We start from the raw sequence: 57,671 nt of genomic DNA, 5'->3' as shown, positions 1-57,671 counted from the left end.
TGAGCGATACGGAGAGCTGGCTGCCGCTGGGTTAGATTGCCGTCGTGAAAATCTCTATACCGTAGATGGAAGGCGAGTTTTCCTGGTAATCGCTACCCCTGCCGAGGAAGAAGTGCAAATTTCTCCAAGTGCCCGTGATAAGCCCACTGCTCCCCGCCTACGAGCGGGACGTCCTGTCCGTCGTATCCAAGGGTACGAGACACGGTAAGACAGCCATCCCTTGTTCTAAAAAATGAGAGCCTTAATTCTTACCGACGCAAAGCGGCAGTAAAATTAGGGCTCTCATTTTTTAGGATGCATCACTATACTCCTAACGAAAATGACTACAGCTATAACCAAACTTGGAGTTGTTATGAGAGAGGCGCTAAGCGCCCCTCTCATAACAACCAACCACACGTTTAGAACAGCACCTACTCAACAGATTGGATCATGAGACTGATCAATCGGTTGAGATCTAACAAAAATGCCGTTTGGGTGCCCTCCTCGGTCTCAGCGATCGCAACCTGATTTGCAACACCCAGGTAATCCAAATGGCGATAGGAGGTCGGAAGCTCTCGTATGTTTTTGGGAGGCACCTCAACCAGAACTGGAGATTCGTAGAGGGGAATACCCAGGAGGTCAACGTCGGGCGATCGCAACGCGATTAAATAGTTGACCTCTGCCACCGACTGGTTGGAGAGGTAACGGCAGAGATCCAATATGGTAATCTCGTGGTCGTCAATATGAGCAATCCCTGCTAACGTCTTACCGCTACTGTAGATGGTCGTTTTTCCATAAATGTGTTGAATGGAATGGATATGGACTCCAAAGTAAATAGGTAAGTTGCCACTTAACACCTGTTGCCCAAAGTTGAAGAGAATGAGCTTCCGGTTGGGTTGCTGCCGTTCTGAGGAAGGCGTAACTGCACTGGATGGCGAGACAAGGGTTGATGTGGATTGAGGGGGGATCATGGGTGGAGTGATGAATTAGCTGCTGGAGTTAGCTTGAAGAAGTGTGCTGATTTGTGAGAGAAACTGCTGTTCGATATAAGGCTTTGTGAAGTAGTTTGTAGCGCCAAGATGCAGCGCAAGTTTACGGTGTTTTTCACCGGAACGTGACGTCAGCATGATCACTGGAATATTCAGCAGGTCAGGAGCTTGACGGCGATGAGTCAGAAATTCAAAGCCATTCATGGTTGGCATTTCAATATCACAAATAACCAGCCGAATTTGAGGATGTTGATGGAGCTGCTCTAACGCTTCCCGGCCGTCTCGGGCTTGCATGACTTGATAACCAGCTTTCTTTAAGGTAAGCGTGAGCATTTGCCGCATAGTGGCGGCGTCATCCACAATCAGGATAGTGGACGTTGTTTGAACGGGTTGAGCCGAGACTTTGGTAGGGGGGGCGATCGCCGTCAACCGATTACTCTGACGGTGGAGCAGTAGGGTCACCGCATCAACCACAGGAACCACAGAACCATCTCCCAGAATCGTACAACCATACAGATAGGTAGGGGCGGCGAGAGTATCGCTAAAGGGTTTGATAATCAGTTCTTGTTCTGTAATCAGGCGCTCCACCTGTAGGGCAAAGGGTTGATTACCTTGGCGAAGAATGAGCAAGGGGGCTGCCCATTCTTCGGGAGTCGGGACGGAGTTAAAGGACAGATTGGCTTCAACGGTTGGGAGAACGCAGTTAAACGGGAGCAAATCTTGCAAGGAATGGATAGGAATCACTTGGCGTCGCCAATAGAGGAAAGGTTGTGCGCCGGAGGTTTTAATATCACTAGGGTTAGGGTTGACGATTTCCTCAATACTGTCCGAAGGAATGGCAGCCAGGCTCGCCCCCGACCAGGTTAAGAGCAATTTGGAAATACTCAGGGTAAGAGGGATACGGAGGGTAAAAAGGGTTCCCTTTCCCGGTTTGCTGTTGACAGAAATGCTGCCCTTGAGCGATTGAATTTGCGCCCGCACAATATCCAACCCCACACCCCGCCCGGATAGCTCACTGACCTGCGATGCGGTGGAGAAACCGGGTTCAAAAATTAAATTCAATAGACGTTCATTGGAAACCGTTTTGGCTACTTCTGTCGTGAGCAAGCCATTGTCTATCGCTTTTGCCCGAATACGTTCAAAATTAATACCCCGTCCATCATCTTCTATTTCAATAACGGTACGGCTACCTCGATGATAAACCCGAATGTGAATACTTCCCTGCTCAGGTTTACCCTGCTGTTTTCGATCATCACTGGGTTCTATTCCATGGTCAAAGGCATTACGTAACAAATGCAACAGAGGATCGTAGAGCTTTTCCAAAACAACTTTATCAACCAATACTTCAGTTCCTGTCAGTTTAAGGGCAACAGGCTTTTTGTATTGGTAAGATAGCTCTTTAATTTGACGTGGAAAGCGGTTGAGAATGTTACCCAGAGGCAACATTCTGGCCCACATCAGTTCATCCCGCAACACGGTCAAAATTTGCCGCTGTTGCTCTAAACCGCGATCGCTCTGCTCAGCAAACAGGGTCACATCCTCGACAGCTTCATCCAATTGCTGGATAGATTCTGTTGCCTCCTGTAGCAAGTTGTAGACTTCGTTATAGCGATCGAGTTCCAGGGTATCAAACGCAGCCCGGTAGGATAGGTCGGTGCCTTTTTCCAGAATGATCGTGGGTACCGGCGATCGCTCCTGGGTTGCTGCCGAATAATTTTTCTGATAGCGTTCTGGGCTAACAAGCAACTTATTTAGATGTACCTGTAATTGGGTACCAATCGTTAAAAACTTGCCAAAGCGTCGCCGCAGTTCCTGCAAGGTTTCCTGAAGTTGTTCATTCTGCAACGATAAGCTGTTGCGGTTAATGGATAACTCCCCAAGCTGGTTGCTGATCCGTTCCAATTGATCCAGGTTTAGTCGTACAGAAATTTGGTTATTATTCGCCGTGTTTTGTGAGGGTTGGGCGCTATTCGTTTTGGCCGTCGTATTTGTAGCTTTAGTGGGATGAAGTTCAACCGGTGCTGGCTCTGACACAATGGGTAATTGGTCAAAGCTTTGCTGAATAGCAGCGATAGCCGACCCAACTAAATTTGTATGGCCTGTACCTGTTGATCCAACATTGCCCTGTTCATTGCTGGGCTGCTCTTCTGCACGAAGTGACTCTGTAGGAGGTGCCTCTACAAACAGAGCTTCTGGAGAGGATTCGGCTGCCGAGGTAAGTCCTTCCTCTAAAAAAGGCGGAGTGTTGTCAGGAATGAAGCCGCTCTCCAAATCCGTTACAGAGGTGGATAGAACATCGCTCTCGACAGCCTGGAGATCTTCCGCTGCAAAAACACTCTCCAATTCCGTCAACAAATCAGGCTCATCCGAACCAAAGGATGAGGTGTCCTGTAGACTGAAAACGCTTTCTAGATCCACCTCGCTCGCATCAAAGACTGAGGTATCTTGCAAATTGAAAACACTCTCCAAACCCGCATCATTTGGATTAGTAGTTGGAAGACCCTGGATGCTGAAAACGCTTTCCAGATCGACATCACCTGAATTCAAAACTGAGGTTTCCTGAGGGCTGAAAGCGCTATCCACATCCGCATCATCTGCAAAAGTTGGGGCATCTTCTACACCAAAAACACTCTCTAAATCTGTATCATCCGCAAAAGTTGAGGCATCTTCTACACCAAAAACGCTTTCCAGATTTGCATCACCCGAATCAAAGATTGAGGTATCCTCTATACTGAAAACGCTTTCCAGATTTGCATTACCTGAATCAAAAACTGAGGTGTCTTCTATACTAAAAACGCTCTCCAGATTTGCATCATCTGAATCAAAGACTGAGACATCCTGAGTGCTAAAAATGCTCTCCAAACCCGTATCATTTGGATCAAAGGTTGGCATATCCTCCGGATCGAAAACGCTCTCTAGATCCGTATAGGAGCGATCGCCACCTTCATTGGATAGAAAGCTTTCCGTACTGCTGAAGCAAGAATCATCGGGCACCGCATCCCTCAGAGCAGGCATTTCAAACCAGGATGGACCTTCATTAAAAAAGCCCGATGAGCCGAGCCACAGCTCATCGGACGGGATATCGTCAGGCGAGATGGGGTCTTCCTCCCCCTTGCTCTGAACAAAGCTTTGTAGAGCAGGGGAGGGGGTACCTCCTTGGGAGCGATCGCCCCCCAGAACCGCATGGTGTGCCGCCTTAAAGTTTTCCATTGCAATGGGAAACAACTCACTGGCACGATTGGGCTCCGCTTCCAGGGCAGCCAAAATGAGATGGGCAATCTGAGTCAGTCCGGGTAAATTAAAGAGTTCCGCAATTCCCTCAAACACCTCCGCCTGGGCACGCAGTTCACCTCCAATGAGTTGCTCATCCCCTTCGATTGATTCCAACCGCTCCAAAGCCTGGGCAACATCCGTTTCAAAGATGTTTTTGACGATATCAATTCCCATTTCAGCCACACTGGGCAGATGGTCTTCGCCAGTAATAAAGTCGGCCAGTCGCTCCTGGAGTTCGGCAAAAATGGGCTCAGCAGCCGTGAGGGCTGACTCCCCCTCCTCCCAGCGATCGCCTAACTGAATAGCTTCTAGCAGGGGATTACGAAGGCAATCATACGCTTGTAGGAAGAGCCGTTCTAAAGCTTCATCGACTTGCAAATCAGAGTTATAGAGACAACGAAAGTAATCTTCTAGCCGATGAGCGATGGTCTTAATCGCCTCTAAACCGACGTTGGCCGAACCCCCTTTAATGGTGTGGGCAGCTCGCATCAAGGCATGAACCCGTTCAACTGTACACTCCTGACGAATCTCCAGCAGTTCGGCTTCAATAATTTGCAACAGCTCAGGCGCTTCCTGCACAAAGAAAAGAAATGCTTCATCGCGGATGTCGGGATGGATTGCCATAGAGTCGCTCTGGTTCAGCTTTACTTGAAGCGGCCTTTCAAAAGTTTTGTGTCAGGTCTTCAATTTCACAAAAACTCTTAAATTTAGTTTTTGTGACCTTTTCAGAGTTTTTGTGGAAGCGAAAATCCCACAAAAACCCTGAAATTTAATTTTTAGTGTCCGATAGTCAACCCCTAAAAATTGACGTGGCACTAAGACGTGTTTGAGAACTGGCTGAAAAGCTCATTTTTGTGACACAAAGTGCACAAAAAAGTGACCTTTCAAGCAGATCCTAGTTCAACTTAAATTGTGAAACCGTAGTCTGGAGGTCTTGAGCCACACTTAACAAATCCTGGAAGGTTTCCAGTAGTGTGCTAGCCCGAACCGATGTATTGTTTGCTAGCCCTGCCACACTTGTAATGGTTTCAGATACCAGCGCTGAGTTTTCAGACTGGGCGATCGCCGCTTCTGTAATCGTCTGTACCAGCTGGCTAATCTGTTCACTCGCTTTCGCAATCTGATTCAAGCTCTGGCGAGTTTCTTCAACGAGTTGCGTCCCCGTAACAACCTGCTGTGTCCCTTCTTCCATTGCGGAGACCACTTCGTTGGTTTCCGTCTGAATGCTAGCCACCAACTGTTCAATTTCTGCGGTTGCTTTCGCGGATTGACGAGCCAGAGAGCGCACTTCGTCAGCAACCACTGCAAAGCCTCGGCCTTCTTCCCCAGCACGGGCGGCCTCAATGGATGCGTTCAACGCCAGCAAGTTGGTTTGTGCAGCAAAGGTGCCAATCAGGTTCACCACCTTGGAAATCTTTTGAGACGATTCCCCTAACTGTTTCACCTTCTTCGCCGTTTCTGCCACCGTCTCTCGAATTGCCATAATTCCTTCAACAGTACGGTTCATAGCAGCATCGCCCTGGATTACTGTTTCATTAGCAATACGTACCGCCTGTTGTGCTTCTTGAGCTCCCTGGGCCACCATCTGAATGGAACGGCTCATTTCTTCAATTCGATTGAGAGCTTGTTGTACTGAGTTTGCTTGTTGTTGTGCATCCCCTGTTAATTCGGTTAGGGAATCCTGGTTCTCCTCAGCAGCATGGGCTACCCGTACAGCTACCGATTGCACTTGAGCCACAATCCGTTTCAAACTGCTGATCGTTGCGTTGTAGGAGTCAGCGATCGTACCAATTTCATCTTCAGTCACGTTTGCTCGAATGGTCAGATCCCCTTCTCGAAGAGGGCTTACTTCCATCAGCAATTCCAAAGCTCGGTTTTGTAGAAATTCTTTAGCCTCCTGCTGTTGTCTTGCATATTCCGTTTGTTGTCGAGCCGCTTCCATTTGAGCGTTTAATTGTTCTCTAGCGGCTTCTTCCTGGCTCCTGAGCAGCTCTTTAACCCGTACGACCAGATTGTTGAAGGTTTGTGCCAGGGTTTGGCTTTCAATCGTTCCTTGTACCTGAGCTTGAATGTCAAGATCGCCCTCTGCTACCTGGCTTGCAGTATACGCCAGCTCACCCAGCGGTTGTGACAAACGACGTGCTAACACAATCACAGCGGCAACTGCAATGGCCGCCAAAATAGGAACCAAACTAATAAAAATCAGAGACAGTTGCCGCGCAGCGGTGGATAGCGCCTCTTCATCTACCGAGAGAACCATAATCCAATCGGTGCCAGGAATACTGGATAACTGCACCTCTCGTCCATCCGTTACAAAGGGTTCAGATAGAATAATTTCGGAGGACTTGGCTGAATTGGCTAAGGTTTGGCGGAAAGCATTGACCTTGCCCAAAACAGTATTGCCACCAATAATGCCTGTCTGTGTAATCACCCCAGTTTTGTCAATGGTTCTAAAAACTTCGTTTTTATCACTGAGAAACTGCAAGATGGGATCGCCCTTCTGACCCAGCGTTTCATGGAGCTGTTGGTTTCGAGCGGTCAAACTCTGATCAAAAACATCCGCTTCAACAATTCCACTTAAAACACCGACAAATCCATTTGTGCTGGGATCTGTCAGTATCATGCTGATCTCCATCCCTTCGGTTACCAGAGCCGTTCCATCTGTGACTGGACTGGTAATGTAAACACCTTTTTGTTTAGTTTGTTGCCACCACCCCTGGTCTGCATTGTAGAAGGCTTTAGGTAGACGGCTGGCTGCAACACTCATACCTTGACGGTTGGTAAAGAAGACTTTAGACAAACTGTCTTGTCTTTCCAAAACTTGTAAATACTGACTTAGAGCTGTACCTGATTGTAGGGTTCTCGTAGCTCTAAAACGGTATTCAAGCTGTGAAGCAGGAACTCGTGTGAGTCTTTGCGCGTCAACCTGTGTAGACGCTACACGTGCTGTTCCGTATATGAGCGGATTAACCGCGATGGATGACATCAATTCCAATTTGCGATTAATCTCTTTTGCAACAAGATCGGAGTTGTTGCTTGCCCTTGCTCTTAGTTCCTGGAGACTTCGATTAAAGGTATTTTGATAGGCAAAAACACTAGCAGCAATACCGCTAATAGCCAGGGGAATCAACGCCACTGGCAATACCGTGAGGAGCAACTGCCGCCGGAGGGTTAATCCCTTGAGTTGGGAAGCCTCCTCAATCGGGCCATCTGGTGGATCGTTCAAATTGTGATCCAAGAGATCATCCTCTGGCTCTTGCAGATGCTTAGAACGAGGGGGGGGAGGGGGGGGGACAGGCCGTAGTGGTGCGGGGGATGATTTTCCGTTGGGAGCCTTTGCAACGGATGCATTAATATTTTGAGTCATAGGTAAATCGGGGAGATGAGGAACAGTACCGGCACGGGCGCTGACTTTTGATGCGCTATGTGCATGGAAGACAAACTATAGGGAGGCAAGCCCCGATGAAACAGCAGAACCGAACGGCTGCCCCTCAAACAGGGGAGTTATGTCCAGGGCTAAAAGCATTTCACCATCGGTGCCGAGGGTGTAGCCTCTTAGAAAGGGAACCAGATGAGGTGTAATAACCGCAGGTGGAGGTGAGGCAATATCGGATGGATCACACCAGTGCAAATCATCCACCGTGCGCACAGCCAACCCCAAGCGTGCTGATGAACCCGATCGTTGAGGTTGTGCCACCAGAACCATGTAGGATGACAGCACCGTTGAGTGTTGATGGAGCGATCGCACCCCCAATAATTGCCCCATGTCGACAATCCAGAGAATCTCACCACGCCAGTTGTAAACCCCCAACACCCAGGCAGGCATATCGGGAATCGGGACAACTTGAGCAGACGCCAGGGTTAACACCTCCGTCAGTTGTTCGACGGGTAGCATGGCGTGGGTGCGATCGTCGACGGGGAAGCGAAGAAACTGTAAGGTTCCCCGCTGTGATTGATCAACCTGCGTTAAATATTCCAGCTGATTAAGCATCAACGGAATAACAAACTGTTCTGACATCTGGCCCCCAGGTGGGAATAGATAAGCCCATATGGTAGAAAAGCACCCTGGGGAAAGGATTTGAAAAGTTGATTGACTACATACCTTGTGCAGGAGCAATCATTCTGGCACTTTTCAAACATCTCCAATAAGTGGCCATTGCTAGAGGTTGGGTTAAGAGACAGCGAAACCCAACTAGAACGCACTACTGTCGGGTTTCACGGTCTCTTAACCCAACCTACCCAGATAGCCAAAATGTACAAGCAGGATAGGCATTGCCCAGCATCTACTACACGATCTACTAATATTTCAACCTACAGAAGTTAGGTGGGCAATGCCCACCTAACTCAAAATTCGACTAAATTAGTTTTTGAACGCTTCTGATCAGTTCATCAGTGTCAATGGGTTTGGCAAGATAAACATCGGCTCCCTGCTGCATACCCCAATATTTATCCATCTTGCCCCCTTTTGTGGAGCACATAATGATAGGAATTTTCTGAGTGGCATCTTCCTCTTTCAAATCACGGCAAAGTTCAAAACCACTGCGATCGGGCAACACCACATCTAATACAATGAGATCTGGTTTTTGCGCGGCAATACGCGCCTTTGCCTCTTCTTCACTACCAGCTGTAACCACTGAAAATCCAGCCTGCTGAAGTGAACTCTTAGCTACTTGTAGATCAGTCATAGAATCATCAATGACAAGAATCGTACCCATATTATCCCTCCCAAGATAGACGATTAGGTGATTTCCAGTAATTACAAAAACTCGATAATAGAATACCCAAAGAAGCGGCAAAAACTACAATAGCTTTTGCACAGTTTTGAGTAATTCTTCTGTTTGAATTGGCTTTGCAATATATGCATCAGCACCCTGCTGCAAGCCCCAATACCTATCCATCTTAGTACTTTTGCTTGAACACATTACAACAGGAATTTTCTTGGTTTTTTCTTCACCTTTTAGGGCACGGCATAGCTCGAAACCACTACGATCAGGTAATACAACATCAAGGACAATCAAATCGGGTTTTTGATTAGCAATTTGTGCTTTTGCCTCCTGTTCACTACGAGCTGTCACGACTAAAAAACCTGCCTGCTGCAAAGAAATTTGAGTGATATGAAGGTCAGTCATAGAATCATCAACAATTAGAATTGTGTTCATCATAGGTCTCTGTTCACAGCTGACTTCTTTAATAACAAGGGTTGTGCATCTTCCTCAAGAAGGTATTTATTAAGAGCTGCCATTAACTGGGTATAGTTAACACTTTTACTTAAAAAGTCAGTTGCTCCCACTAACTTCGCACGCACACGATCGACGATGCCATCATTACCTGTGAGGATAACAATCGGCGTTTCACGAAAAGCAGATATACGACGAAGCTGACTGCAAATCTCATAGCCATTTGTGTTGGGCATCAGGAGATCGAGCAAAATCAGTTGTGGTTTCTGAGTTAATAGGGTTGGAATAGCCCGTAGTGGATCTTGAATGGCAAGAAACCGATAACCTGCTCGTGTCACTACTTTTTCAAGGGTATTGCAAACCCAGGCACTGTCATCAACACAGACAACTAGCGCTTGCTTTGGCTTCGGAACCTGAGCAGGTTCGGGTTGGCTAGCTCGTGGGGGGATGACAGGAGGCAAGGATTTTGGAATAGTAGGAGGCAGGAAGTCAGGCAGATCCACTAGCTCAATGATGCCTGTTTGTATGTAAGGAAGGAGCGATCGCATTACATCAATGGGCGATCGGTTTGTCATCGTAACGGCATCCCAGAGGGTACGTTGCCCATTAAAGAGCTCAATCAACGTTTTATAAACTTTGGACGAGGTATCCTGCTTCAATCTTTCGCTATCCCGAATCACGGGTGCAAGATTCATTGAGTAGATCTCAAGATGGGCCTCCTGCCATCGCTTCCAGAGAGGACGTTGGTGTTCTAATAATTGGGCTGGATCGATGAGCCCTAATTGCTTCTGAATGAGCAGATCTGTTTGCATCCTATGTTTGATCGGTTCATGATGAGCAACATCAAAGAAGATTTCACTCAAGATCCCATGAATAACTTTGGAGACCTGGGCCGGAGTCAAATAGGACCTTCTGACTAGATACAGAAGAAACTCATACTCCCAGCAAGATACAGAATCATGGTCAATTTCTCCCTGCAACTTCCTTACAGCATCCGAAGTCAGTTCATCTGATGCTTTGAAGAGGTGGCGGTAAAGCCTCCTGACGGAATGCTGCCCCCCGGTACCGTAGAGCAAACGCCCTAAAAATATGTAGAACGTCCACTGCTCATCGCCGTCACTAGAAAGCAACAGCTGACCTGTGAATTGCTTCTTTTTTAGCGTAACGAGCGACTCAAAAGTGTAAGACATTACCGCCAACTGCTTGCTAAGGGATACACAACGTTTCACGAAGATGCAGGAATCACTGACGTCACTTTGCCATGGAAACAGAAAGAAACAGAGGTTGTGAAAAATTCCCAAACGGAAGAAATATGTTGAGAAAACATTGGCAAAGTACTTAGTGTTATAAGGGGGTGATGTTTACAGATAGGCTAATTACCTGGGGATACGGGATACAGGTCTAAGTTCGGTGTTATGGAAAACCAATTTGTACGAACAAGCGAAAGCGCAGGGTTAAGCCAATTCACTGAGATGCTTTTAGCCTGCTTTCTCATAGCTTTTATAAACTTTTGGAACGCATGTAGAAGTAAGCCACTACTTGAGTGCAAGCTCACGTCTCTTTAACGTAAACGTTGATATAACATCAAAAAAGAGGGTTTAGTACTGCCGTGCAGGCCGTGGCATGATGCAAAAGGGCATAGCCCTTGACCCTTAACTGAGAAGTAGGAAGGGGAATTTTTACTGGAACTTTAGATGGAATAGGTTGAACACCTCTTCCGTAGAAGAATGAGTTCAATCTGGTTGCCAAACTAACAGTTGCTTAACTCTTAGGAACCTCCCACAATAGCTAGAGATTTCTAAGGTTTTCAACTCCAGGTCACAAAAGCCTGTCGATCGATTATTCCAGGCTCTATAAACAGCATATTACCGCTATCCGGTGAGTGAATACCCATTCGAATAAATAATGGGTTTACGCGCAATTCCCCAGATTCCTTAAAAGCTTCAGGTAGATTCCCTACAGATGATAGGTCAAGTAGAAACACAAAGGTAGATAGACCGATTCAGCATTCCTGCAGGAACTAATAGATATGATAGAACATTCTCCGGAAGGAGCATCTCCGTGGAATTCCTTAATCAACAATAGAATTACCTAGAATAAGCATAGAGTATTCCACGTATTACAACATCCAAGCATTGAAAAATGCCCAGATAATCTTGAAAAAACTGTTTTCCGCCAAAAAATATGCACAAAAATTAATAATTCAATTATTTACCGGCGAACAATCCGGCTGTTCCGATGGTATGTGGGTCAGAGTAGAGTAGTGAGCGTTAGAGCATTAGAAAAACACAGATTAACCACGAAAAATAAGCTTCTCAAATACCTCCGACTCGAATTAGTTATAGCTTTGTTCATGTGTGTCATTAGCTCGGACAGTTTTTCTGAAACTCCTGATTTTGCCTATGTTTCGCGTACGCAAAATCAGGAGTTTCAGAAAAACTGTCTAGAGTATGGGTTAATTTTCTGTACTTTGAGAACAAAAAGCACTCTTCTGGATTATGTTCTTCTCTCATATCTCACCGGCTTGGAAAATGCTGTGAATCGTGTCTGAGAAATATTAGCCGTTCTGCCCAAGCACGGATTTGAGTCGACCTGTGCTCAAACATAAGCTCAGATACGCTTCATACCAGTGTTCAAGATCTCGGTTCTTGGGACAACCATTCCGTAGCCAAATATAATAGGCGGCTTCACGAACCAGGGCTTCGTCTGGTGCGTTTGAGTAAAACCATTCACACATACCTGTTCTCGCATCATAGGGCAAGGCTGCAAATGCATCTCGTCCTGGTGAAGGTTGTGTGTGACGGTAGCATTCGGTACACAATGGGCACCCATGTCCAGGGCAGTACAACAGCATCGTGAGATCTCTAGTTAAAATTTTGGGTCTACTCTCATCTTGCCCCTTTCAGGACACGCATCCTGCTCGTCACCTTACACCATGTTAGGCAGTGCCGAACGTTGTATCTATGGGTTGAGCAGATGCACAAAAGATATATTTCCTTACGGATATAGAAGCAGCAGAAGGAGGGAGCGATATAGGTGTAACTTTTGCATTCACGTGCTTCTGAAAGAGAACTGTCCTCTTCTTTCTCGGAAAAATTGTAGTACGTTCTTGACTTTTGTAGTATACTTGTAGCATGACATGAGATACAAAGGACTTAATCCATGAATCTCACCCAATTCACAGAAAAGGTTAAGCCTCGAAGTTTTCAGAGGCCTATGGCGTTGCTGCTTCTAATATCTGCCGGCAATAGCAACCTGAATCCTAAAAACTGAACCACTATCTTGGAGTAATTTTTACCCTAGGGCTTAGTTATTGCAGCGTAACCCAATGGCTAAGGCACTCGGCTCATAACCGAAGATATGTGGGTTCAAATCCCACCGCTGCGACCTATGCACAGATGGTGTAACGGTAGCACCAGGGTCTTCAAAACCTTTTGTCCGGGTTCAAATCCTGGTCTGTGTGTTGTCGTGCCCTGACCGAAGAAGCTTACATACCTGCCCAATGGACAAGGCAACTGTTTCCCAAACAGTTCATTGCAGGTTCGAATCCTGCGTATGAAACAACAGCTTCTTCAACTTGCACGGCATTTCTCATGAACTGGAGAACTGTGATTAATTACATTTCTTCAGTGATATCTAATATTCGCAGGAAAAGAGCGATCGCTACACGGGCGACTCTTTCTTCCATTGTTTTGCTAATGAGAGGTGATAGAAATGGTTCACATTCGATTTGAGGGGCGATCGCTCGATCTATCGGAAACCCAACTGGGGATCACGACAGGCATGCATGATACAGCTGTGAAAGAGCGTATCTCGAGACATCTGGATGTTAATGTTAATCGGCTTTCTATCTATGTGATCGATCGCCGCCCCAGTGGTGATCTGATCGTCCGGCCTGAGGCTGTATACGGCTGATCAATCTTTTGTAAGTTGATTCATTCTCATTAGTTCGGACAGTTTTTCTGAAACCCTTGATTTTGCGTGCGCTTCGCGCACGCAAAATCAAGGGTTTCAGAAAAACTGTCCAGAGTATTGATTGATTCTGAATCAACTTACAAAAGAGAAGGTTTAATGTCTCACGGTGTTTCCGATATGGAAAACTATCACTTAGGTGTAAACCTTCTATGGGCAGGAATATGGTTAAAGTCGCAACAATCAACATTCTATTCGACTTGACAGAATGGATACAACGACGGGAAGCATTGGCCGACGGGCTTGCAGCGGAAAAGGCTGATGTGATTGCTTTGCAGGAAGTCAAATTACCAGAAAACACAGGAGCCTGGCTGGCAGAAAAACTAGATATGCCCTACATGTACCTCACTCCTAAAAGCAGCCCTGAAGGACATCCTGTTAAGGAGGGAATTGCAATCCTTAGTCGCTATCCGTTTGTACAGCAGGACATGATCGCTTTGCAGAGCCAGAACCGAGTCTCTCAATATGTTCAGATTACTGTGAATGAGCAACCGTTGGTCTTCTGCAATGGCCATTATTACTGGTACCCTGGCCCTCATCCAGACCGTGACTTGCAAGTGCAGCAGGTTTTGGATTGGCTAGGACAACTTCCCTCAGAACTTCCTGTTATTGCCGTGGGAGACTTTAACGGAACACCTGATACGTCAGCGATCGCCCTCATGCGGCAGCATTTTACCTCTGCCTATGCTGCATATCACGGCCAGGAACCAGAATATACCTGCCCAACGCCTTTAGTGCGCCGGAACTGGGAAAAAGTACTCTGGCACGCCTGGCGCAATTTGCGGTTCAATCACACCCTCCGTCCCTGGCGAGGCACATTAGACTACATCTTCATTAATCAACACTTGCGGGTCAAGGATTGCCAATTGATTCTGAATCAACCCGCCCCAAACAGCCGTACTCTTTATCCTTCTGACCATTTCGGCATCGTGGCTGACTTAGAAATTTTACGTTAGAGCACAAAAGCGGATGGTGAGTGGGTTAAACGTACCAAAACTCTTTACTCATTCACCCATCCAATGATCAAGATCCACACCTTTTGCTAATTCTGAAGTACAGTTGCGATCGCTCCAATCTCTAGCCACATTGATTGGGCCATGGCTGATGGCTCTCATTACACCAGTGCGATCGCCAGAGATAACCGTACCGTAGTTAACCTCAGTTTGGGTTAAGGACTTTTTCGAGGGGCGCGCAAGGCGCGCCCCTCAAAAAAGCCCATTTAGTCGTGCGCATAGCACACGACTAAATGGGCTCTTGGGCTTATCCCAAATTGAGGTTAGTTAGTTCTGATATCTGCTTACAACGCTTTTCAAGCGCTAAAGTCTGGTTGTTTTTGTGAGAACCGCGCTCCGCCTGACTCTCACAAAAACAACCGTGGCCATTCAAGCGCAAAACGCTGTAAGTGGGCACGATCGCGACTTCAAGCTGCAATCGTTAATCGGTATGGTACCCAAATTTTAGGCCAGAAGAATTGGGCCCGTTGGCTGGATACCAGCGGCTTTGATCGCGGTTAGAGCGGCCTCCGCGAGATGGCGATGGGCAGCAGTCGTAGGATGAATACTATCCCAAAATAGAAATTGCTCGGGGTTTCCAGCAGGGCGAGTACCCGCTAAGCAAGCTTGAGTGACCTGAGCAAAACCAAACGCTGCGGGTTGGGCGATCGCCTCCTCATACAGCTTATAAGCATCCATGGCTGCAATTTGCAGATGGGAGTGTTGTTGTTGCAACTGTTTGAGTGCACGTCGCAACGCCACATTATGGGCCTCAGACAAGCGGCTCAGTAAGCTAGAGTTACCGCTGAATCGGGTAGCCGGTAAATGACCTAAATCGGGTAGGTTTGCTACTAAAATCCTTTGGGCACCCAGGCTAGACAGGGTAGCGATCGCCTCTACGATATTCGCAACCGGACGCGTTGTATCGTTGACACCCTGGAGATAGTCATTTGCTCCAGCCCATAAGATGTAAAGAGCCTCGTTATCAGCCTGACGCTGCTTTTGCTTAAAGGCTTGCACCTGAGCCAGAAGGCCAGGCACCATGCTGCCATCATTAGCTGTTGTCGCCCCGCCACAGGCTGCATTATTGACGTGCTCAATGGAAAGGCGATTGGCCAGGTATTCAACCCAGACCAGACCATTAGAATAACGCCCTTGAAAATAGGGTGGATCAGACGGATACATCCCTCCTGTCGCTCGGAACACAGTTCCGGTATCAGAAAGACTGTCTCCAAAAACGTAGAGTTGCTTCATGACTTTGGGGAGGCTAATGATAAACGGGCTCTGATAAACAATAGCGGCTGACATTTACAGTATTTTAGGAATGTAGCGGCTATTTTATTTCTACAAAGTGACGGATCAAATTATTTTTGCTACTAAACGCGATCGCTCTGCACTGCTCTAGTAAATGATTTCAGTACAATCTAAGGCCATCTCATCTAAGGTAGCAAACCTATCGATGCAACTAGTTTCGGTTCCCTATGATGTTGGAGTGTGGATTGCCCTACGTTGAATGGGACTAAAACTGTGGACAAGAATACTCACACACCATCATGTTGTAAAAGTGAATATGAGCCCTTAGCTGGGACAAAACCTCTATTCTGTTGCGATGGCTAAGCCACCGCAACAGAATAGAGGTTTTAGAGGTAGTTTATTTTTCATCCTGTCTTGAGATATGAGCCATGCTTTAAGTGCGTAATTTTTGGTGATGGAAAGGGCTTTTGTATTCCTTTCAGAAGCACAAACCGCATGTCTAGGGAATGCTTTAAAGCTTGTCAGAAAAACTATTTTTTGTACGCTTTGTACACGGAAAAATAATTCTTACAACAGTTCCCAAGGAATTGGATGTGTCTGGTATTTATCGGCTTCTTATCCTTCAAAAGAACAATGCCAACAGTCTTTGAATGCTCTAACGTGTGCATAGGTTTGACGGCTAAAATGCATCCTTTGTTAAAGCGATTTCATCACTGATATAAGTGCTCAAGTCGCTTAATTTACAGTTTGAGGTACTTTTATGGCACTCGAAGAACAAATGGACCATGAAGCGGCACAACAGAGCGAACAGTGATTCAAGCTCTGGGCAACTTAACCACGGCTTCTTTTCAAACTGGACACGCCGAGGTTTTCTGCGCTTTGGAGTGTACTTTGCCCTACCGATCGCTATCTCTACCCCTATCCATTGTGTAGAACAAACTCAATCTGTTATGAAAACATTAAAGCGAGCAAGTTCAGGGGCAGTAGGGCGGTTGCAGACACGCCCTGCACAGCCTACCGAAGCCGGAGCAACAGGGCTTCATCCCCTCCAACTAGATGGCCAGCGGGATGGTTGGATTTATGTACCTCCTACCTATCAAAACAATCAACCGGCCCCTCTAGTGCTCATGCTGCATGGTGCTGGTGGTGATGCCGAGGGTGGACTCAGGATTATTCGGCCCCTTGCAGATAACTTAACGGCGATTGTGTTGGCTGTAGATTCACGGCGACAAACCTGGGATGTAATTATCAACCAATATGGGCCAGACATCGCATTTATTGACCAGGCTTTAGCGCAAACATTTAGCCGTTACGCTATCGACCCGAGCCGGATAGCGATCGCTGGCTTCTCGGATGGGGCGTCCTATGCCCTTTCTGTGGGCATCACCAATGGTGATCTCTTCACACACATTCTCGCCTTTTCACCGGGTTTCATGGCTCCTGCGGCCCAGGTAGGGGAACCTCGTGTGTTTATTTCCCACGGCCAACATGATACGGTGCTGCCCATTGATCGATGCAGCCGCCGCATTGTTCCACAGTTACAACAGAGTGGCTACGACGTGCGGTACCAGGAATTCGATGGGCCTCATACGGTTCCGACAGCCATTGCCCAGGAAAGTATGACATGGTTTATGGCTTAGAAATGCTATTGCATAAACCCCAGAATTTTATGTAGGACGTGCAGTAAATCGCATCTTTTACACAAGACTCTGGGATTTATGGTGTGCGAAATTGGTTCGAGGAGTCACAATTCGATGATGGGCGATCGCTTAACGAAGAAGCAACTAGATTTACCAAGCTATCGAACACTTTATTTAGAAGGGGGCGATGCATCTGGCTCAGCTCCTATTTTGTTTTTACACGGTTGGGGCATGACCACAGCCCCCTACCGTAGAAGCCTAAATTTACTATGCCAGCACTACCGAGTCATTGCACCTGATCTGCCGGGCTTTGGAAAAGCTAAGTATCCTCAATATCTGACCCATCATCTTAGTTATGTTGAACCGCTTATTTCCCTTCTAGATGCCCTGAGTCTTTCCAAAGTCCACCTGGTGGGGCACTCTGGAGGGGGGGCTGTGGCGATCGCTCTGGCAGCTACTCATCCGTCACGGGTAAGCAGTCTCGTCCTGACTGACAGCACAGGTATTCCGCTAGGTTCTTTCCCTAAAGTTCTTTTGCTACGAGTTCGCGAACTCCTCCTAGAAATTCCTAAAATCAAACCCATCCCATTGCTGAAATTTGTATATGCTTTGCTTTACAACGGCGTCTTTAACACCGGCAATGTTTTGAAAGCAGCGCAATTAGCCCTACAGCGAGATCTACGACCACTTTTACCCCAAGTTCAAGCACCAACTTTAGTGTTATGGGGAGGGGGCGATCGCTTTATCCCATTGCAAATGGCCTACGAGTTTGCAGAACACATTCCCCATGCTAAATCAATCATCGTTGAGGGCGAGTATCATGAATGGGCTATGCTTCGCCCTGAAAAGTTTGTGCCGTTGGTTCTTAGCTTTTTAGATGAGGTAGAAGGAATTAAGGACAGCTCAAGCGATCGCGGTGCTTCATTAATCTAGCTTCACGCCATAAGAGACTTGATGCATCCACCAAACCGATTGGGTATGAACATGGGCGAATCCAGAAGACTGTAACCAGGCCGTCATGTCTCCATCCGCATACTCAGCAGCGTAGGGCTCCTCAAAAATTGGGTTCACCCAGTTCACTCGACGTAGAAAAAGTTGGTTGCCATCCATGATGGCAATCTTGCCACCTGGCTTTAATAGACGGTAGCTCTCTTGCAAAATAGTTCTTGCAGTCGTGCTGGGTGTTTCATGAAAAAGCAAAGAAGCAGTAATTAGATCAAAGGAACAATCGGGGAATTGGGTCTTTTCCGCATTGCCTTGTAGAAATTGAATGTCGGCTCCTTCCTGTTGGGCTTTAGTGGCTGCCATAACTAGCATATAAGGTGACAAATCTAAGCCAATCACTTTAGCAGACGGAAACGCTTGTTTAAGCAACAATGTCATGGAGCCTGTGCCACAGCCCAAATCTAAAATATGCTGAGGTTTTTCACGAATTTTATTGATTAAGGTACGACGAACCAACTGTTCGTTAGGAAGCAATAAACAAGGGCTAACTAGATCATAAGAAACAGCGGCTTCAACACTTAGATAACCGTTTTTAATACTATGGAAATTTTGATCCTTGTAGTAGGTCGGATAACTTATACCTGGGTGACGGAAGCGATCGCTCTCCTTTTGCCAATCACGGCTTTTATACCATTGAAGCGGATCCTGTTCAATCAACGATTGCAGCAGATTAGAGGAGAAGAGACCTTGCAGCATAATGCAGTCTTAAGAGAACTTAATAATAGCGTTCAATATTAATGCTGACGGTTCTCATTGCCTGTTTTATCTCTCGAAAGTAAAGGCTGTTTATATTCCTATCTAATGAAAGAGAAAGAGTGTTGTCATTTTTTTATTGCTGGTTAAAAGTTAATTTTTTCGTACGTTTTGCACAGGAAAATAATCTTTGAAGTAGGCTCTAGCATAAGCCTCGTAACGTACACCACCCGAAGAATCAAATCGCTCATTAGATAGAGAAAAATTTAGCGATCGCTAGCTTTGCGCCAGAGGACAAATAGGGCTGAACTACTTAAACTGGCCACAGAACCACTATGAGGAAATAATTATGCCCACTGAAAAAGATGATGAATCCCTTGGTCTAGAGCAGCTTCCTCAGACCGAATTGGACTCTGTACCCGGTGCGGGTGAACAGCCAGATCCTGATACGGATAAGATGTTTCGGAACAATTCCGCTAATGCAGAGGCCGAGAAGCCGGGCAGTGTAAAACCTTCAACAGATGATGCTCAAGCGGAATGAGTGTTGTCCCGGCCTTATACGTTTTACGCTACTAAGGAGATTTCGAGAAACAATATCCCCATTATTTGGAAAAAAGGCGCGGCTAAGCCGCGCCTTTTTTCCAAATAATGGGGAAGTTCTTACCTGGAAATCTCCTAAGGGCCTATTAAACATAAAGCTGTGCCACCCACTGAGTGGGCGGCACAGCTTTATGTTTAATACGGAAGCACCCATCTTTATATATGCTCGGCAGACAAAAATAGGCATCCAGCTTATCTTGAACGGCTTGATTCAACGCCTACTCAGCAGATCCTTAGAATCGATTGCGAGCGCGACCACCGACCAGTTCTCGCTCATGTTCACGAAGTTCTCGGTTCGTAGGTGTTTTGAATCCGAAATAGGCTGCAATTAACGCAGTTAACGCATGGAGCCAAACATCATTACCAAAGATGGGAATCAGGCCAAACGTTGTATTAAGGACAGGTAGCAATCCCATGATGGCAAGCACACCATAAAAGATAGCTAAACCCCGACTGTAATTTCGGGATTGAACATAGCTACGAAATACAGAAACTCCCCAAATTCCTACAGCTAAATGCACCAAGTTGTGCAGAATATTGACAGGGAACGTTGACAGTAGGTAACCATAACCAGCACCAACAGCAACATCAGGCCCCCCTGGCCCAGGAGTTGCAACCATACCCGGAATAAATCCGGAAAGGCCAACGATGATATAGAGAATACCGCTGATTAGGGCAAAATTGCGCGCGCCCATAATACTGAATGCTCCTTATGAAAAGGGATTAGAAATGAAAAGACAGTTTATATAAGGTTTACTAACTAGTAACAAAATCTCAATGCATTTAACTACCCATCAAAGGATTGGGCTAGCCGACATTCAACGCTGATTCTAAATAGCTGGCAGCTTTCGATATTGCAGCTTATAGTTTCTAACTCGGCTTGAGTTCGTTGAATTTCCTGGTCTAGATGTTGCAAAGCATTTTTAACCACCTTAGGGAAGGGCAGTTTTAACGAGAAGAATCGTATTCTTTTCTGCTCGACTTGGATTCTCAGCCTGTTCTTATAATTCAATAGTAATTCTTGCTCCTGTAAAGTCTCGCTGAATAAGTAATTCAGCTCAAGGATGGCGCGATCGCATTCCAGCAGTTGGGCCTGTAAGGTCTCAATATCCATCGTCTGGCTGTTCTGTTGAAATAGTAATACTCATGTTGTATGAACTTTTTGATAGTTGAGCAGGAACCATTCGGAGGATATAGAGGAAGTAGTAGGGTAGAAAGCTTACAGAATGGCATAAGCCTCAAGTTATACCACCCGCTCAAATGCCCCAGAAACCGCTTTGGAAGTTTTTTTCCGTTCGCTTTGTGAAAAAAATCTTCCAGTCATCTTTAAAACACGTTCTGCTATGAACTGTCACTTTCCACAGTTATTCAACCGCTTGGCAAGGGGCAGGATGGAAACTGATCCACTGTTCTGCCCACTGAAATGAAACTTTAGCGCGGCGAGCAGCCGCTTCATCTTCGGGGCGATCGCCCACATACCAGGTGCCGGCGGGAGTATGTTTGTGCCGTACCATAGCTAGATTTAGCATTCCTGCACCGGGTTTACGATACTGCCCTGACCAGTGCGTTTTACTGTGATTGTAGAAGTTATGACGAGTTACACGAAAGCACTTTCTACCTTCAAAATCAGGACAGAAATACACTTCTCTCAACTGTGGTAATAACTCCAAAATGTATTGTTGTTCTTCAATACAACTTTGTATGGATTTATGCCCTGCTGCAACACCACCCTGATTGGTAATGCCGATCATAATCCATTGATCTGAATAGGCCTGTAGGGCTATATCAACCCCGGCAATTATTTGCTGATCCCGAGGATGCTGGAAGTAGCGTTGTCCGCTGAGAGGTTCTCGAAGGGTACCATCAAGGTCTAGCAGTAATAGAGGCATACTCATTTCTCCCAATTATTTTGTGTGCACTTCACGCAAACAAAATAAATTCCCCAGGCACAATTCATTTTTTCCAATTATTTCATGTGCGTTTTGCGCACATGAAATAAACAATCTTCTCAAGATAGTTCATCTCTCAATTTATTTCGTGTGCGCAAAGCGCACACGAAATAAAGAGTCTTTTCTCTATCTTTCTACAAAGGCTTTATGGGTATTTATCATGCACTGACACGCTCATTCAAATAACGACCGATCGCGCCATCCAATGACGGTAAAAGTACACCTCGTTCACTGCTCAAAACACTATAAACGGGACGAGGTGCAACCCAGTTCAGGTCCTTAACTGAGCGAGCTTGAACCCGATTACTATCCAGTCCGGCCAAAGTCGCCACCTCCCGCGCTAAATCAGCCCAGGTAATCGCCCCAGTGTTCGCCAAATGCCACAGCCCTGATTCACCGTCAATCAACAAGTCTAAAGTTGTGTTGACAAGATCAGGAACATAGGTGGGGGAAACAACTGCATCAGATGCCGCAACAAAAGGCTGTCCGGCAGCTAACGCGCGAAGGGCGATCGTCAAGAAGTTGTAAGCATCCCAGGGGCTAAAGAAGGCACTGGTACGAATGACCAGAGAATCAGGATGGGCAGCGAGTACTTTTTGTTCGGCGATCACCTTACTCCGCCCATATACATTCAATGGCGCAACCTCATGGCTCTCCATATAGGGGGCAGCTTGGCTACCGTCAAATACCAGATCTGAGGAGAATTTCACCATTGGAATGCCCCGTTCCGCACAGGCTACTGCCAGAATGGCTGCGCCTTCAGCGTTGATGCGGTGGCACAGGTCGGGCTCTCGCTCAGCATCATCTACCCTGACATATCCCGAAGCATTAATAATGGCCCAGGGTTTGAATTCCCGTAGAGCCTCCTCGACAGAAGCAGAATTCGTGATGTCCATCTCCTGACGGGATAGCAGATGGTAGGGAATGCCCCGAATTTCACAAAGGCGAGCGAAGGCCTGCCCCAGCGTACCCGTCGCCCCAGTAATAAGCAGCGGTGGCGTGGAAGCCGCCGCCGAAGCTTTTGAAATCCGACGCATCTCAACCGATTGGCAAACTGTGCCAGGGGCAGAATCAACCCACGCGCCAGCATCATTTGAATAGTTCACCGGGGGGTAGAGAAGCCGCTGCGATCGCTGCCACCAACCCGGTAAATCCAATACGGGATGGGTATACTCCCATCCTTCGGCCATAGATTGCACCATGCTGGCGATCGCTGTTGGTCGTGGCTGAGTAGACCGAACATCAAAGACCCCTGGTTCGTAAAAGCCATCTGCACGAGTTACCAGGCTATTCCAGTCGTAAGTACCAAGCAGTGACCAGACCGTGACCGCCCGCATATCAACGCCATCCTCCCGTAAGGATTGGGCAACCTGCCAGATTTCCTTCAGCCAGCGCAACTGCTCTTCTCGGGTACACCCCAAATGAGCCTCGGTAATGGCAATAGGCTGCTGGTAGCGTTCCCAAACTTCCTTCAACAACGCAGCATGATCATAAATACCATCGGCACACACCCAAACCGCTTCTACGTCAGCATAGGCATGTTTGCCGTTGCCCCCCCGGGTGTGGGGAGGGTAGCGATCAACGCGTTCATCGATGAAGCGATCGCCACATACATAACGGTTGATGCCAATAATATCGGGTGGGCAGGGGTTATCCTCAAACCATCGTAATTCAGCTTCCTCAACCCCAATCTTCTGCAAGTAGTCCCAGAGGGGGTGAGAAGGATTGACGCGACCGTAGAGCAAATCGAGGGATAGCCAGCGGCGATCGTTCTCCAATTGCGCCTGATACGTCAGCAAAGGTGTGCTGAAGGTTTTACCTAAATCTTCTGTTTGAACCAGTTGGGCATTGGGATTAATCTGTCGGATAGCTTGCATCGCCAGCACAGTAGCACGGCACTCGTGGATAAGCGCCTTAGCGAATATCAAGTCATCCCGTTCGTGAGGATACCAGTGCCCATACAAGCCACTAAATCGCGCCGTCGTCAGCGGTTCATTGACCGGGGTGTAATGGCTCAACCAGGGATACCGTTGGGCGACGGCATAGGCAAATTTTGCTAGCTTTTCCGGGAAGGCTGGATCAACCAGACTGGTATCGCGAGGGCCGCTGCCATGGTGGACTAAGCCAGCGATCGGACAAATTCCCAAATCGTCCAATAAAGCTAAGCGCTCATCTGTCCATGACCAGTCTGCTTGCTCCAGCCCGTTGGGTGCAATCCGTTCCCACAGGACAGGATAGCGGATTGCTTCCACTCCAAGGGACGCGAACTGCTTCAGGTCCTCAATGCGGGTTGCGTGGCCATTCCACTCCAGTTGATCAAAGTATTGATCACCAATGCGATTGACCGTACACTCCACTCCGGCCCACACCGCTAAGGGTGGCATCACCCGTTCTGATGTCATTGAATGCCTCACTATGTCCACTATTATTGTTAAACGTTGTCACACCACAGTCCGCCGATCGCCTTCCCATCACTCAGGTTTTAGCAGAGTGATAGGAAGGCAACACGTTAACGCTTCAGCGATTGATTAGCACGGTCAACCGCAGCAGCCCGGGTAGATCGCGGCATCTTGATTTTTCGGCTTGCCCGAACTGCATTGGCAGCCCGAACGGAGTTTTGTGCAGCGCTGCGCTTGGCAATCGCTGCTTCAACTTGTTGGATCATGTTTTCCCAGGTTTGATCCCAGGAGTTCTGCGCCAAAAATTGATCGACTTGGGTTAACCAATCTGTTTCCTGTTGACTCTGTTGCATCGCTTGTTCGGCTGCTGCAACGAAGTCTTCTACCGTATCTGCAATTTGTACAAATCCTTGTTGCCCATAAGGACGGACAACATCACGAATAGAAGTAGACACAACCGGTTTCCCAGCTGCCAGATACTCCGGAGTTTTGGTAGGGCTAATGAAACGAGTTGATTCATTTAAGGCAAAAGGCAGCATAGCGACATCCCACCCTGCCAAATAGTGGGGCAGTTCTTTATAGGATTTGCCGCCTAAGTAATGGATGTTTGGATGTTGAGGCAGGTGTTCAGGATCAATCTTCATGACAGGCCCAATAATAACCAAATGCCAATCAGGTCTTGCCTGGGCAATACCATCTAGCAATTCCAAATCCATCCGTTCATCAGTAACGCCGTAAAAGCCAAGGCGTGGGTGCGGAATGTCTCGCTGGTCAGTAGGATCTTCTACCAGAGTGCGCGCCTGACCAAAGTGCGCCGCATCAATGCTGCTGGGGAAAGCATGGATGTTGGGATGCAAATGTTGTTTGGCTTCGTACAAACTTTGCCCACCTGTAAAGACTACGTCAGCTCGCTGAAATAGTTCTTGCTCTAGATGCCGCAAGGTTGGGGATGCTCCCTTAAATGCAGAGAGCTCATCCATGCAGTCATACACAACAGCCGAGGATGATAAGTGATGGGTAAAGGGCAGCGCTGATGGAGTGTAGTACCAGAGAATGGGGTTGGCGATCGCAAACTGCTCAAACAGCTCATTCATCAAACTCTGGTGCATGGCTGTACGCAATTCATCCGTCACCCAATCCAGCAGGTGGGGCACAACAACCCAGACTCCTGGCTCGCGCTCATTCACTTCAATCCACCAGGAATCGGTGAATTCAACAACGGGTTCTTCAACAAAAAAGACCCGTCGTTTCTGAGCGCAACGGCTTAGCAGATGCTGAGGACGTTGATACACAAAATCCCATCGCAAGTGAGACAAGCAGACTAAATCAGAATTGCCATATAGAACATCTTCAGTCTTTAGGAAAGACGGATGACTAAGCATGGATGGACTGAATTGACTCACGATGCCCTTCTTCTATTTTTTATAGGTGATAGATCCAAAATAAAGCTAAAGATGCCTTGAAAGGAACTACTTGAAGAGGTAAACAATGTCTCTACTAATGGAAGGAGAAGTGTTAAGCCACGCATCTTTTCTGTTAGTTTGGCGACAGATCAACTCTTCAGTTATGTGAAATAGGTTGTATTTTTTTCAACCTCAAATTAAATCTTGACGAGTAAAGAAATATACTGAAGAGTATGGCAAAAATGAGATCAAGAACACCTGAAACCAAATAGAGGGGATGCAAGTTTCCTAATAGCGTATGGTAGGCCAGTATAAGAAAGACGCTGGATTGGATTAAGATCCCTAATCTAACAATGCCATGGTTTTGCTGAATATCATTACTAACCCACCAATAACCAATTCCAATAATGAAGACCAGCCCATAAAAAAGCTGTGAGTATTCAGAATTGACTAGAGGTTCCGTTTGTAACCAAGTTCGTATCCAGCGATCGCCTAACAAAAATACAACTGCTTCGAACCAATTAATCACAGCCTTTGACTGGAATACTAATTTCCATGGAGCAGTTTGATTCAAGAAGATGAATCCAGTTTTCATTCTTTCTTGTCCACTACTCTGATTCGGCTGAGTCTGAGACGAAACAGGTCTTTTTTCTGATGGCTGGGCTTGTTGTTTTTGAAGTTTGCTTTTTGCAGCTTTAAACTCAGTTGCTAATTGCTTTTGTTGCTCGTGGTCAAAGTTATCTTTGAGCTTCGGAAATACATCGCTTTCTTCCTGGTCGATATGGCCTCGAACCGCCAGGCGAAGCTGTTCAACCTGAGCCTTGAAGTCAGGAGCAGCAGGATCAAGCGGCTTCATCGCATCGAGCATTTCAATGACATGATCTGTCTGATCAACAATCTCCTGCATCTGATCGTAATAGGGCTGAACAGCCGGATATAGCACTTGTTCTTCAGCTAAACCATGGACTTTAACATCCTGATAAAGCTGTCCAAAATACTCCTGAATCTTCTGTGGATTGTCACTCCCCAGGATTTCTGCAAAGAGAACATCGGTCTTACTATGATCCATCAGGAGCAGATCACGGATGCTCATTTCATCATCCGTTCGGGTAACGACACTACCCACAACACCTGTGAGAGCGGCGATCGCATCCCCACTTCTGCCCCAGAACCCCTGATCTGGGCTCTGCCCGGTTAACTCTTGTACACCTAGAATTTCCAAAATTCCTTTGAGTTGTTCCTGATGAGCACGATTCTCAAAGTTAATGGTGTGGAGGGGAGCGATCGCCATTGCAACGTCAGCCCCAATGATTTGTGCGGCTTTATGAATGACTTCTCCAGCCATGGTTTGCTGGTGCTTCAGCAATTCATGGCGAAATACCTTCTCCGCAAGGGGAAAGTCAGAATTTTCCATGTAGCCTTGAATGGTATTCAGGTTTTCCTCAACACCTGTGCTGAGTTTGCCCTGAATACCATACTGCGTGATCGTCGAGTCTAGAACGCCCAGGTTTTTCTGGTCTTGCTCCAGCATTGCTTGTAGTTGCTGGCGAATGGTGCCATCCTCAACAGCATCCATCAAAACTCGCTCATTAGAAATAAGCAGATTTTGGAATGCTTTCATTTCTGCCAATTGAACAGCGATCGCAATCCGCTTTGTATCGTCAATGGTGCCGAACATAATCCTCCTTAACCATCTGATACATTACCATTTGGCAAAATTGTTCTCCCAAGCCGGGCGCAGCTTAAGCCAACTGCTAATCGGCATAGCTCAGGTTAACTCTCTTTAAAGTGGCACGACTTAAATTGGTTCGAAATAGACTCGCCCCGGCTCAATTAGCATAAGTTAGCCCTACACTCGTCAAATCAAAACCACTCAGGAATAGAAACTTCCATGCAGCGCCTGAAGATGGAAACACCTGCATACGTCTTCACGAGCGGCCAGAGCAACTTCTACTCCCTGTCGAGCAGCCATACAGGCAGTAACTAAACCCATTACATTAGAAGCACCTGTAATGACAATCACCTGCTCGTGAAGGGGTTTGAGTGCAATACCCATACTGATTTCCTCCAACGAATGAAGAATTTGCAGTCCTCCCTGAGGCAGAAAAATGTGGCCTCTATGGGCTGATAAAAGTATCTCTGTAAGACTCAGTCTAAATAGAAGCATCTAAACCTGGAGAAATATCGTTGTGCTTGTATTCAATGAGCAAACTTTACAGCATTCTCTTTAAATTCTCTTTTGTTTCTGACTATTTATTAGTTGACTAAGTTTCGTGATATCAAACCACAGACTCAAGAATGAGACCCCTACGGCCGTTAGGCATATCAGGCTTAAACCTTCTAAAATCAATCCTTTTATCACCTCTAATTCATTCATTCGATAGAGGCTAAAGCAATAGTATACACAGCGTGAATAAATGACTCACTGAACTCACTGCATTTACTACAGTATTTTCTAATCTAGTGCCTAATTTAGAAGTTATTTTTTCGTACGCTTTGTACACGAAAAAATAACTTCTAAATTAGGCACTAGTGGAAAGAGGCTATGAAGTAGGACCCCGCTTGCATCTTCTATCCCTCGTTCAAGGATTGTTTGGAAGGTTAAGATAGCTATGTCACCTCACTTCAAAAACATTTCATGGCTTACGTAGAAGTGCTATAAAGAGCATTGCAGATACCCAGTATTATGGCTTTTAACTTATCAGGAATAACAGCATTTTTAATAGGGCGCTTGGAACCATGTTTTCTGATTTTCTACCATCTTCGGTTGCGGATATTAGAGATGCGGAGGCGATCGCCCTCCTCCAGCAGATGAAACGTCAAATGCTTCCAGTCTTCTTCGTTTCTGGAAAAACTGCGGTGACTACAGCTTATGTTCATTACCATCCTCAGGCACCTTCTGTACCCAGCACAAGCCCCATTCTGCTGCTACATGGATTTGATAGTTCCCTGTTGGAATTTCGACGATTGCTTCCTTTGCTAGGCAGTCGCTCTGAGGTGTGGGCAGTTGATCTGTTTGGTTCTGGCTTTACCGAATACATTTCTACGACTTCAGTCAACCCTCAGACAATTCGCCAGCATCTCCTCGGTGTTCTAGAAACCTGGATTAAAGAACCAATTGTTTTAGTCGGTGCTTCGTTGGGCGGAGCCGTAGCGATTGACTTTACATTGCATCATCCTAACTGGGTGCGATCGCTGGCTTTGATAGATAGCGTTGGTTTCTCTGGAAGTTTTCCAGCCGGGAAATTCCTACCCGACCCACTGATTGAGTTAGGGGCAGATTGGCTCTACTTCCGCAAACGTGCAGCCCTCACTGCTGCTTCAGCCTTGCCGTTAGTCGATACAGCTCTAGTGGATGCACTACGTTGCTCTTTGGTTCATCAAGAGATGCCAGGATGGAAGGACGCGATCGCCTCCTTCACACGAAGTGGAGGTTACGCAGATTTGAGCGATCGTATTACTGAAATTCAGCACCCTACGCTAATTCTCTGGGGAGCGCAGGATGATGTTTTAGGTACAGCAGATGCCAATCGATTTAAACAAGTCATTTCAGGTAGCCAACTAATCTGGATTCAACAAGCAGGGCATGTCCCCCACTACGACCAGCCCAAGACCGTTGCGAATCATTTGCTAGCATTCGCTCAAGAGCCCATCAAAAATCCAGATACAGAGCAGAGGTTCTAAATTCAGATTCGTTGTGATAACGAAGCCATCACAACGAATCTGGATTTAGAACCTCAGTGCTACTGGGCTAGTACTTCACCAGCAGAATTTTGACAGATGGTGAATTAGGGTGTGCTTTGAAAGTAGCTAAAAGAGGCATTTTTTGTGCATGAAGTGCACAAAAAAGTGGCTTCTAAAACAGACCCTGGCTAATAGTCAGGGTCACGCCAGATATATCAGTATCCATCTTCTCAAAAGACCTTCTGAATGAATCGATTTCTGAGAGCGTAAATCGTTGCGCGGCTGCACCGCGCAACGATTCACGCAGGAGGTCTAAAGAATACCTCGCCAACAAAAAGTGCTCCCTTACCAGGGAGCACTAATTTAAGCACTCATTACATGACAACTACAACTTCTAAAAAACAATTAACTCAGCAGATGAGGGGCCTTCAATGCCACTGGAACTGCTTCACCCGATGCCAGATCCAGGGGAAAGTTATGCGCATTGCGCTCGTGCATAACTTCCATGCCCAAGTTGGCGCGGTTTAACACATCAGCCCAGGTATTAATGACTCGCCCCTGGGAATCGAGCACAGATTGGTTGAAGTTAAAACCATTCAAGTTAAACGCCATAGTGCTAATACCCAGAGCCGTAAACCAGATGCCGACAACAGGCCAAGCAGCAAGGAAAAAGTGTAAGGTGCGACTGTTGGCGTTCACGCCCAAAATAATTTCGTTTGTGCGTCCTACTAAACGGCCAAAGTACCCATGAGCAGCCACGATGTTATAAGTTTCCTCCTCCTGACCGAATCTGTAGCCATTGTTTTGTGACTCAATCTCGGTCGTCTCACGCACAAGGGACGAGGTTACTAGAGAACCGTGCATTGCACTGAATAATGCGCCTCCAAATACGCCTGCAACACCAAGCATGTGGAAAGGGTGCATCAGAATGTTGTGCTCTGCCTGGAACACGAACATAAAGTTGAACGTGCCGGAAATACCCAGTGGCATTCCATCCGAGAAGGAGCCTTGCCCAATGGGGTAGATCAGGAATACAGCCGTTGCAGCCGCCACAGGAGCCGAGTAAGCAACACAGATCCAGGGGCGCATACCCAGGCGGTAGCTAAGTTCCCATTCGCGCCCCATATAGGCAAACACGCCAATGAGGAAGTGGAATACAACCAGTTGATAGGGGCCACCGTTGTACAGCCACTCATCCAGGGAAGCGGCTTCCCAGATGGGGTAGAAGTGGAGCCCAATGGCATTGGAGGACGGCACAACAGCACCTGTAATGATGTTGTTGCCATAGAGCAAAGAGCCAGCTACGGGCTCACGTATGCCGTCAATATCTACAGGGGGAGCCGCAACGAAAGCAATGATGTAGCAGACGGTTGCAGTGAGCAGGGTTGGGATCATCAAAACACCGAACCAGCCAATATAAAGACGGTTATTGGTGCTGGTCACCCAGTTGCAAAACTGCTCCCACACACTGACGCCCTCGCGTCTTTGGAGAGTTGTTGTCATAGATGTTGGATAATTCCTGAGTATTGAACTCGCTGTCTCAGCAGCGTTGATTGCATCGTAGGCAAAATAGATGGCGATCGCAGTTAGTAAAAGTTAGTCAAAAGTTATGAATTAGGGTTAGGAGTTCAATTCAGTTAAACAAGAGACTCAAAAGGCTATACCGCCCGCAACACAGTCTTTTGAATCTCTTGTTTAGAAGTAACCATCTATTTAGAACGTTTAGAGGTTGTTCTCCGAGCGCCATGTGCCCAACAAGCAACCTTCAAAACAGAACCAGTTCTTGGGGGAACAATATTAAGTAAAGTTAAGCGATCGCCCCCAAGTTCCCTCAGGTTCTAAGGGTTGGTATAGGATTTAGTTTAAGAAAACGATACGGATTGTTACATTTGCCCGAGTGATTGGCTGTGATGTCTCTGTGGCTGTTTATACAGACACAGAAGTTACTGCCTGTTTTTGTTTGGCGTTGCAACTTCCTCCGTCTATAGTTATGACCATTGATGACGCCTTAGCGACCGTCGAAGCACTCCTTGGTAGAGGCATTGGCAGTGATTTGCAGGAGATGATTCTGCGGCAATCTTGGGAGCGAAAAACGTATCCTGAAATTGCGGAACTGGTTGGCTATGATGCGGAGTATGTAAAGCTTGTCGGCTTTCAACTATGGAAAACTCTCTCCGAAGCGTTAGGAACAAAAGTAACTAAAAATAACTTTCGCTCCACTCTGGAACGGCGAATCCGGTTAGAGATCCAAAAGGCCGTTCTACAGCAAAACGACTCATCGTTAGCGCCTCAACCTGCTCCCCCCTATCAGGATTGGGGAGACGCCATCGACGTTTCTGTTTTCTACGGGCGCACTCAGGAGTTAGCCACCTTGAGCCGGTGGATTATCAGTGATACTTGTCGCCTGGTTGCCATTCTTGGGATTGGCGGAACTGGAAAAACCGCCCTGTCAACGAAACTGGCAGAACAACTGGTTGAGTTTGGGAAGAATGCTTCTACGTCCTTTACTCATGTAATTTGGCGATCGCTTCACAATGCTCCATCCTTAAGTGTGTTACTGAATGGCCTGCTACCCGGACAGCCAGAGCTATTACCTGATTTACACCAGCAAATTGGCAGTTTATTAGACTTCTTCAAACATCATCGTTGTTTGTTGATACTTGATAACGTTGAGACGATTCTGGCAAATCCCAGTGAGTCAGGAAAGGGGCGTGTCGGTCATTATCGGCCTGGATTTGAGTCCTATGGTGAGCTCTTCAGAAAGGTGGGTGAACTCAAACACCAGAGTTGTTTGGTACTGACCAGTCGGGAAAAGCCCAAGGAAGTTGCTGCGCTTGAAGGAGAATTTTTGCCGGTGCGATCGCTCCAGCTCAAGGGCGTGACTCCGGGTGATGGGCGCACCATCGTGCAAGCAAAAGGAAGCTTTTGTGGATCAGATCAGGATTGGCAAACATTGGTCAATACCTATGCGGGAAATCCACTAGCCCTGAAGATTGTTTCAACCACAATCCATGATTTATTCGCTGGAGATATTGCCCGTTTTTTGGCCCAGGGAGCCGTTATTTTTGGGGATATTCAAGACCTGTTGGATCAGCAATTTAACCGCTTGTCTGGATTAGAACAACAGGTGATGGTGTGGCTGGCAATTAACCGGGAGCCCGTAGCGATCACAGAACTCCAATCCGACCTACTGAATCCCTGGATGCCTTCAGAGTTATTGGATGCGCTGGATGCTTTACAACGGCGATCGCTGATTGAGCGCAGCACAAATTTATTTACACTACAACCTGTGCTGATGGAGTATGTGATCGATCGGCTACTTAATCAGATTCATTTAGAGATAAACCAGGTTAGAGAAGATCTATCAGCGATAACTTCTGCGTTCTATTTCAAACACTATGCTTTAATCAAGGCTCAATCAAAAGATTACATAAGAGAAACACAAATTAATCTTATTCTTAATTCATTTGTAAAACAACTTACACGTCTGTTTGGAGATAAGAAGGCTTTAGGAAATATTCTACTCTATATGTTGGATTGGCTCCGTGACCACCCAACGATCGAGACAGGATATGTTGCTGGAAATATCCTAAACATTTTACTTCAGCTCAAGTTAGAACTGAGCGGTTATGATCTCTCGCGCTTAAAACTTTGGCAGGTCGATTTTAGAAATACTTATCTGCGCCAAACAAATTTATCCGGTGCTGACCTATCTCGAACGACGTTTACAGAAAGTTTTAACCATATTTATGCGATGACAGTAAGCTGCGATGGCCAATGGCTAGCCACTGCAGATACGCAGGGTGAAATTTGTCTACGACAACTCAGCACAGGCGAATTGATACGACGCTGGGAAGCTCATGCTGGGACGGTGCGATCGCTCACCTTTATGCCGGATAGCGAAGCGATCGCCAGTGGCGGCGATGACCAACTGTTGAAACTTTGGGATATTCACACGGGGCAATGCCTCCGCCAGTTGTATAACCCGGATGGAACCGTATGGGCTGTATCCGCCAGTCCAGATGGACAATGGTTAGCTTTTACAGATGGCACGATTAAAGTATGGAAGCTCAATGCTGACGCAGCAATTCCTCTTAACTATCAAATTGATTGGACAACTAACATTCGATTCAGCCCTGATAGTCAAACCCTGGCCGCTGCCTGTAATAACGGCACGATTAAGCTGTGGAACCTCGAAACAGGGAACTACTGGATTACCTTACCCGGCCATCAACAGATGCCGCTAGTATTCATAGCTTTCAGCCCAGACGGGCAGGTTCTGATCAGTGCCGGTTTGGATAATCAAGTGCACTGGTGGGACGTGCAAACCGGGCAATGCGTCCATACTCAATCTCATAATGGATGGGTTTGGTGGGTGGATTGTAGTGCGGATGGCCAGATGGTAGTCAGTTGCAGTGCGGACCAGACCATTAAGCTGTGGAATCTTCACACCGGAGAACTCGTCAAAACCTTGTATGGACATGAGTATGGTGTACGGGTTGCACTGTTTACACGAGATAGCCGCTACCTGATTAGTAGTGATGAGGGGCAAACCATGAAGCTGTGGGATTTGCAACATGGGCAATGCCTGAAAACCTGGCGAGGCTATAGCGACAGCATTTGGGCGATCGCCTTTAGCTCGGATGGCCGAACTCTTGTGAGCAGCGGTGAAGAACAAACTGCAAAGCTCTGGGATGTGCAAACCGGACAATGCAAAAAGCTACTCAAAGGGCATTGGGTTTGGGTGCGATCGGTTGCTTTTAGCCCCCATGATCAGACAGTTGCAACGGCTGGTGTCGATGGGTTAGTTCGGCTCTGGGAGGTGGCTACCGGGAGCTGCTTACGCATCATGCAGGGGCACACAGGCTTTGTCTGGTCGGTCATGTATCACCCGAATGGTCATACCCTGGCAACTTGCAGTGTAGACTATTCAATTCGCCTGTGGGATGTCGCGACCGGTCAATGTCTCAAGACATTGAATCATGCCAGCCCAGTAGTTGCAGTAATTTATAGCCCAGATGGGCAACAGCTAGCAAGCTACGGTGTTGATCAGACCATTCGCCTCTGGGACGCGGCGACGGGTGAATGTGTTCAGGTCTTACAGCATCGGGTCGAATGGCATTTTTCTGCCACGTTTGATTGGGGTGGAGCGATCGCCTTCAGCCCGGATGGTAGGACCCTGGCCAGCAATTGCGAAACCGGTCATATTCAACTTTGGGATGTAAAAACAGGGGCAGCGCTACGGCTCATAGAAGCGCATTCCAGTCCTATTGTGGCGATCGCCTACCATCCCGACGGCCAACGCCTGGTTAGCGCCAGTATGGATTCCAGTATTAAAGTGTGGAATGTTCAAACGGGTGAATGTCTCAGAGTTTTGGCAGGACATAGCAAGTGGATTTTTACCCTCACATTTACGATTCTTCCGGATGAGAATTCATTATTAATGCCTGTTTTGGCAAGTAGTAGTGGCGATCGCACGATTCGTTTTTGGGATATCGAAACTGGAGCATGCATCAAGATAATCAGGAGTGATCTTCCTTATGAAGGAATGAACATTAGCGGCGCAACCGGTTTATCTTCTATGCAAGAATCAACGCTCCGAGCACTGGGTGCATCAGGCGTGGAGATTTAGCCTAAGTAGGTGGTTAACCTCAGTTCGGGTTAAGGGCTTTTTCGAGTGCCGCGCTTCGCGCGGCACTCGAAAAAGCCCATTATTGCGTGCGCGTTGCGCACGCAATAATGGGCGGTTCGGTTTATCCCGAGCTGACGTTGGTTACGATTAAGCAAATTGAAGATAAACAGGCGATCGCCTACAACCCAGAATGAGGTGTTGTGTTTGCCTGTGATGATCGGTACAAGCTGAAGAATTGCCGGATCAATTTCTAGACGGGTCGCAGCTAGCCCAACTCATTCCTCTACATTGAGTGGTTCAGCCATAAATCCATCTTCTGACCCATATCATCCCTTATTTCCTAATGTTAGGGTCTGTTTTGAAGGTTGATTTTCCGTGCCTGAAGTGCGCGAAAAATCAACCTTTAAGCGTCAGGCTGAAGGAGAAGGGAATGGTTACGTTGCGGACGACGCGACGACGATTTATGCAAGCTGCGGGAGGAGCGGGACTCCTGACAATCTTAGGCTGTAGTCCGCAGGAGCAAACCATGGTAACACTCTATACATTTGGCGATTCAATTTTAGATTGTGGGCATTACAACCAGTTTGGTGTGCATCCGGGACAGTTGCTGGTGCAAAATGACGATCGCCTGTTCCCCGAGTTTAAGGGGCAAGACCTGACTTCTCGTCGCTCAGCTCGTCTTGAACACCGAGCTCAAGATGGCGCAACGGTCGAGAATTTACCCTCTCAAATAAAGGGCTTGCAGGTTGAGGAACCGGCGATCGCTATCATTACCGTTGGGGGAAATGACCTGCTGCGTGGTCTCATTCGAGATACAGGCCCAGGCATTACAGCCTTTGCCAGTGCCCTCGATGCCTTTGTGCAGCAGTTGCCCATCCGACCTATTTTCCTGGGCAGCGTCTATGACCCGACATTGGGGGACGACAGCCGTAACTTTTCGGGAGTTGATCCGGCGATCGCCCGTCAAAATCTTCAACGTATGAATACCTCAATTCAAGAGATTGCCAACCGCTACGGGCAATTTGTTGATTTGCATGCCCACTTTTTGAAGGGCGATCCGTCCTGGTTCACTGCCACTATTGAGCCCAGCCTGCAAGGTGCTTCAGAGGTTCGGCGTGCGTTTCTTCCCTATGTGATGCATAACATCGATAACAGTAGTCATCCTGGTTAAGAAGGTGATGAGTTGAGCCTAAACACAGCCTGGACAAGTCACTAGACGTAAAATTTGAGGAGTTTTATGGCGATCGCCCCCTATCAGCTCGGTTTCTCGGCTGCTCATCAAGAAGGTGAGTTCAATGCCCTGCCTATTCAGGGAACTATCCCCTCATGGTTAAGAGGAAGCCTGATTCGGACAGGGCCGGGGACGCTGGAAGTGGGTCAGCAATCCTACCATCATTGGTTTGATGGGCTTGCCATGCTTCGCAAGTTTTCTTTTGAGGATGGACGAGTTTCCTTTGCCAATCGCTTTCTTGAAAGTCAGGCTTATCGGGAAGCAAAATCAAAGGGCAAAATTAGTCGGGGTGAATTTGGCACAACCGCTCGGCATTCGTTTCTAGAGCGCCTGACCGATCCGCTGCCACGGCTCACGGATAATGCGACGGTGAACATTACGATGCAGGGCGATCGCTTTGTCTCCGTAACAGAATCCCCATTTCCCATCATTTTCGATCCTCAAAGTCTCAATACCATTGATCAGTTTCACTATCACGATCACGTCCCCGGACAAATCACGACAGCGCATCCTCATTTTGATTACCGGGAAAATGCAGTCTATAGCTATTTAGTCAATCTCATTCCTCGTTGCAGCTATAGTATTTACCGGATGGATGCCCACAGTAACGAGCGCACGTTAATTGGCTCTATTCCTGTGAAGCAGCCTGCCTATATGCATACCTTTAGCATGACAGAGCATTACATTATTCTGTCAGAATATCCTCTTAAATTGAATCGCCTGAGTCTGATGCTCAGCGGCAAGCCTTACATTGAAAACTATCAGTGGAAGTCGGACAAACAGACACGTTTTCTAATCATCAGTAAAGAGACGGGTGAGGTTGTTCATTCTGCTGAAAGTGAACCCTTCTTTTCCTTCCATCACGTCAATGCCTTTGAGCAGAACGGTGAAGTAGTTGTAGACCTGATTGCATACTCGGACTCAGCCGTGATTCAATCATTGTATCTAGAATCGTTACTGGAGCATCCCGAACAGGTAATTGCCGCTGGAGAACTGCGTCGCTATCGCATTCCACTTAATGAGGCGATCGCCCACTTCGAAGTTCTCACATCCGAACCCGTTGAGTTACCGCGCATTAACTACCAACGATGCAACACACGTCCCTATCAATTTGTTTATGGAGTGGGTAGCTCGCGATCGGGTAACTTTATTGATCAATTGGTCAAAGTGGATATTCAGAATAGGACAACGCAGATTTGGCGATCGCCCGACTGCTATCCTGGCGAACCCGTTTTTGTCGCCGCACCCAATACCACATCAGAGGATGAAGGGGTTATTTTATCGGTTGTGTTGAATGCCCAGACACAGAACTCTTTTCTGCTGGTGTTAGATGCTCAATCATGGAATGAATTAGCCAGGGTTGAGCTACCGTATCATTTACCCTTTGATTTTCATGGGCAATATTTTGATGCGATCGTACCCACAGAACGCACTCAACTCCATCGTTAATGGACAGGGCTTATAGAAGCGAGCTTTGCCGTTATATTAGCCATACAATCTTGGTGCAAAACCTGCCCTCCCGCTATCAATTGCTAGCAGTAGCAAGGGCAGGTTTTGCATCAAGGTTAATCATACAGACAGGGATTGTCTGCCAAACCCGCCCCTACAAATGGTTAATACAGCACTTTTTAAGCGCTTAAAATCTAGTTGTTTTTGTGAGAGCCGCGCTCAGCGCGGCTCTCACAAAAACAACCGTGGTTGATTCAAGCGCAAAGCGCTGTATGTCCTTAGTTTTGCTAAATTCGCTATTACGTTTCAATGTGGTATCAGAATATTATCCAATCTACCAAAGGAGAAGTAAAACATGAGTGATATTGGGTTTATCGGTCTAGGTAATATGGGCTTGCCGATGGCCGCTAATTTGCTAACAGCAGGCTACAAGCTGAACGTTTACAATCGCACACCTGAAAAGGCACAAACGCTGGTTGAACAAGGCGCACAGCTCGTTCATCACCCTGCTGACGTAGCAAAATCTGATGGCATTGTGATTACGATGCTAGCCAATGATGCGGCTTTAGAAGCAGTTGTATTGGGTGATGGCATTCTGAAAACTTTGGGGCACGATGGTATTCATCTTTCCATGAGTACCGTATCTCCTGCGACGGCTCGCAAACTAGCTGAACTACATGCAGAGCAAGGTTCTCACTACGTTGCGGCTCCAGTATTTGGACGTCCGGATGCTGCTGCTGCCCGCAAACTGTGGATTGCTTTCTCAGGCCAAACGACTGCCAAAGAACGCGTTAAACCTATTCTGGAACAGTTGGGGCAGGGAATGTTTGACTTTGGGGAAGAACCAGAAGCCGCCCATGTCGTGAAGTTAACGGGTAACTTCATGATCATTTCGGCGATCGAAGCCATGGCAGAAGCGTTTACCCTGGCTGAGAAGAATGGCATCGATCGCACCGCCCTTGCTAACCTGTTTGGTCAAACACTGTTTGCCTGCCCAATTTACCAGAACTATGGGCGGATGATCGCTCAGCAGCAATTTGAGCCCGCAGGTTTTAAGTTATCGCTGGGGCTAAAGGATGTGACATTAGCCCTACAAACTGCAAAAGAAAGCCAAATGCCAATGCCCTTGGCTAGCCTACTACACGATCGCCTGCTCGCTCTAGTTGCGGATGGAAAAAGTGATATTGATTGGACGGGGTTAGCCCTCAAAGCATCTCAGGAAGCAGGCTTGTCATAATCTTTCGTTCAAGCCTCAGACTTTGGAGGTGTGAGGTTCAAACACCCATCTATTCATTAGTTCGGACAGTTTTTGTGAAACCCTTGATTTTGCGTGCGCTTCACGCACGCAAAATCAAGGGTTTCACAAAAACTGTCCAGAATATTGATCTATTAATGTCTTGGAAATAACCGCTCCAAACTATCTTGAAGGTTGCGGTGGGGATAAATGTTGGCTTTCTTACTCCAGATATATTGCAGCGTCTGGTCATAATTCCAATCTGGATGCTTTGAGAAACAATAGGCAATGCCAACAGAGCCACTGCGACCAATGCCAGCGCGGCAGTGAACCAAAATTTTCTGCTTGCCCGTTTGTAGTTGTTCCTCAATCCATTGCACCGATGCCAGCAAGATGTCATCTGAAATGGGGTGTTGTGCCCCATCCAGCGTTCCCATTTTCCTGTAAGCGATGCCAGACTCAATGGGGTGGGAGAGTGTTAATTCTGAAGCCAGGTTCAAAATTGCATCAATGCCCAATTCTTCGGCCTGAGAAGCCGCAATGAAGTTACCAACATAGACGTGAGGGTAAATCTCTACATAATGAGCCCCCTGAGTCCAGTGATCGCCCCTCGGTGACGGCAATTTGACGTGTAACTGCCCGTCCTGTCCATATTCTCCCGCCCATTGCCACTCAGGATCAACATTTGAGGCAACCCGATAAGTAAAGGCATAGTCCCCTTCACTCGTGGGCCTAAACCCACCTTCAAAGACTAAATTACCGTTGGCATCCTGTCGTTGATAGGCCAGGTCGATTCCATGCCAATCGCCCTCGCTGTTGAACTTGCTCAGGGCATTGGTCCAAAGTTGCACCTTTAAATGCTCAACGGGATAGGCACTCGACAGTACAACGGATGCACCAAAAAACTCCAGCATGTAGAGCGATCGCTGCTCTGCAATAGAGGGACTCATATCGACAAATTGCGAAAATCGAGAAACGCTCATCGGCTCTCCCCTGCATGGTAATCAAGAACCGCGTTAGGTACATGGGTATGTAACGCGAAGGGTCTTACACCAACGTACTTTATCTACACGCACAAGGCTGTATTTAGTATGGGGGTGCCATGCTCACACCCGCAGGGTTTATGTAGGCGCGATTCCCAAAAGCTGTGCCGCCCACTTCACGGACCACACAGCTTTTTGGGATTTTATGTTTAATTGAGTTGGGCTACTTAGAGATCGGAACAGAATGGAGTTAAACAACCTCATCGTGCGTGCAGCTCAACCGGAAGACAAAACAGCTGTTTTAGACTTTTGCCAGCATACCTGGGCCGATACCGAAGACTATATTGCTGAGGTGTGGGATGTGTGGATGGGCGATCCATCAGGACAAATTCTGGTGGCAGAGTTTGAAGGGCGGGCGATCGCTATGACCCGAATGGTGCAACTGTCCGATCAGGAAGGGTGGTGGGAAGGGTTACGGGTTGATCCACAATACCGGGGACGAGGAGTGGTGCGGTGCTTAGATCCGGCGATCGCCCACTACTTCCAGAGCCGAAATATTTCAACGATTCGCTGTTGTGTTGGTGCCTGGAATCATGCCATGCCCCCAATCATTAAGCGACGAGGATATGAGCTGGTTGGGCGCTACCTGATTCACTCTGCGGAGGCGATTTCCGTTGAAACCGTAAATCTAAAAGCCACATCTACTAAACCTCTTAAGCAACTGACAGTAGATGATTGTGAACAAGCATGGCAACTAATTCAGCAGGGGAAAGAATCACCACTTTTTATCTGCCGGGGCGCTAAATGGCAAACACTGACCCGGAAGCAATTGCAAGAGCGTTTACAGGGGGGAAAGGTTTGGGGGTACTGGCATCATCCGCTACAGGGCTTGTTGATTCAGAGCCATCTAGAGAATGAGGATTCAGTCTTATGGGTTGGTCATATTGAGGGCAACCCAGATGGGCTTGTGGGGTTGTTGGAAGGGATGAAGAGCTTGGCTTTTCACCTGAAGTACCCCAAAGTTAGCGGGTTCTTCCTGAAGACGGCTCCTCTGCTAAGCGCGCTTGAGCAGGCAGGTTATAGTGCATCCCCAACAGGCGAATTTTGGGTTTACGAGAAAAGAACATAAGGGCAAACAAACACTTACGCATCTAGATCCCAGGGATCAGGGCGAGCTTTGCGGTGATGTTGATGCTCCAGCCACTCCAGCAACCTCTGTTCATCGTCAAAACAAACGGTGTAATCCTTCAGTGGGTCATAAACCTGCCAGTGAGAACGACGCCAATGCAGACGCGCTGGTTGAAATGTACCTACATCCATCTTTCGACGGATATGATTACCCTTCCGATACCTTACCTTAGACATAAGTGACCCGTTTCGGGTAATTATTGTCTCCCGATAGCAAACCGTTCTGACCTAACGATGCACCAGACAAGTTTGAGCAAAATAGAGTCTGCGGGCTCATTTTTGTTGTGGTTCCGCTCTAGCCTTTCGCCCGACCTCCAACATCAGCTTCGCCCTTACCTGGCACAACCCTATCAATCGGCACTGAAAGTGTTGGAGTGTTGTAGCTTAGAGTGCCCTCTAACCGTAGAGGCGATCGCACAACAAACTCAACTCAGCCAAGCTAGCGTCCGGCAAATGTTGAAAGTCCTGCAAGCGGCAGGATTAGTAACACCGGCCATGGTTTCCGTTAGGCCATGGCGATCGCAGTCCAGCCCCAGGGAATTCTGGGTTGAGTCGCCTCAACTAATCTCATCAGGTTTGGAATAATTCCGCTCTCCCCCTTGTGCGGCCCTGTTATCAATTCCGAAGACTCCGTTGTCTCATCTATGAATCATTTGGATTTGTCTGAAGAAGCCGTTTTCTTTGATCTTTCCCTGGATCTGCTATCCGTCATTAGTCTAGATGGCTACTTTAAGCGGATTAACCCCTCATTTACCCGGATCCTGGGCTTTTCAGAGGCAGAATTCTTATCTCATCCATTTCTGAACTTCGTGCATCCAGATGATCACACCGTCACGCTTCTGGAGATGGAGAAGCTGAATGCGGGGGTGCCTACCCTCTATTTCGAGAATCGTTATCAAACCAAGGATGGCAGCTATCGCTGGCTGGAATGGAACGCATCACCCCAACTTGACCAAGGGCTCGTCTATTGTGTTGCCCGGGATGTTACCCAGCAAAGACAAATAGAAGAGGCCCTCCGGAAAAGTGATGAACGCTGGCAACTTGCACTACGAGGCACGAACGACGGAATTTGGGATTGGGACGTCAAGACCAATGAAGTATTCTTCTCAACCCGTTGGAAGACAATGCTGGGTTATGAGGCCCATGAGATCGGCAACCATTATGACGAGTGGGTAAAACGAATTCATCCGGAGGATGTAGCCTGGGTAACGCAGGCCATCCAGGATCACTTTGTCAAAAAAACGTCGTTTTACGTGACGGAACATCGAGTATTGTGCAAAGACGGCACTTATAAATGGGTTCTTGACCGAGGTCAGGCCGTTTGGAATGAGGCTGGTGAGGTGCTGCGGATGGTGGGTTCCTATACCGATATCACCGAGCGACAGACTTTGGAAGCTGCTCTCCAGGGGGCCAATCAAGAATTAGAACAGCGAGTTGCCGAACGCACGGCACAATTGGAAGCAGCCAACACAGCACTGAGAGAAAGTGAGGAGCGTAACCAACTGGCCATGGAAGTGGCCCGTATGTTTAGCTTTGAGTGGGAACTCAGCACTGATGAGGTCAAGCGATCGCCCCACTGTGGCACAATCCTCGGCCTAGAAGCACTCGAAGCTGAAAACGATACTGGGGTCAACTTCTTTCAGCGAATTCATCTGAATGATCGCGATCGTTTTGTTGCCATCTTCCAGGCTCTGACCCCTGAGAACAGTATCTACAAAACCACCTACCGTGTGGTGTGTCCTGATGGCCAAATCGTGACTCTCGAGGAGAGTGGACGAGCTCTATTTGACGCACGGGGCCAACTAGTCCGGCTCATTGGCATGACGGCAGACATTACAGAACGTCAGCGATTAGAGGCCGAATTACAGGAAAGCCAAGTCACTCTGCAGCGGCAGTTAGCTGAAATTGAAACCATCTACCAATCGGCACCCATTGGGTTAAATGTTCTCGACACCGATTTGCGCTTTGTGCGAATCAACGAGCAGTTAGCCGAGATGAATGGAATTCCTGTTGAGGCACATATTGGCCGCACCATTCATGAGTTGCTGCCAGATATGGCTGATGCGGCTGAACAAATATTGCTTCCCATTTTGCAGACTGGAGAGCCTCGATTAAATGTCGAAATTATCGGAGAAACCCCAGCCCAGCCAGGGGTACAGCGAGTTTGGCTGGAAAGCTTTTTGCCTTTAAAGGATGGCGATCGCATCATTGGCATTAGCACGGTTTGCGAAGAGATTACCGAGCGCAACCGGGCCGAAGCAGCCCTGCGGCAGAGTGAAGAACTCAATCGACGCATGTTAGAGAGCAGTAGCGACTGCATCAAAGTATTAGATCTGGATGGACGGCTGCTTTACATCAACCTGGGCGGCCAGTGCCTCATGGAGATAGACAATTTCGAGGCATTCCACAACGCAGACTGGCTCGCCTTTTGGCAAGGTAACAACCGAGCCAGTGTTGAGGAAGCGATTGCAACAGCCAAAGCCGGAGAAATTGGACGATTTCAGGGCTATTGTCCAACGGCCAAAGGTACACCTAAATGGTGGGATGTTGTCATTACGCCCATGCAGGATGCAGATGGGCGCGTAGCACAGCTACTGGCTGTTTCCCGGGATGTTACCGAACGGAAGCAAGCAGAAGAAGCATTGCGCCGTTCAGAGGAACGCTATCGTCTGCTATTTGAAACGATGGAAGATGGGTTTTGTGTCATCGAAATGCTATTTGATGATCAGACGCCCATTGATTATCGCTTTATAGAAATTAATCCGATCTTTGAACGGCAAACCGGATTACAAGACGCTATTGGAAAAACAGCCCGCCAACTCATTCCCAATTTAGAAGAATTTTGGTTTGAAACCTATGGCAGAGTTGCCCTCACAGGGGAATCTGCTCGCTTTGAAAACGTTGCTCAGGCGATGGATCGCTGGTTTGAGGTTTATGCCTTTTCCATCGGGCAGCCCGAGAACAATCGAGTTGCGGTTCTGTTTAAAGACATTAGCGATCGCAAAAAATCTGAAACTGCCTTGCGAGAGAATGAAGACCGTCTGCGGATGGCGATCGCCTCGGCTCAACTGGGAACCTGGGATTGGAATTTTGCAACAGGGGAACTGCAATGGGATGCAGGATGCAAAGCCATGTTTGGGCTCCCATCGGATAGAGAGAGCAGCATCGAGGTATTTTTTGATGCGTTGCATCCTGATGATCGCGATCGTGTTCAGAGCATCATGCAAGTCGCACTCGACCCAGTATCAGGTGGCTCCTATGACACGGAGTATCGCGCCATCGGTATTCAAGATGGGGTCGAGCGTTGGTTAAGGGCAAAGGGGCAGGCTTACTATGATGCCAATGGAAAACCCCTCCGCTTCAGCGGTACGGTTTTGGAAATTACCGAACAAAAACGGGTTGAAGCCCAACGGGAAACCTTACTGCAGCAGGAGCAAGCCGCTCGGGAAGCCGCAGAACGAGCCAACCGCATGAAGGACGAATTTTTGGCCGTCCTCTCCCATGAACTGCGAACTCCCCTGAATCCCATTTTGGGCTGGGCCAAGCTGTTGCAAGCTGCCCCCGTAAAGCCTGAAAAACTTCAGCAAGGGTTGACCACTATCGAGCGCAACGCCAAGCATCAGGTACAACTCATCGAAGATCTCCTCGATACCTCACGCATTATTCGCGGTCAGCTAACGCTGAGCTTTGCGAAAGTTGACCTGTCGCAGCCCATTGTGGCGGCCGTAGAAACCGTTCGCCTGGCGGCCGAAGCGAAAGCCATCAACTTAGAGGTACTGCTCGATCCTGAAGTTGGCCCCGTGCGCGGCGACATGGGCCGACTTCAACAGACTATTTGGAACCTTCTCTCCAACGCCATCAAATTCACGCCCCAGGGCGGCCGCGTCGAAGTTCGCCTCTCCCGCATTGATCCCCTCTCCCCCACAGACGCCCAAGCACCATCTCCCCTCTCCTACGCCCAAATCACCGTCACGGATACGGGAAAAGGCATCACCCCCGACTTTCTACCCCACGTCTTCGAACTCTTCCGGCAACAGGATAGTTCCACAACCCGTTCGTTTGGGGGGTTGGGGTTAGGACTGGCGATCGTCCGTCAGGTGATCGAAGCCCATGGAGGTACCATCACCGTTACCAGCCCCGGAGAAGACCAGGGAAGCACGTTTACTTTACGATTGCCGCTGATGCCTGCGTCGAGCCCTGGCGACGATCGCCCCTCCAACTCTCACACGCTAAATTTCGAGAATCTGCGGGTTTTGGTCGTAGATGATGAGATCGATTCGTTAGAACTGGTTAAAGTGCTGCTGGAAGATGAAGGGGCTATTGTACAAGCCGTATCCTCGGCTACCGCAGCTCTGCGATCGCTAACTCAAGATCAGTTTGATCTACTGATTAGCGATATTGGGATGCCCGAGATGAATGGCTATGCCTTCATCGGTCAGGTTCGCACGCTGCCATTACAGTCGAATGGAAAGATTCCGGCGATCGCCCTTACGGCCTACGCAGGCGAAACCAATCAGAAGCAGGCCCTAGCGGCTGGCTTTCAAGCCCACTTGGCAAAACCTATCGACCCGCAACACTTGTTAACTGCGATTGCGGAGATAATAGTGTCATGACCACGAATTCTGCCTAAAGGTTTGAGCATGGTGAAGTCCTATCAAATTCTCATGGTCATTGATGAGAGCCCCGGAAGCGAGCAGTACACGCGCCAGCTACAGTGGGATGAGGCTTTCACCTATACAGTTCTCACAGAACGGCAGGATGCCCAGATTTTGATGGCCTGTCAATCCCAGGCCATTGATGGCATCTTCTTAAAATGCTCGCCTCCCAACTTAAGCTCTCTCCAGCTTCTTGGTCAGCTTAAACAGCAGATGGGCGAGAGGTGCCCACCGATCGTCGTAATTGGCAGTGGAGATGCCGAAGTTGCCGTGCAAGCCTTAAAAAATGGGGCGACCGATTATCTGGTCGGAGAGCGGATGACGCCGGATAGCCTGCGATTTAGCATGCAGAGCGCCATCGAAAATGCTCAGTTGCGCCGGGAATTGCAACACAGCCAACAACAATTCCAGACCTCGGTTGAGAATATGCTGGACTGTTTCGGCATCTTCTCATCCATCCGAAATGAGTTAGGGCAGATTGTTGATTTTCGGATTGACTACCTGAACAAAGCGGCCTGGGAAAACAGCCGCGTGCCTCGAGAACACCAGATTGGGCGAGGGTTATGCGAGCTATGGCCGGGACACCGAGAATCGGGACTGCTTGACGAGTACTGCCGGGTTGTTGAAACCGGAAAGCCGTTAGTGAAAGACTCACTCATCTATGAGGGCGCCTATGGTGAGCCACAATTAGTACGGGTCTTTGATATTCATGCTTCTAAGTTAAATGATGGCTTCGTTGCCTCCTGGCGAGACGTCACCGATCGCAAACACCTTGAGTTAGAACTGAGCCAGACCATAGCAACCCTGCAACAAAACCAAAATCGCTTGCAACGGCTCATCGATACGGCTCCCATTGGTATCGGTATTGGCTCAGCCAATGGTGAGGTGAGCGTCATCAACGATGCCATGCTTGCCCTGCATGGCTACACCCGAGAGGAATTTGAACAACAGGGGATGAATTGGCGCGACTCCATCCCACCAGAGTTTGCAGATCGCATCGAGCCTACTATGGTCCAATTGCGGAACCAGGGCTTTCTCCCCCCGGAACAAAGGGAATTGCAACGGCGGGATGGGTCACGGGTTCCCATCTGGATCAGTGCCACTCAGTGGACAGAGGGTACAGACGAGCATGTAGCATTTGCCGTCGATCTAACCCAGCAAAAGCAATTTGAGGCAACGATCCAACAGCTCAATCAAGATTTAGTAAATCGGGTTTCTGAGCTACAAATCCTATTAGATATGACTCCTGTAGGTATTGCGATCGCCACCGATCCAGCCTGCATGAATATGCAAAGTAATGCTTATATCCGACAATTGCTGGGTATTAACCCTGGGGATAATATATCCAAGAGTGCGCCAACCCATGAGCCTCCCTACCGCGTTTTCCAAAACGGGCAGGAAGTTCCAGCTGAGGATTTACCGATGCAGGTTGCTGCCAGGCTGAATGTTGACGTGCGGGATGTCGAATTTGATATCTTGCTACCTGATGGTACCGGACGCAAAATATTAGCCTATGCGACTCCGTTGAAAGGTGACCAAAATCAAACACGGGGAACGATTGGAGTATTTTTGGATGTAACGGAGCGTGACCAGACTATAACCGCTCTTAAAGCGAGCCAGGAACGCTATCGGGAATTAGCAGAAGCAATGCCCCAAATGGTTTGGACTGCTGATGCAACCGGAACCGTTAATTACTGGAATCAACGCTGGTACGAATACAGCGGCTTGAGTGAAGCGGAATCAATGGGTTTAGCGGGTACTCATGCGATTCATCCTGACGATCGTGATCGTACCCTGGCCATATGGGCTCAGTCCGTTCAGCAAGGAAAACCCTTTGAGATTGAATATCGCGTGCGCCGTCGAGATGGCATTTACCACTGGTTTATCAGCCGAGGCATTCCCACCCAAGACAATCAAGGACAAATACTGGGTTGGCTGGGTACCGTTACAGACATTGATAACCAAAAGCGGTTAGAAGAGCGGCTACAGCTGGTGATGCGTGCGGTTAATGGATTGATTTTTGATTGGGATTTACATACTAAAAACGTTTATCGATCTGAGCAATTATTTGAACTGGTAGGCGTTCACCCAGAAGATGTTCCACCGACCGCAGACTGGTGGCAAGACCGCCTTCACCCTGAGGATCGGGCCCGACTGGAACCCAAACTTCCTGACTTATACGCCAGCTCTCACGAACTCTATGAAGGGGAGTACCGCGTTTGGCACGAAGAGGGAGGCTGGATCAGTGTTTGGGAGCGGGGTTGTCTAGTACGGGACGAACAGGGACAGGTTATCCGAGTCGTCGGCTCAACGGTTGATATTAGCGATCGCAAAAAAGCCGAAGCCGCTCTACAAGAGCGCAGCGAACACATTCAACTGCTATATGAAACAACCCGTGATTTGCTCTCATCCACGCAACCCCTGGCGCTGGTTGAAACGGTATTTAACAGACTCAAAGACCTGATTGGATTAGACGTTTATATCAACTATGTCCTGGACGAACACCAGCAGAAGTTACATCTCACTTTCTATGGTGGCATCCCTCAAGATGCTGTCCAGCAGTTGGAATGGTTGGATCTTGGGCAGGCCATCTGCGGCACCGTGGCTCAACAACGCTGCCAAATTGTACAGACCGATGTTCAAATCTTGACCAATCCCAAAGCACAATTAGCGCGATCGCTCGGTGTTACGGCCTACGCCAGTCAACCGCTAATTTCCCACGGAAAACTGTTTGGAACACTGAGCTTTGGCAGTCGTAGCCGTACCCATTTCACCCCCTCTGAGAAATCCCTTTTTCAAGCCATTTGTGACCAGATCGCGATCGCGATTGAACGGTCTGAACTCCTCACCTCGCTACAACAACAAACAGAAGAACTCATGCGGGTGAACCGCATTAAGGATGAGTTTCTCGCAGTTCTATCTCACGAGTTGCGATCGCCCCTCAACCCCATTTTGGGGTGGGCAAAACTTCTACAGAGCCACACGTTTGACGCAGCCAAAACCGCTGAAGCATTAGCCACGATCGAACGCAACGCCAAGCTTCAGACCCAACTCATTGATGACCTGTTGGATATCGCCAAGATTTTGCGGGGCAAACTTACGTTAGAAATGGCTCCCGTCAATCCAGTCTTTGTGATTGAGGCCGCCATCGACACCGTGAGAGCGGCTGCCCTGGCCAAAAACATCCACCTCCACTCCGTACTTCCTGCCATTGGGCAGGTCTCTGGCGATGCTGTACGGCTTCAACAAATTGTCTGGAATCTTCTGTCCAATGCCATCAAATTCACGCCCACCCATGGTCGGGTAAATATCCAATTGGAGCGGGTGATGGGCCATGAGCCATCGCTCATCGGTGCCGACCCCTTACACTTCTCTATTACCCATTACCCATCGCCCATTACTCCCTACGCCCAAATTACGGTTTCCGACACAGGGAAAGGCATCAATCGGGATTTTCTACCCCATATCTTTGAATCTTTTCGGCAGGAAGATGCTTCAACCACACGCAAGTTTGGTGGACTTGGGCTGGGCTTGGCGATCGTTCGTCAGTTAGTGGAAGCTCATGGCGGTACGATTACTGCCAGCAGCCCTGGTGAGGGGATGGGAGCAACCTTTACAGTTCGCCTGCCCCTGGTTGCACTGGAGCCAGAATTCTCACAGCCTAAGTCCGTGTTAAATCAAGAACCGGATTTGACGGGTATTCGGATTCTGATTGTGGATGATGAACCGGATGCCCGTGAGCTTTTAATGGTGCTGTTGACCCAGTATGGAGCCGAAGTCATAGTTGCGGCTTCGGCGATAGAAGCATTAGCTATGCTTCAACCAGTTCCACCCCACCTCTTGATTAGTGATATTGGCATGCCCAGTGTTGATGGCTATGCCCTGATTCAACAGATTCGTCAGCTCCCCCCTGAGAAAGGAGGTCAGATTCGGGCGATCGCCCTCACCGCCTATGCAGGAGAGAGCGACCAGCAGCATGCGATCACGGCTGGATTTCAACAACACATTGCCAAACCTATTGACTCAGATATGTTAATCAGAGCCATTATTGACTGGATATAAAAGTATTTATTTTTGCGTGCGCAAAGCGCACGCAAAAATATAGCCTTACGTAATTCTAAGCCCGTAACACTATCGAAAAGATTAGTCACCTATAACGAAAACAGCCATTATCCAGCGATGACCTTCCTGCTTAAAAATAGCTCGGTAGCCGATGGGAGAAAATGCATAACGACTGGAGACAAATCCACGATTTCCCTTGGGTGTAATAATGGGTCGCCAGCCTTCATTGGTTTCCAACAACTGTTGTTGTGCCTCAGATAGTTGTTCAAATCCCTGAGGATCAGTCTTAACCACCTCATGGGATACAACATCAACAGCAGCCTGATGGATACCAGGAGCCCGACGTACATTCACAGATTCTCCAACAATAAACACATCGGTGTAAGGATCATAACCACTCTGACCAATGGACTCTACTTCGCTGGCGGAAGAACAAATCCATTCCTGAGAATTATCGATAGCATCTCTGGGGCTACAGGGTGCATTGACAACCCGCTCCAGATGTTTCCAAAACACACTGTCAGGGTTATCAATGTCTAAGTCATCCAACGTTATATCAGGGCCAAAGCTGAGGTAAATATCAGGGGCAGCGATCGCCCGAATATCGTCAGCACGTCGCTCTTGAACGGTTTGCCTTAAGCTTTCACGAAAATTGTAGAAAGTACTACCAGGACGGGCAGCATCAACCAACCGAAACGGTCTGCGAGGATATGCCGCGACAGTACCCTTGCTGGAATGGAGTTGACCCGCTTGAGTGGTTGTAGAGGTGGAATACATAATAGAGTTTGCCGTTACAGGTGTTGTAGAGAAAGAAGAGAGAGATTGGCACATAGCCAGGACTATGACGAGCCCAGTAGCCCGTGGCAGAAGGCAGCGATACTTCAAGAACGTGACCTCTTAGTTCCAAACTTGTCTCTGAACTCACTCTAAGGTTGTCTTCGCTGGGGCACATCCCTCATGTCATTGACCTGACCGGACTATCTGATTGGGTGAATGAGCAGGTGGAACTGGGTGATGCCAGCAATTCTCAGTATGGGCATCAAAGCCAAGAGTTCACGCCCTACGGGCGTGAACTCTTGGCTTTGATGCCCGAAAACCGCGCGCCTTTGGCGCGCGGTTTTCGGGCCTGATTTCAAAATGAGAATTGCTGGGGTGATGCGCTAGCCTACTTGCAACACCCATGAGACATGCACTGCTGGACAACCGCTCTAGAAAGCTAAACGGCCCAAACGTCAAGAACCATCCCGGTCTGCCGTAACCTTTCCACCAGCACATTCCCTAACCCCGTTGCCGGAGTCAGAATACCGCCCCGGCTTTGGCCACCTGGTAATGCATCCTCTTGTAATGCCAAACTCAAAGCCGATTCACAAACAAACTTGACGGTTGCTCGGTTACCCGGATCACCCTGATCGCGGATCAATCCTCGCACTTTACGCCCATTTGTACCTGTCCCTATCAATTCGCAGGAGAACCAGCCCGTATTCATCGTTTGTTCAGACGGACCCTGGCCCGGTTTCGGAAGCAGGGGTTGGAGGAGCGATCGCACCTGCGCCTGCTGGAATACCCCCATAAAAACACCCAGCCCCGCAGTCACCCCTGTAGCCTGTAACCAGGCCAACGGCTCATTGAACTTGAAATACTCTTGATACGTGAAGTGGGGGCCATAGGGCTCTTGCCATTCTTCATATAAAGCCTGACTTCGGCGAACAATACGAGTGTTGACAGGGCCCATAAAAAAGGGAGCGACCCAGGTGTTGACCTCGGGAGCAAAGGATGGGGTTAAAGGATCACGATTACGATCAATTTCAGTCTGGGTGTGATGATGGGATGGATTGAGTAGAAATGGATCACTCAACTGTGCAAACGTGTTTGAATCCAACAGGTTAAAGGCCGATGCTAGCGTGCCACCGTTTAGCCCTCCAAATAGTTGAAAGTAAGCCTTCGCGTCTGCGCAAGCCGTGCCCAAAGACTGCTGCAGATATCGCACCATCAAGTAAGACCCCAAATCGGACGGAACAGAGTCAAAACCACAGCAGGGAATAATGCGGGTGCCATCGGCTGCGGCCTGAGCATGGTAACGATCAATCAATGTTTTGACCCAGGGAACTTCTCCCGTAATGTCGACATAATGCGTTTTGAACCGCACACAGGCGTCTACCAGTGTGTCGCCATAGAGGGCAAAAGGCCCGGCTGTCGTCAGAATTACCCGTGTCTGCGAAACAATGCGATCGATCGCCTCCTGATCCTGGCTGTCGGCCACCAACACATCTGCATCCACACCGACCTCAGCTTTAACGGCTTCGAGTTTTTGGCGGTTTCGTCCCGCGATCGCCCACCGCAACGACCCACCAGCAGCATGGCGGGCAAAGTATTGTACAGTTTGCTTACCAACAAAACCACTTGCACCGTAAAGAACAACATCATAAGGACGTTCAGCCATGGTCGGGGCTCCTGAAGAAGGGGCTATAGGGCGTCAGTTTACGCGATCGCCATTAAGTTTGGTTTGAATTCAGAGGAATGACAGACCTGCCTTCTAAGATCGATATAGGCCGTGATAAAGAAATCTGGTATTTTTTGATTTGTTTTACCCTTAACCAATAAGGACTTTGATGCAATCGTTATCTATGCCAAGCAAGGTATTTAAGCGCAATAACGTCGTAGTGCTGGGGCAGGGAGAGCAAACCATTATTTTTGCCCATGGGTTTGGCTCAGACCAAACGGCCTGGCGACATCAGGTTGAAGCCTTTCAGTCTGACTACCGCATTGTTTTATTTGATCACGTTGGGGCCGGGAAGTCTGATATGGCAGCCTATAGCCCCCACCGATATAGCTCCCTTTATAGTTACGCAGAAGATTTATTAGAGTTATGCGCTGAATTAAAGCTATCTCAAGCTATTTTGGTGGGCCATTCGGTGAGCGGGATGGTAAGCTTGCTGGCGGCTCTGGTTGATCCCAGCCGCTTCAAGCAGTTAATTTTCATGGGTGCATCCCCTCGCTATGTAAATGATGCGAACACCAGTTATATTGGTGGCTTCGAGCAGTCTGATCTGGATGCCCTGTATGAGGCCATGTCCTCTAATTACTATGCCTGGGTGAGCGGCTTTGCGCCCATCGCCATGGGCAACCCTGATCGCCCTGAACTGGCTACCGAATTTGCTAATACCTTAGCGGCTATTCGTCCCGATATCGCTCAGGCGGTATCACGGGTTATTTTTCAGTCTGACCACCGGGCAGAACTGCCGCGATTGAAAGTACCCACGACGATTCTGCAATCCAACAACGACGTCGCTGTCCCCCTTGTGGTGGGAGACTATTTGGCAAAGCACATTCCCAACTCGAAACTCATTAACATTAACGCTCAGGGGCATCTTCCTCATATTAGTGCGCCTCACGTCGTGACCCAAACTATTTCAGAATGTTTAGCCGCCTGAAGCTATTGCACGTTCATTCCTCTGGCAGCAACCCCTTACCATCATCCCATCCAGAGCAATTGCCCAGTTTTGAGCCCTTAGTGTTGGGCCTGGCCATGGCACTGTTCGGGTTACTTGTGTTAAGTGGCTGTTCTCCCCTGTTGTGGCTGGCTCCCGTCCTTTTTGGTGGGTTTACGTTACGTCCCCCATCACGGGCGATCGCCTTAACAGGAGCGCTTCTGTGGGGTTTCCTGCTACTCCTGAACTGGGACGAGGCTACGACTCGTCACCTGCTAACCCTGGCCGTCACTGTACTGTTGAGCCCGTTAACACGACGCTATTTATTGCAATGGGAATGGCAGAATGCGACCCAGACTACCCTGGCAAACTTGACCCAGGATGAAACCGCTGCCAGTCCGGAACAAGCGATCGCCTACGCCCTTACCACCCTAAAAACCTTCACCTGCTCCGATGGAGCCATTGTGCTGCGGCAGCTCGATGACGTTACGGCAGAAGCCTTGGTATCTCTTCCCGAGCATGCGCTCCCCGATCGCCTCACCACTCCAACATTATTTGCTGAAGCGATCGCCCAAAATTGCTGCGTCTACTACGAGGATTACCCCGCTACAGCTAATGCAGCGGCGGCTTTGGTGGCGCAAGGCGTGCAATCGGTAGCGGTACTTCCGCTATTGCAAGCTGAAGCTGTGCGAGGAGCCATTGTTCTATTTTGGTACGATTCCGTACAGTTCTCCCCACAATTACAACAGTTTCTAAAATCTATCCTCGGTGGGATGCGCAATTTGTTGCGCTTCCAGGATGTTACTTTGCGCCTGGACAATTTACAGGCACGGTTACGGGCCATTCTCGAAACCATTCCTCAGGGCGTCGTGTTTATTGATGAAAGTGGCGCACAGGGTTGGTTGAACCATGTAGCTGCCAAGCAATTAGGGTTACCCCACGGGGCAGCGGAGCCAATGGCGATCGCTCAGGCCATGACTGCTCTGAGGCTGAAGGCAGACAACCAGCAAGACATTGCCCGACAAGCTGCCCAATTGTTCACACAGCCCCAGGTCGAGATCCGAGATTGGCAGTGGTTTTTTAGCCAGCCTCAGTCCCAGGTCTTGAGCCTCTCCAGTACACCCATTTATCAGCGAGACATTCCCGGGCGTCTGTGGGTGATTGATGATATCACGGAGCGTTGGCAGGCCGACGTCGCAACCCAACAAGCCAAAGATATGGCAGAGGCTGCTAATCGGGCCAAAAGCGAGTTCCTGGCGAATATGAGCCATGAGCTTCGAACACCGTTGAACGGCATTCTCGGGTACGCACAAATCCTGAAAAAATCGGTCAGCCTGACGGAACAGCAAAGGAACGGCCTAGAAATTATTCATCACAGTGGTGAACATTTGTTGACATTGATTAATGACGTTCTAGATTTGTCGAAAATTGAAGCCAGGAAGATGGAATTGCATCCCCATGACTTCCATTTTTCTGCCTTTCTAGAAAACTTGGTGCAAATGTTCAAAGTTCGTGCCCGACAGGACATTGCCTTTGTGTATGAACCGATTGCACCGCTACCAACGTTTGTTCAGGCCGATGAAAAACGGCTGCGTCAGGTACTCCTGAATCTCTTGGGCAATGCCATCAAATTTACAGAGCACGGGCACGTTACCTTTCGAGTTCGACCTGTCGAGGATGACTTGCACCTGGGTCTAGCCAAGCTGCGGTTTGAGGTAGAAGATACGGGGGTTGGGATTGCGGACGAACAGCTAGACGCCATTTTTCTGCCGTTTCAGCAGGCAGGGGACAATCGACGACAAATTGAGGGAACTGGGTTGGGATTGACCATTACCCGTCAACTTGTGCAACTGATGGGCAGCGACATTCAGGTGAAAAGCCTACCGGGCAAGGGCAGTACATTCTGGTTTGATATTGTTCTCCCAGAAATGACTAACCAGGGTGGGATCTCTGCACCACCTCCACCCGCTATTGTGGGGTATGCGGGCGATCGCCGCAAAGTGCTGGTGGTCGATAACCAGTGGGAAAATCGCGCGGTTCTCGTAGGGCTGTTGAAACCGTTAGGATTTGAAATCATGGAGGCAGTGGATGGGCAAGATGGACTGAATAAGGCCTATGAGTTTCGTCCTGATGCTGTTTTAATGGATCTGGTAATGCCCATCATGGATGGGTTTGAGGCGATTCGACGGTTACGGTCGTCGCCAACACTGAAGGATATTGTGATTATCGCCGTCTCTGCCAGCACGTTAGACTTTGATCAGGAGACCAGCCGCAAGGCAGGTTGTAATGGATTTCTGCCCAAACCGGTGCGCGAAGAGGATTTGTTGCAACATCTGCAAGCCTACCTCAACCTGACATGGGTTTACCAACAAGTTGAGGAAAAGTCCCAGAAGGTAGAGAAGCCTGACGAGGCGATTGCCACAGATACTTCAGTAGCTATTTCCGGCGCGCTGGCCACTCTGCCGGCCAAGGCAGAGCTCGATACACTACTCGATTTCGCGATGCAGGGCGATTTACAGGCTATTACGGACCACATTGCCCAGCTAGAGCAGACTGACGAGCGTTGGTTGACGTTGACACACCCTCTAGCTCAGTTGGTTAAGGGCTTTGAGGAGCAGCAGATTTTAGAGTTGATTCGCCAGTATCGAGAGCAATTATGAACACTGTCAGCCCTTCGACAATTCTGATTGTTGACGATACGCCAACGAATCTGAATGTCCTGTTCGACTTCTTGCGCAATTCTGGCTTCAAGGTGTTGGTTGCCCAGAGTGGCAAGAGTGCCTTGCAGAAAGTGGAATACGCCAAACCAGACTTGATCTTGCTAGACATTCTGATGCCAGAAATGGACGGGTTTGAGACCTGTCAGATATTGAAGTCCCGACCTTCGACCCAGGAAACACCGATTATCTTCATGACGGCCCTTTCAGAAACCGTCGACAAGGTGAAGGGATTACGGTTAGGAGCCGTCGATTACATCACCAAACCCTTTCAACAGGAGGAGGTTTTGGCACGGATTCAGCTTCACCTGAACCTCCGGAACCTCACCCGCCAGATCCAGGAACAAAATGCTCAGCTTGAACAAGAAATTCAAGAACGGATTCAGGCTGAGGAGCGGGTGCGGCAACGCGAGGCACAGTTGCGGCTGCTCACCGATGCGCTGCCCGTTATGATTTCTTACATCGACCGTGAGCATAACTATCGCTTTGTCAATCGTGGCTACGAAGACTGGTTTCAATGTTCGCGAGAAGACCTTGAAAACCATCACATGCGTGATTTGATGGAAGATGAATTATATAAAGAACTTCTTCCAAAACTAGAGCTGGCACTCTCCGGTCAAACCGTTACGTTCGACAGCACCCTAACGCGTGAGGGTCATTTACATCACTTTGAGTTCGCCTATGTACCTCATTTCGACGACGATGAAGTACAGGGAACTTACGTACTGATGCAGGATGTGACGGAGCGTAAACAGCTTGAACGTCAGTTACTGCGATCGCAACGGATGGAAAGTTTAGGCACTTTAGCCAGTGGCATTGCTCATGATTTAAACAACGTATTAACTCCCATTCTTATGTCAGTTCAATTACTGGCGATGAAACATAAGGATGAACAAAGTCAGCAATGGTTAAAGTTAGTCGAACGGAATACTAAACGAGGTGCTGACTTAATACGTCAGGTGATGTCTTTTGTACGGGGTATCGAAGGCACGCATACATTGATTCAGCCTGATCAATTACTGCGCGAGATCAAGCAAATCATAGATGAAATATTTCCAAAATCCATCACAATTTCAACGCATATTATCCCCGAGCTCTGGGCGGTTTCTGGTGATTCAACTCAGCTGCATCAGGTCCTGATGAATCTCTGTGTGAATGCACGGGATGCCATGCCTCAGGGTGGGCAACTCAAGCTTGGTGTAGAAAATCTAGAGATTGACCCAGCATTTGTCCACATTCATCCAGAAGCTAAAGTCGGTAGCTATGTCCTGATCTCCGTTGCAGATACAGGTGTAGGTATTCCCCCTGACGTTATTGATCGTATTTTTGACCCCTTCTTCACCACCAAGGAATTCGGGCAGGGTACTGGGTTAGGCTTATCAACGGTGCTGGGTATTGTCAAAAGTCATGGTGGTTTTATCACGGTTTCCAGCAAACCTGATGTGGGTACACAGTTTAATGTGTATTTACCCGCGATCGCCCCAGCAGTACCGCTTCCGTCCGAAGATAATGAACTGCCCATCGGGCATGGCGAAACTGTTTTAATCGTGGACGACGAAGCCGCCATTCGCGAGATCGCAAAACACTCCCTAGAGGCCTTTGGCTATCAAACCTTAACAGCAAATGATGGGCTTGAAGCCATTTCCATTTATGTGCAACATCCTCAAAAAATCGATCTGGTGATCGTCGATATGATGATGCCCTCTATGGATGGGTCTCTAGCTATTCGGGCGTTAAAGGAGATCAATCCTGACGTGCGGATTGTAGCCATAAGCGGTTTAATTACCAGTGAAACATGCAGCAATCTAACAGATACTGACGTTCTTGCCTTTCTACCCAAACCTTTCACCACTAAAGATTTGCTAACCACCCTCAGCAAGATTGTAAAACGTTGAACAGGAGTGGCAACAAGAAACTCTTCGCAGATTTTTGCCTTGTAGAGGTAGTTTTATTTTTATCTCATACTAAATATAACGTCAGTTCGGGATAAGCCGAACCGCCCATTATTGCGTGCGCGACGCGCACGCAATAATGGGCTTTTTCGAGTGCCGCGCTTCGCGCGGCACTCGAAAAAGCCCTTAAC

At 48.1% G+C, this 57,671-nt stretch carries 39 protein-coding genes, 2 tRNA genes and 1 pseudogene (1 of these 42 running past the window's edge); 21 read left to right on the top strand and 21 right to left on the bottom strand.

All coding sequences use genetic code 11. The features are described 5' to 3' along the window. On the top strand, positions 1-208 hold the 3' portion of the coding sequence (locus H6F91_RS02355; protein ID WP_190774449.1) for a hypothetical protein. It extends 65 nt beyond the left edge of the window; the window shows 208 of its 273 coding nt (coding positions 66-273); its start codon lies off the left edge, out of view; its stop codon occupies positions 206-208. A gap of 202 nt (positions 209-410) precedes the next feature. Here the strand turns inward: H6F91_RS02355 and H6F91_RS02350 are convergent, their stop codons facing one another. The 7 genes from H6F91_RS02350 to H6F91_RS02320 form a co-directional block, all read right to left on the bottom strand. Beyond that, positions 411-950 carry a hypothetical protein gene (locus H6F91_RS02350; protein ID WP_190774450.1) on the bottom strand — a complete coding sequence of 180 codons (540 nt, stop codon included), beginning with the start codon at positions 948-950 and terminating at the stop codon, positions 411-413. 15 nt (positions 951-965) lie between these two features. Next, on the bottom strand, positions 966-4,865 hold the full coding sequence (locus tag H6F91_RS02345) for a hybrid sensor histidine kinase/response regulator (protein WP_190774451.1): 3,900 nt from the start codon (positions 4,863-4,865) through the stop codon (positions 966-968). Positions 4,866-5,136: 271 nt separating this feature from the next. Continuing rightward, positions 5,137-7,608, bottom strand: coding sequence for a HAMP domain-containing methyl-accepting chemotaxis protein (locus H6F91_RS02340; RefSeq protein ID WP_199307596.1), 2,472 nt, complete (start codon positions 7,606-7,608; stop codon positions 5,137-5,139). A gap of 75 nt (positions 7,609-7,683) precedes the next feature. After that, positions 7,684-8,259, bottom strand: a complete 576-nt coding sequence (locus tag H6F91_RS02335) for a chemotaxis protein CheW (protein ID WP_199307595.1) — start codon at positions 8,257-8,259, stop codon at positions 7,684-7,686. A gap of 337 nt (positions 8,260-8,596) precedes the next feature. Next, positions 8,597-8,956, bottom strand: a complete 360-nt coding sequence (locus H6F91_RS02330; RefSeq protein WP_190774452.1) for a response regulator — start codon at positions 8,954-8,956, stop codon at positions 8,597-8,599. Positions 8,957-9,040: 84 nt separating this feature from the next. Continuing rightward, positions 9,041-9,403, bottom strand: a complete 363-nt coding sequence (locus H6F91_RS02325; protein ID WP_347280002.1) for a response regulator — start codon at positions 9,401-9,403, stop codon at positions 9,041-9,043. Then, positions 9,400-10,608 carry a response regulator gene (locus tag H6F91_RS02320; RefSeq protein WP_190774453.1) on the bottom strand — a complete coding sequence of 403 codons (1,209 nt, stop codon included), beginning with the start codon at positions 10,606-10,608 and terminating at the stop codon, positions 9,400-9,402. The genes H6F91_RS02325 and H6F91_RS02320 overlap by 4 nt, the downstream gene beginning before the upstream one ends. A gap of 2,124 nt (positions 10,609-12,732) precedes the next feature. Between H6F91_RS02320 and H6F91_RS02310 the strand changes: the two genes are divergently transcribed. The 4 genes from H6F91_RS02310 to H6F91_RS02295 all read left to right on the top strand — a co-directional run bounded on the left by H6F91_RS02310 (position 12,733) and on the right by H6F91_RS02295 (position 14,346). Next, positions 12,733-12,805: transfer RNA gene (locus H6F91_RS02310), tRNA-Ile, on the top strand. 102 nt (positions 12,806-12,907) lie between these two features. Continuing rightward, positions 12,908-12,978, top strand: a tRNA-Gly gene (locus H6F91_RS02305). A 154-nt stretch (positions 12,979-13,132) separates the two neighbouring features. Next, positions 13,133-13,333, top strand: coding sequence for a hypothetical protein (locus tag H6F91_RS02300; RefSeq protein ID WP_190774455.1), 201 nt, complete (start codon positions 13,133-13,135; stop codon positions 13,331-13,333). A gap of 221 nt (positions 13,334-13,554) precedes the next feature. Next, entirely contained in the window at positions 13,555-14,346 is a 792-nt protein-coding gene (locus H6F91_RS02295) for an endonuclease/exonuclease/phosphatase family protein (RefSeq protein WP_190773976.1), read from the top strand. A gap of 501 nt (positions 14,347-14,847) precedes the next feature. Here H6F91_RS02295 and H6F91_RS02290 read toward each other — a convergent pair. After that, the gene (locus H6F91_RS02290) at positions 14,848-15,690 is read right to left on the bottom strand and encodes an SGNH/GDSL hydrolase family protein (RefSeq protein ID WP_190773975.1); all 843 of its coding nucleotides are present in this window, start codon (positions 15,688-15,690) and stop codon (positions 14,848-14,850) included. Between the two features lie 731 nt (positions 15,691-16,421). On the opposite strand from H6F91_RS02290, the gene H6F91_RS02285 reads away from it, so the two are divergent. Together H6F91_RS02285 and H6F91_RS02280 are read left to right on the top strand one after the other, a co-directional pair. Beyond that, positions 16,422-17,276 carry an alpha/beta hydrolase-fold protein gene (locus H6F91_RS02285; RefSeq protein WP_199307593.1) on the top strand — a complete coding sequence of 285 codons (855 nt, stop codon included), beginning with the start codon at positions 16,422-16,424 and terminating at the stop codon, positions 17,274-17,276. Positions 17,277-17,390: 114 nt separating this feature from the next. Beyond that, positions 17,391-18,209, top strand: a complete 819-nt coding sequence (locus tag H6F91_RS02280) for an alpha/beta hydrolase (RefSeq protein WP_190773974.1) — start codon at positions 17,391-17,393, stop codon at positions 18,207-18,209. Here the strand turns inward: H6F91_RS02280 and H6F91_RS02275 are convergent. Continuing rightward, positions 18,201-18,977 carry a class I SAM-dependent methyltransferase gene (locus H6F91_RS02275; protein WP_190773973.1) on the bottom strand — a complete coding sequence of 259 codons (777 nt, stop codon included), beginning with the start codon at positions 18,975-18,977 and terminating at the stop codon, positions 18,201-18,203. The two genes, H6F91_RS02280 and H6F91_RS02275, sit on opposite strands and share 9 nt — an antisense overlap. 346 nt (positions 18,978-19,323) lie before the next feature. Between H6F91_RS02275 and H6F91_RS02270 the strand changes: the two genes are divergently transcribed. Further along, positions 19,324-19,515 carry a hypothetical protein gene (locus H6F91_RS02270; protein WP_190773972.1) on the top strand — a complete coding sequence of 64 codons (192 nt, stop codon included), beginning with the start codon at positions 19,324-19,326 and terminating at the stop codon, positions 19,513-19,515. Positions 19,516-19,807: 292 nt separating this feature from the next. Here the strand turns inward: H6F91_RS02270 and H6F91_RS02265 are convergent, their stop codons facing one another. The 7 genes and pseudogenes from H6F91_RS02265 to H6F91_RS02230 form a co-directional block, all read right to left on the bottom strand. Further along, complete coding sequence (locus H6F91_RS02265) at positions 19,808-20,269, bottom strand: DUF4383 domain-containing protein (RefSeq protein ID WP_190773971.1); 462 nt, start codon at positions 20,267-20,269, stop codon at positions 19,808-19,810. Between the two features lie 92 nt (positions 20,270-20,361). After that, positions 20,362-20,688, bottom strand: a complete 327-nt coding sequence (locus H6F91_RS02260) for a hypothetical protein (RefSeq protein ID WP_190773970.1) — start codon at positions 20,686-20,688, stop codon at positions 20,362-20,364. A gap of 250 nt (positions 20,689-20,938) precedes the next feature. Then, positions 20,939-21,463: an HAD-IIIA family hydrolase gene (locus tag H6F91_RS02255; protein WP_190773969.1), complete on the bottom strand. Its 525-nt coding sequence runs from the start codon at positions 21,461-21,463 to the stop codon at positions 20,939-20,941. Between the two features lie 218 nt (positions 21,464-21,681). After that, the gene (locus H6F91_RS02250; protein ID WP_190773968.1) at positions 21,682-23,925 is read right to left on the bottom strand and encodes a family 1 glycosylhydrolase; all 2,244 of its coding nucleotides are present in this window, start codon (positions 23,923-23,925) and stop codon (positions 21,682-21,684) included. A gap of 107 nt (positions 23,926-24,032) precedes the next feature. Beyond that, on the bottom strand, positions 24,033-25,325 hold the full coding sequence (locus H6F91_RS02245; protein WP_347280001.1) for a glycosyltransferase family 1 protein: 1,293 nt from the start codon (positions 25,323-25,325) through the stop codon (positions 24,033-24,035). Between the two features lie 157 nt (positions 25,326-25,482). Further along, entirely contained in the window at positions 25,483-27,003 is a 1,521-nt protein-coding gene (locus tag H6F91_RS02240; RefSeq protein WP_190773967.1) for a hemerythrin domain-containing protein, read from the bottom strand. A 243-nt stretch (positions 27,004-27,246) separates the two neighbouring features. Next, positions 27,247-27,381, bottom strand: a pseudogene (locus H6F91_RS02230) (oxidoreductase); the annotation flags it as partial. Between the two features lie 683 nt (positions 27,382-28,064). On the opposite strand from H6F91_RS02230, the gene H6F91_RS02225 reads away from it, so the two are divergent. Continuing rightward, positions 28,065-29,009 (top strand): alpha/beta hydrolase, encoded by a 945-nt coding sequence (locus H6F91_RS02225; RefSeq protein WP_190773966.1) that lies wholly within the window; start codon positions 28,065-28,067, stop codon positions 29,007-29,009. Between the two features lie 405 nt (positions 29,010-29,414). On the opposite strand, the gene psbA is transcribed toward H6F91_RS02225, so the two are convergent. Then, on the bottom strand, positions 29,415-30,512 hold the full coding sequence (psbA, locus tag H6F91_RS02220; RefSeq protein ID WP_190773965.1) for a photosystem II q(b) protein: 1,098 nt from the start codon (positions 30,510-30,512) through the stop codon (positions 29,415-29,417). A 487-nt stretch (positions 30,513-30,999) separates the two neighbouring features. On the opposite strand from psbA, the gene H6F91_RS02215 reads away from it, so the two are divergent. The 4 genes from H6F91_RS02215 to H6F91_RS02200 all read left to right on the top strand — a co-directional run bounded on the left by H6F91_RS02215 (position 31,000) and on the right by H6F91_RS02200 (position 38,558). Further along, positions 31,000-34,641, top strand: a complete 3,642-nt coding sequence (locus tag H6F91_RS02215; protein WP_190773964.1) for a pentapeptide repeat-containing protein — start codon at positions 31,000-31,002, stop codon at positions 34,639-34,641. A gap of 430 nt (positions 34,642-35,071) precedes the next feature. Further along, positions 35,072-35,812 carry an SGNH/GDSL hydrolase family protein gene (locus H6F91_RS02210; protein WP_199307591.1) on the top strand — a complete coding sequence of 247 codons (741 nt, stop codon included), beginning with the start codon at positions 35,072-35,074 and terminating at the stop codon, positions 35,810-35,812. 66 nt (positions 35,813-35,878) lie between these two features. Continuing rightward, positions 35,879-37,321, top strand: a complete 1,443-nt coding sequence (locus tag H6F91_RS02205) for a carotenoid oxygenase family protein (RefSeq protein WP_190773963.1) — start codon at positions 35,879-35,881, stop codon at positions 37,319-37,321. Positions 37,322-37,676: 355 nt separating this feature from the next. Further along, the gene (locus H6F91_RS02200; protein WP_190773962.1) at positions 37,677-38,558 is read left to right on the top strand and encodes an NAD(P)-dependent oxidoreductase; all 882 of its coding nucleotides are present in this window, start codon (positions 37,677-37,679) and stop codon (positions 38,556-38,558) included. A 152-nt stretch (positions 38,559-38,710) separates the two neighbouring features. Here the strand turns inward: H6F91_RS02200 and H6F91_RS02195 are convergent, their stop codons facing one another. Next, positions 38,711-39,538, bottom strand: coding sequence for a dual specificity protein phosphatase (locus H6F91_RS02195; RefSeq protein WP_199307590.1), 828 nt, complete (start codon positions 39,536-39,538; stop codon positions 38,711-38,713). A 244-nt stretch (positions 39,539-39,782) separates the two neighbouring features. Between H6F91_RS02195 and H6F91_RS02190 the strand changes: the two genes are divergently transcribed. After that, positions 39,783-40,667: a GNAT family N-acetyltransferase gene (locus tag H6F91_RS02190; protein ID WP_190775509.1), complete on the top strand. Its 885-nt coding sequence runs from the start codon at positions 39,783-39,785 to the stop codon at positions 40,665-40,667. Between the two features lie 14 nt (positions 40,668-40,681). On the opposite strand, the gene H6F91_RS02185 is transcribed toward H6F91_RS02190, so the two are convergent. Further along, positions 40,682-40,903, bottom strand: coding sequence for a hypothetical protein (locus H6F91_RS02185; RefSeq protein ID WP_190775508.1), 222 nt, complete (start codon positions 40,901-40,903; stop codon positions 40,682-40,684). A gap of 102 nt (positions 40,904-41,005) precedes the next feature. On the opposite strand from H6F91_RS02185, the gene H6F91_RS02180 reads away from it, so the two are divergent. From H6F91_RS02180 to H6F91_RS02170, 3 genes are read left to right on the top strand one after another with little or no spacing between them, the layout of a single operon-like run. Next, positions 41,006-41,311, top strand: a complete 306-nt coding sequence (locus tag H6F91_RS02180; protein ID WP_206754886.1) for a helix-turn-helix domain-containing protein — start codon at positions 41,006-41,008, stop codon at positions 41,309-41,311. Between the two features lie 59 nt (positions 41,312-41,370). Beyond that, entirely contained in the window at positions 41,371-45,339 is a 3,969-nt protein-coding gene (locus H6F91_RS02175) for a PAS domain S-box protein (protein WP_190775506.1), read from the top strand. Between the two features lie 27 nt (positions 45,340-45,366). Next, a complete protein-coding gene (locus H6F91_RS02170) occupies positions 45,367-49,443 on the top strand; it encodes a PAS domain-containing protein (protein WP_190775505.1) in 4,077 nt (1,358 codons plus the stop codon). 81 nt (positions 49,444-49,524) lie between these two features. Here the strand turns inward: H6F91_RS02170 and H6F91_RS02165 are convergent, their stop codons facing one another. After that, positions 49,525-50,220: a hypothetical protein gene (locus H6F91_RS02165; RefSeq protein ID WP_190775504.1), complete on the bottom strand. Its 696-nt coding sequence runs from the start codon at positions 50,218-50,220 to the stop codon at positions 49,525-49,527. Positions 50,221-50,375: 155 nt separating this feature from the next. Between H6F91_RS02165 and H6F91_RS02160 the strand changes: the two genes are divergently transcribed. Then, positions 50,376-50,573: a hypothetical protein gene (locus H6F91_RS02160; RefSeq protein WP_190775503.1), complete on the top strand. Its 198-nt coding sequence runs from the start codon at positions 50,376-50,378 to the stop codon at positions 50,571-50,573. Positions 50,574-50,659: 86 nt separating this feature from the next. Here the strand turns inward: H6F91_RS02160 and H6F91_RS02155 are convergent, their stop codons facing one another. Beyond that, positions 50,660-51,883, bottom strand: a complete 1,224-nt coding sequence (locus tag H6F91_RS02155) for a saccharopine dehydrogenase NADP-binding domain-containing protein (RefSeq protein WP_190775502.1) — start codon at positions 51,881-51,883, stop codon at positions 50,660-50,662. Positions 51,884-52,067: 184 nt separating this feature from the next. Between H6F91_RS02155 and H6F91_RS02150 the strand changes: the two genes are divergently transcribed. From H6F91_RS02150 to H6F91_RS02140, 3 genes are read left to right on the top strand one after another with little or no spacing between them, the layout of a single operon-like run. After that, the gene (locus tag H6F91_RS02150; RefSeq protein WP_190775501.1) at positions 52,068-52,874 is read left to right on the top strand and encodes an alpha/beta hydrolase; all 807 of its coding nucleotides are present in this window, start codon (positions 52,068-52,070) and stop codon (positions 52,872-52,874) included. Beyond that, positions 52,859-55,531 (top strand): ATP-binding protein, encoded by a 2,673-nt coding sequence (locus H6F91_RS02145; RefSeq protein WP_190775500.1) that lies wholly within the window; start codon positions 52,859-52,861, stop codon positions 55,529-55,531. The genes H6F91_RS02150 and H6F91_RS02145 overlap by 16 nt, the downstream gene beginning before the upstream one ends. Then, positions 55,528-57,483: a response regulator gene (locus H6F91_RS02140; protein ID WP_190789206.1), complete on the top strand. Its 1,956-nt coding sequence runs from the start codon at positions 55,528-55,530 to the stop codon at positions 57,481-57,483. Before H6F91_RS02145 ends, H6F91_RS02140 begins: the two co-directional genes overlap by 4 nt. Positions 57,484-57,671: the final 188 nt, after the last annotated feature.

This window comes from Leptolyngbya sp. FACHB-8 (assembly GCF_014695575.1).
In the GTDB taxonomy this organism is placed as follows: domain Bacteria; phylum Cyanobacteriota; class Cyanobacteriia; order Elainellales; family Elainellaceae; genus Vacuolonema.
Note: the sequence above shows the minus strand (reverse complement) of the source record. Positions and strands in the feature narration are given on the sequence as shown.

Excerpts from the sequence above, each read along its gene's own strand:
- H6F91_RS02350 (WP_190774450.1), bottom strand. The coding sequence starts at position 950 with ATGATCCCCCCTCAATCCACATCAACCCTTGTCTCGCCATCCAGTGCA.
- H6F91_RS02345 (WP_190774451.1), bottom strand. The coding sequence starts at position 4,865 with ATGGCAATCCATCCCGACATCCGCGATGAAGCATTTCTTTTCTTTGTG.
- H6F91_RS02340 (WP_199307596.1), bottom strand. The coding sequence starts at position 7,608 with ATGACTCAAAATATTAATGCATCCGTTGCAAAGGCTCCCAACGGAAAA.
- H6F91_RS02335 (WP_199307595.1), bottom strand. The coding sequence starts at position 8,259 with ATGTCAGAACAGTTTGTTATTCCGTTGATGCTTAATCAGCTGGAATAT.
- H6F91_RS02330 (WP_190774452.1), bottom strand. The coding sequence starts at position 8,956 with ATGGGTACGATTCTTGTCATTGATGATTCTATGACTGATCTACAAGTA.
- H6F91_RS02325 (WP_347280002.1), bottom strand. The coding sequence starts at position 9,403 with ATGATGAACACAATTCTAATTGTTGATGATTCTATGACTGACCTTCAT.
- H6F91_RS02320 (WP_190774453.1), bottom strand. The coding sequence starts at position 10,608 with ATGTCTTACACTTTTGAGTCGCTCGTTACGCTAAAAAAGAAGCAATTC.
- H6F91_RS02300 (WP_190774455.1), top strand. The coding sequence starts at position 13,133 with ATGGTTCACATTCGATTTGAGGGGCGATCGCTCGATCTATCGGAAACC.
- H6F91_RS02295 (WP_190773976.1), top strand. The coding sequence starts at position 13,555 with ATGGTTAAAGTCGCAACAATCAACATTCTATTCGACTTGACAGAATGG.
- H6F91_RS02290 (WP_190773975.1), bottom strand. The coding sequence starts at position 15,690 with ATGTCAGCCGCTATTGTTTATCAGAGCCCGTTTATCATTAGCCTCCCC.
- H6F91_RS02285 (WP_199307593.1), top strand. The coding sequence starts at position 16,422 with ATGAAGCGGCACAACAGAGCGAACAGTGATTCAAGCTCTGGGCAACTT.
- H6F91_RS02280 (WP_190773974.1), top strand. The coding sequence starts at position 17,391 with ATGATGGGCGATCGCTTAACGAAGAAGCAACTAGATTTACCAAGCTAT.
- H6F91_RS02275 (WP_190773973.1), bottom strand. The coding sequence starts at position 18,977 with ATGCTGCAAGGTCTCTTCTCCTCTAATCTGCTGCAATCGTTGATTGAA.
- H6F91_RS02270 (WP_190773972.1), top strand. The coding sequence starts at position 19,324 with ATGCCCACTGAAAAAGATGATGAATCCCTTGGTCTAGAGCAGCTTCCT.
- H6F91_RS02265 (WP_190773971.1), bottom strand. The coding sequence starts at position 20,269 with ATGGGCGCGCGCAATTTTGCCCTAATCAGCGGTATTCTCTATATCATC.
- H6F91_RS02260 (WP_190773970.1), bottom strand. The coding sequence starts at position 20,688 with ATGGATATTGAGACCTTACAGGCCCAACTGCTGGAATGCGATCGCGCC.
- H6F91_RS02255 (WP_190773969.1), bottom strand. The coding sequence starts at position 21,463 with ATGCCTCTATTACTGCTAGACCTTGATGGTACCCTTCGAGAACCTCTC.
- H6F91_RS02250 (WP_190773968.1), bottom strand. The coding sequence starts at position 23,925 with ATGACATCAGAACGGGTGATGCCACCCTTAGCGGTGTGGGCCGGAGTG.
- H6F91_RS02240 (WP_190773967.1), bottom strand. The coding sequence starts at position 27,003 with ATGTTCGGCACCATTGACGATACAAAGCGGATTGCGATCGCTGTTCAA.
- H6F91_RS02225 (WP_190773966.1), top strand. The coding sequence starts at position 28,065 with ATGTTTTCTGATTTTCTACCATCTTCGGTTGCGGATATTAGAGATGCG.
- psbA (WP_190773965.1), bottom strand. The coding sequence starts at position 30,512 with ATGACAACAACTCTCCAAAGACGCGAGGGCGTCAGTGTGTGGGAGCAG.
- H6F91_RS02215 (WP_190773964.1), top strand. The coding sequence starts at position 31,000 with ATGACCATTGATGACGCCTTAGCGACCGTCGAAGCACTCCTTGGTAGA.
- H6F91_RS02210 (WP_199307591.1), top strand. The coding sequence starts at position 35,072 with ATGGTTACGTTGCGGACGACGCGACGACGATTTATGCAAGCTGCGGGA.
- H6F91_RS02205 (WP_190773963.1), top strand. The coding sequence starts at position 35,879 with ATGGCGATCGCCCCCTATCAGCTCGGTTTCTCGGCTGCTCATCAAGAA.
- H6F91_RS02200 (WP_190773962.1), top strand. The coding sequence starts at position 37,677 with ATGAGTGATATTGGGTTTATCGGTCTAGGTAATATGGGCTTGCCGATG.
- H6F91_RS02195 (WP_199307590.1), bottom strand. The coding sequence starts at position 39,538 with ATGAGCGTTTCTCGATTTTCGCAATTTGTCGATATGAGTCCCTCTATT.
- H6F91_RS02190 (WP_190775509.1), top strand. The coding sequence starts at position 39,783 with ATGGAGTTAAACAACCTCATCGTGCGTGCAGCTCAACCGGAAGACAAA.
- H6F91_RS02185 (WP_190775508.1), bottom strand. The coding sequence starts at position 40,903 with ATGTCTAAGGTAAGGTATCGGAAGGGTAATCATATCCGTCGAAAGATG.
- H6F91_RS02175 (WP_190775506.1), top strand. The coding sequence starts at position 41,371 with ATGAATCATTTGGATTTGTCTGAAGAAGCCGTTTTCTTTGATCTTTCC.
- H6F91_RS02170 (WP_190775505.1), top strand. The coding sequence starts at position 45,367 with ATGGTGAAGTCCTATCAAATTCTCATGGTCATTGATGAGAGCCCCGGA.
- H6F91_RS02165 (WP_190775504.1), bottom strand. The coding sequence starts at position 50,220 with ATGTATTCCACCTCTACAACCACTCAAGCGGGTCAACTCCATTCCAGC.
- H6F91_RS02155 (WP_190775502.1), bottom strand. The coding sequence starts at position 51,883 with ATGGCTGAACGTCCTTATGATGTTGTTCTTTACGGTGCAAGTGGTTTT.
- H6F91_RS02150 (WP_190775501.1), top strand. The coding sequence starts at position 52,068 with ATGCCAAGCAAGGTATTTAAGCGCAATAACGTCGTAGTGCTGGGGCAG.
- H6F91_RS02145 (WP_190775500.1), top strand. The coding sequence starts at position 52,859 with ATGTTTAGCCGCCTGAAGCTATTGCACGTTCATTCCTCTGGCAGCAAC.
- H6F91_RS02140 (WP_190789206.1), top strand. The coding sequence starts at position 55,528 with ATGAACACTGTCAGCCCTTCGACAATTCTGATTGTTGACGATACGCCA.